The organism is Streptomyces sp. NPDC051677, from assembly GCF_044453465.1.
In the GTDB taxonomy this organism is placed as follows: domain Bacteria; phylum Actinomycetota; class Actinomycetes; order Streptomycetales; family Streptomycetaceae; genus Streptomyces.
Genome location: NZ_JBITCT010000051.1, coordinates 1 through 56663 on the forward strand (window position 1 = coordinate 1; position 56663 = coordinate 56663).

Consider the following 56663-nt stretch of genomic DNA (forward strand, 5'->3'; position numbering starts at 1 on the left):
ACGGAGGAACTCCCACTCCTGATCAGACAGTTCATGGCGACGTATCACACGACCATGATCCACTACTCAAGATCAATTGAAGACACGGCCTAGGGCGTTCCGCCCTGGTACGGGTCCTGTCCCGCTGTCCGGTACGGGTCCTGGTCCGCTGTCTCCTCCGCGGCGGGCAGCTGCTGCAGAGCCTCGGTGAGCCACTGGGTCCAGAAGGTCTCCAGTTCGATGCCCGCACGCAAAACCAGGTGCTGGAGCCTGGCCTGCGCGCTGCCCGGGCCGGGCGGGAAGTCGCGCTTCTCGATCTCCTCGTACTCGGTCAACTGCCGCCGGTGCAGCTCGAGATGGCGGCGCAGGTCGGCCTCCAGGCCCGCGGTGCCGACGACGGCCGCGGCGCGCAGCCGCAGGAGCAGGGCGTCGCGGTGCGGCTTGGGGTCCTGGGCGGCCGCCGTCCACCGCGCGAGTTCGGCGCGGCCCGCGGGCAGGACCTCGTAGGCCTTCTTCTGCCCGCGGGCCGGCTGCTCGGCGGGCAGCGCCCTGATGTGGCCCTCGGCCTCCAGCTTTCCCAGCTCGCGGTAGATCTGCTGGTGCGTCGCCGACCAGAAGTAGCCGATCGACTTGTCGAAGCGGCGGGTCAGATCCAGCCCGGACGAGGGCCTCTCGAGCAGGGCGGTGAGGATCGCGTGCGGGAGTGACATGCGGTCATCCTAGGGACGCGCCCGAACCGGCCCGCGTCCCTACAGCGCCGCCGCCAGCTCGGTGCCCTGCTGGATGGCGCGCTTGGCGTCCAGTTCGGCGGCGACGTCGGCGCCGCCGATGAGGTGCGCGTGGACGCCGGCGGCGATCAGCGCCTCGTACAGGTCCCGGCGCGGGTCCTGGCCGGTGCACAGCACGATGGTGTCGACCTCCAGGACCGTGCTCTGCTCGCCGACGGTGACGTGCAGTCCCGCGTCGTCGATCCGGTCGTAGCGCACGCCCGGGACCATCGTGACGCCGCGGTGCTTGAGCTCGGTGCGGTGGATCCAGCCGGTGGTCTTGCCGAGGCCCGCGCCGACCTTGGTCGTCCTGCGCTGGAGCAGGTGGACGGCGCGCGGCGGAGCGGGGCGCTCGGGGGCGGCGAGACCGCCGGGGGCGCGGTAGTCCAGGTCGACGCCCCACTGGCGGAAGTACGTCGCCGGGTCCTCGCTCGCCTTGTCGCCGCCGTCGGTGAGGAACTCGGCGACGTCGAAGCCGATGCCGCCCGCGCCGAGGATCGCCACGCGGTCGCCGACGGGCGCGCCGTCGCGCAGGACGTCGAGGTAGCCGACGACGCTCGGGTGGTCGACGCCGGGGATGTCGGGGGTGCGGGGGCTGACGCCGGTGGCGACGACGACCTCGTCGTAGGACTCCACGTCGCCTGCCGTCACAGGGGTGTCGAGGCGTACGTCCACGCCGTGCGCGTCGAGCTGGTGGCGGAAGTAGCGCAGCGTCTCGTCGAACTCCTGCTTGCCCGGGACCTTGCGGGCGACGTTGAGCTGGCCGCCGATCTCGCTCGCGGCGTCGAACAACGTCACCGCGTGACCGCGTTCGGCGGCGCTGACGGCGCAGGCGAGGCCCGCCGGGCCCGCGCCCACCACCGCGACGCGCTTGCGCAGCCGGGTCGGGGCGAGGACCAGCTCGGTCTCGTGGCAGGCGCGCGGATTGACCAGGCAGGAGGTGATCTTGCCGCTGAAGGTGTGGTCGAGGCAGGCCTGGTTGCAGCCGATGCAGGTGTTGATGGCCTCGGGACGCCCCTCGGCCGCCTTGTTCACGAACTCCGGGTCGGCGAGCATCGGGCGGGCCATCGACACCATGTCGGCGCAGCCGTCGGCGAGCAGCTCCTCGGCCACTTCGGGGGTGTTGATGCGGTTGGTCATGACGAGCGGGATGTTCACCGCGCCCATCAGCTTCTTCGTCACCCAGGTGTAGGCGCCGCGCGGCACGGACGTGGCGATGGTGGGGATGCGGGCCTCGTGCCAGCCGATGCCGGTGTTGATGATGGTCGCGCCGGCCGCCTCGACGGCCCGGGCGAGGGTGACGACCTCGTCGAGGGTGGAGCCGCCGGGCACCAGGTCGAGCATGGACAGCCGGTAGACGACGATGAAGTCGTCGCCGACCGCCTCGCGCACCCTGCGGACGATCTCGACGGGGAACCGCATCCGGTTCTCGTACGAGCCGCCCCAGCGGTCGGTGCGGTGGTTGGTCTGCGCGGCGATGAACTCGTTGATGAGATAGCCCTCGGAACCCATGATCTCGACGCCGTCGTAGCCGGCCTGCCGGGCGAGGCGGGCGGCGCGGGCGTAGTCGTCGATGGTCCGCTCGACGTCGGCGTCGGTGAGCTCGCGGGGCGGGAAGGGGCTGATGGGGGCCTGGAGGGGGCTCGGGGCGACGAGGTCCCGGTGGTAGGCGTAGCGGCCGAAGTGCAGGATCTGCATCGCGATGCGGCCGCCCTCGCGGTGCACGGCGTCGGTGATCTGCCGGTGCTGGTCGGCCTCCGCGTCCGTGGTGAGCTTGGCGCCGCCTTCGTACGGCCGGCCCTCGTCGTTGGGGGCGATGCCGCCGGTGACGATCAGGCCCACTCCCCCTCGGGCGCGGGCGGCGTAGAACGCGGCCATGCGTTCGAAGCCGCGCTCGGCCTCCTCCAGGCCGACGTGCATCGAGCCCATCAGGACGCGGTTGGGCAGCGTGGTGAAGCCCAGGTCGAGCGGGCTCAGCAGGTGTGGGTAACGGCTCATGGCAGGGCAGGCCTCCGTGCGCGGCGGTAGTCCCTCCAGTTCTAGAGGACCGCACACGGTTTATGCAACTAGTTGCACAATGGGCCCCGGGTCATGTGCCGCAGGTCACCGCCTCACCGGCTTTCGAGCAGTACGTGCAGCTCCCGCTCCTGGTCTCCGGAGGCCGAGGAGAGGTCGCGTACCGCGAACACCGAGTCCAGCGTCGAACGGAGCCGCTCGATCGCCCAGTAGCTGCCCTGCGCGTCGGCCTCGACGGAGGACGAGAGCCTGGCCGGGCGGGCGCAGTCGTGCGCTTCGGTGACCTCGAAGGTTCCGAGCCACACCATCGGGCGGGTCTCGTGCAGTTGCTGCGGCGCCTCGTCGGCGCCGCGGTCCGACTCGAAGCACGCGTTGAGCGTGTCGAACACGATCCGGGCGTCCTCCTTGTTGCAGCCGCTGATCTCGACGGAGACGGACTCCTCGTGCGATCGTTCGCGATCCATCGTGATCGCTCCTCTCGTGGCGGTGGCGCGGCAGTGCGGGTTCCCCGCGAACCGCGCCACATCCCCAGAAAAGCACCACTTTCCGAGCGGGACCAGCGACGGCAGCCGCCGCCACCGCCCGCCGGGCTCAGCTCCGCGTGAAGCGGTACGTCTTGCTGTCGGTCAGCACGCAGAAGCCGGGCGAGACGACGATCACCCGCAGGGTGCCGCTGCGGCGGTCGTAGTCGACGCCCTCCGCCTCGAACGTGCCGGAGCAGGAGCTGCGCAGCGGGAGCTGGCGCAGGGCGGTCACATGACCGGTGACGTCGGCGGTGCCGTTCGGCTCGGCGGACAGGTCGATCCGCAGGAGGGGCTTGGTGATGCCGAAGAGGGCGCCGGCCGGGTCGTCGGAGGAGCACAGCAGGGTGGTCGGGCCGGTGAAGTCGCAGCCCTGGACGTCGCGTACGGCGTGGTCGAGGCGGACGGTCGACACCTGGGGCAGGTTCGCCGAGGGCGAGGCGGCGGCGTTGGCGCCGGGCGTCGGAAAGACCAGGAACCGGGTCATGGTGCCCCACTCGCCCGACAGCATCCACTTGCTGTCCGGGGTGATCGCCACCCAGGAGTTGTTGAGGGCCTCGCCCGAGCCGAGCGCGTGCACGTACTCCGACCAGGCGCCGCCCGGGGCCTGCACCCGGTACATCTTCGAGGCGCCCGAGTCGCTCTGGTAGGGCTCGACGTAGTAGCCGTCGTAGGAGGCGTCCGGGTCGCCGACGTGGTTCCAGCCCCGGGTGGAGACGGAGAGCGGGATGGTGCCGATGCCGGTGTAGCGGTTGGCGCTGTTCGCCGGGGTCTCGACCGACGCCAGGCCCTGACTCTCGGTCAGCGGGTCGGCCCGGTCGGAGCCGACCTCGGTCCAGGTGTCGGCGGCCGCGGCGGGCGGGGCCGCGGAGAGGGCGGTGACCGTGGCGACGGCCAGCGCGAGGAAGGCGGCGCGGGCGGTGCGGGCGGTCCCGGACAGGGGACGGCACAGGCGGGCAGGGCGCAGGGGCATGGGTCTCCTCGGCAAGGGGGGTGGGGCGCGCTCGGCGGACAGTCTGGCCCGGCAATGTGGTCATGTACAGACCAATGCGATGGACAGGTGCGGACCCTGAGGAGAACGGCGCGCGAAGCCGTACTGGAGGAGCATGGGGAAGGGCCCTCAAGGCGTGGGAGAAAAGGGTTGAGCGCGGTAGAACAGGGGGAGTCGGCACGGGGGACGACGTGCCGCGTCGATGTCCGGAGGCGGTGCGTGGCATGAGTGCAGGCGGATCGTCCGCGGCTGAGGGTGGCGGCCCGACCGGCCCCAGCGGGCTGCTGGACGTGCTGAACGTGGCCTCGGTGGTACTCGACACCGAAGGCCGAATCGCGCTGTGGAGTCCCCAGGCCGAAGAGCTGTTCGGCTACTCGGCGAAGGAGGCGCTGGGACGGTTCGCGGCCCGGGTGATGGTCCACGAGCAGCACGTCGACCTGGTGGTGAAACTGTTCGCGGACGTCATGGCCACCGGCCGGAGCTGGGCGGGTGCGTTCCCCATCCGACGCAAGGACGGCACCACCCGGTTGGTGGAGTTCCGCAACATGCGGCTCATGGACGACCGGGGCGACGTGTACGCCCTGGGCCTCGCCGCCGACCGCACGACGGTGCGCCGGCTGGAGCGGGACGTGGCCCTGTCCACGCGGATGGTCGAGCAGTCCCCCAACGGCCTCGCCGTTCTGGACACCGACCTGCGGTACGTCTCGGTCAACTCCGCGATGGAACGGATCAACGGTGTGCCCGTCGAGGAACATCTCGGGCGGACCGTCGGCGAGGTGCTGCCCCGGGTGGACGCGGACCTCCTGGAGTCCGCGGCCCGCCAGGTGCTGCGGACCGGGAAGCCGCTCGTCGACCGGTTCACGGTCGGCCGCACCCCCGCCGACCCCGACCAGGACCACGCCTGGTCGGTCTCCTTGTACCGCCTGGAGGACGCCCGCGGCACCGTGCTGGGCGTGGCCGCCTCGGTCGTCGACGTCACCGACCGGCACCGGGCGGCCGTCGAGGCGGAGACGGCGCGCCGCCGGCTGGCGCTGATCGCGGACGCCTCGGCCCGGATCGGCACCACGCTGGACCTGGAGCGCACCGCCCGCGAACTGGCCGACGTGGCGGTGCCGGAACTGGCGGACGTGGCAGCGGTGGAACTGCTCGACGCCGTGGTGGCGGGCCGGCGCAGCAGCCTCGGCCCCGCGGAGGACGCGGTGATCCGCGCCCTGGCGGTCCGGGTGTACAACGCACCCGACGCCCTGCAGGCCTCCGACCCACCCGGCCAGGTCGCCCGCTACGGGCCGCAGCGGCTCATCACGGAGTGCGTGCGCACCGGCCAACCGGTCATGGTCGCGCAGGTCAAGGACGAGGACCTCGCGCGCATCGCCCGCTCCCCCGAGTCGGCCGAGCTGCTGGCCCGGGCGGGCGTCCACTCCTATCTGGCGGTGCCGCTCATAGCGCGGGGCGAGGTGCTCGGCGCCCTCGACCTGAAGCGGATCCACCATCCGCTCCCCTTCGGCCGGGACGACCTGCTGCTCGCCCGGGAACTGGCCGCGCGCGCCGCCGTGCAGATCGACAACGCCCGCTGGTACCAGAACGCCCGCACCACCGCGCTCACCCTCCAGCGCAGCCTGCTGCCGAGTCATCCGGCCGTCACCGGCGGCCTGGAGGTCGCCTCCCGCTACCAGCCGGCCGGGGCCACCACCGAGGTCGGCGGCGACTGGTTCGACGTCATCCCGCTGCCGGACGGCAAGACGGCGCTCGTCGTCGGCGACGTGATGGGCAGCGGCATCGACGCCGCCGCGACGATGGGCCGGCTGCGCACCGCGACGACCACGCTGGCCTCCCTCGACCTGGACCCGGCGGTCCTGCTGGAGCACCTCGACCGGATCACCCAGGGCCTGGACCACTCCATCGCCACCTGCGTGTACGCCGTCCACGACCCTCGGCTGGGGCAGTGCCGGATCGCCAACGCCGGGCATCTGCCGCCCGCCCGGGTGCGGCCGGGCCGGCCGCCGGAGCTGCTCGACCTGCCCACCGGCGCGCCGCTCGGCGTGGGCGGGGTGGCGTTCTCCACGACCGACGTCGACTTCGCGCCCGGCGACCAGCTGGTGCTGTACACGGACGGGCTCGTCGAGACCCGCGTGCACTCCCTCGACGAGCGCCTGGAGGCGCTGCTGGAGCTGCTCGACGACCCCGCGCGCCCCCTGGAGGAGCTGTGCGACCTGCTGCTGAGCGCGTTGCACCACCCCGACAACCACGACGACGTGGCGCTGCTGGTGGCACGGGCACGGCCCACCGCCTGAGCCAGGTCCCTTCGCCCCGATTCACAGGCTTGTGTTACCTGTTCCTTACCGGGTTCCTCGGACAATCACAGTGAGGCGTGGCAGTGGTGCCGCCGTCGTGGCCGAGGAGAGTGAGCCGTGATGCAGGAGCCGCAAGGGCCGGAAGGTCCGCACGAGGTCGAACTGCTGTCGGGACCGGTCGACGAGGAACGGGAACGCGCCCATCTGCGCGCCCTGTGGCAGCGGCGGTCCGCCCGCGGACGGGCGGTGATCGCGGCCACGACCGTCGCCGTACTGGCGCTCGGCGGCACCGTCGCCTACGCGGCGACGAACGGCTCGGACGGCGGCTCACCCTCCGCGTCGCCGTCCGCGTCCTCCTCCGAGGGCCCCGGCGGACGGCACGGTCACGGCGGCCCGTGGTTCGGCATGGGCGGCGACGCGGTGCACGGTGAGGCGACCGTCAAGGACCCCGACACCGGCAAGTGGGTCGTCCGCGTGTGGCAGCGAGGGACGGTGGAGAAGGTGAACGACGACCGCGTCACCGTCAGGAGCGAGGACGGCGCCTCATGGACGTGGACGGTGCCTTCGGACACCTCCGTCCGGTCCGACGGCGGCTCCGGCTCCGGGGCCGGCGCGCTGAAGAAGGGCGACACGGTGTACGTCGTCGGGTCCCGTTCCGGCGACGCCAACACGGCCGAGCGCGTCCTGTCGGGCGCCTTCGACGACCACGGCCCGGGCGACCGGCGCGGCGGCTTCCCGGGCCACGGCCCGTGGGACCGCGGGAACGACCGCTCCCCCAGCCCCACGGGCAGCGGCGCCGCTACCTGACCCTGGCGCCGACGACCACGTGGGCGTACAGCTCCTCGTCGCGCGCCAGACGCACCGCCAGGCCGGCGTCGGTGAACGCCTCGACGGCGGCCGGGGCCTGACGCTCACTGGTCTCGACCAGGAGGCAGCCGCCGGGGGCGAGCCAGTGCGGCGCCTCGGCGGCCACCCGGCGCAGCACGTCCAGCCCGTCGCCGCCGCCGTCGAGTGCGGTGAGCGGCTCGTGCTCGCGGGCCTCCGCCGGCAGCAGCGGGACCTCGCCGGTGGGGACGTACGGCACGTTGGCGGCCAGGATGTCGACCCGGCCGCGGAGTCGGGCGGGCAGCGCCTCGAACAGGTCGCCGGTGTAGGCGTGTCCGCCGTGACCGGCGATGTTGCGCCGCGCACAGCGCACGGCCGCCGGGTCGATGTCCGCGGCGTGCAGCTCGACTTGGTTCAGGGAGGCGGCGAGGGCGGCGCCGACCGCGCCCGAGCCGCAGCACAGGTCGACGACGACGCAGGCGTGCGGCGCCGCGGCGAGGGCCTGGTCGACGAGGAACTCGGTGCGGCGGCGGGGCACGAAGACACCCGGCTCGACGGTGATGCGCAGACCGTGGAACTCGGCCCAGCCGACGACGTGTTCGAGGGGCAGACCCGCGGCGCGGCGCTCCGCCATGGCGGCGGCCTCCTGCGGAGTCCGGGCCGCGGTGAGGATCAACTGAGCCTCGTCCTCGGCGAAAACGCACCCAGCTGCCCGTAGAACGGCGACGAGGCCGTCACGGACCGAGGAAGAGGACGCCGACTGACGCACTGAAGGAGAGGCCGAAGAAGAAGAGGATGGAGAAGGGGAGGAAAAAGGGGAGGGCATGGAGCCGAGAAGCCTTTCGGAAGCCGAAGGGCGCTCGTGGTCGCCTACGGGCGGCGGTCCACGCCGACACGAGGTGAGAGCACCCGACCTGACACCGCGGTAATGGGTCTCACCTCCTCGGCCTCGCACGACTGGGAGCCTCCGCAGCCGGACGGCCACCCTACCCCAACGCCTCCGGTTGTACTATGCAACCAGGCAGGCGAGGGAGTTCCAGTGGAAGCAGCCGAGGCCGTGGAGACGATCCAGCGGGAGATGACGGTCTTCGCCCGGCGGGCCCGGGCCTCGGCGGGCCGGCTGCACCCGGAGCTGTCGCTGGTGTCGTACACGCTCCTCGGCCACCTGGAGGAGAGCGGCGGCTGCCGGGCCACCGACCTCGCCGCGCACTACGCCCTGGACAAGTCCACGGTGAGCCGTCAGGTCGCCGCCCTGGAGCGCGCCGCCCTGATCGAACGGCGCCAGGACCCCGAGGACCACCGCGTCCAGGTCCTCCACCTCACCGACGCCGGCCGCCACATCCTCGCCCGGGTCACCGAAAGCCGCCGCACCGCCTTCCGTGAACGTCTGGCGCAGTGGCCGCCGGAGGATCTGGCCCGCTTCGCGGAGTACCTGACGCGGTACAACGCATGGGCCGGTCCCGCCGAAGGCCCCTGACCGTTTCCCACCCGGCTACGCCACCGGCACCGCCTCCCGCTCCTCCCCCAGCCGCTCCGGCACCCGTGCTGCCAGGAACTGCGTGGTGCGGCGCAGGCGAAAGCCCAGGGACTCGTAGAGGCGGATGGCGTTCGCGTTGCCGGCGCCGGTGTGCAGGAAGGGGGTTTCGCCGCGTTCGCGGATGCCGTGGGCGACGGCGAGGATCAGACGGGTCGCCAGGCCCTGGCCACGGAAGGCCGGGTCGGTGCAGACCGCGCTGATCTCGGTATAGCCCGGCGGATGCAGACGCTCACCGGCGACGGCGATCAGGGCGCCGTCCCGGCGGATGCCCAGGTAGGCGCCGAGTTCGATGGTGCGGGGCTCGAACGGGCCGGGCCGGGTGCGGGCGACCAGGTCGAGGATCTCGGGTACGTCGGCGGGTCCGAGGCGGATCGCCTCCGGGTCGGGCGCGGCGGCCAGGCCGTAGTCGACGAGCTGCACGCCCTCGCCCTGGAAGGTGATCTCCCAGTCGGCCGGTACCTCGCCCCGGAAGCCGAGCAGCGGGACCTCCGCGCCGGGACCGGCGAGCGCGGCGAGGTCCGCCCAGTCGTCGGCGTCCGGGTCGTCCGGCAGCGCCAGCCAGGGCGACACGTCGACCGGGTAGCGCAGGATGCGCCCCCGCCGCTCGGCGAACCGGGCGTGTGGGCCGGTGAGGGAGGCGAGCGCGGGATGGTCGAGGACGTGCCTGCTCTCGGCGCTCTCCAGGCCGCGCGGGTGACGGGGTTCGGCGCCGTGCCGGGAGAGGACGGGCGGGAGGTCCGGGCTGTGCGCGGCCTCGGCCGCCTGTGTCTGCGCGCGGTCCGCGTCCGGGGCGTCGCGTGGCTCGTCGCCGCCCGGGCCCGGGAGGCGCGGGGGCTCGGGGACGGTCATATGGCCGCTCCGATCTCGAGGACGACCTTGCCGCGGGCGTGGCCGTTCTCGACCTCGCGCAGGGCCTCGCCCGCCCGTTCCAGCGGGAGGGTCAGGGTGACGTGCGGGTTCAGCGCGCCGCGGACGACGAGGTCCGCCACCGTCTGCAGGACGGCCGCGTTGCGGGCGCGCGCCACACGAGCCCCGCCGAGCTGCTCGACCTCCTCGGCCGGGGCGCCGGCGGTGATCAGGCGGGAGCGGTCCCGCACCAGGCCGGCCGCCTCGTGGAGCACGTCGCCGCCGACGAGGTCGTAGACGCCGTCGACGCCGTCCGGGGCGGCCGACCGCACGGCGTCGGCCCAGCCCTCCCCGGACGGGACGTGCACGGCGCCCAGCGACTCCAGGAAGTCCTTCTTTCCCTCGCTCGCGACGCCCACGACCCGCAGTCCGAGGGCGCGGGCGATCTGCACGGCGGCGGCCCCGACTCCGCCGCCCGCGCCGGTGACCAGCAGGGTCGCCCCGGCAGGCAGGCCGAGCTGGTGGACGCCGTCGTAGGCGGTCGCGGCGGCCACGGGGAGGGTGGCCGCGTCGGTGAAGGACAGCTCGGCGGGCTTGTGCGCGGTGATGCCGGCGGCCAGCAGCGCGTACTCGGCGTACGCGCCCGCGACGGCGGCGCCGAACACCTCGTCGCCGGGCGCGAACCCGGTGACGCCCTCGCCGGTCTCCTCGACGACGCCGGCCGCCTCGTTGCCCAGGACCGAGGGGAACACACGCTCACCCGTCTCGCCGGGGCGCCGGTAGCCCGTGCGCTGCTTCCAGTCCACGGGGTTCACTCCCGCCGCCCGCACCGCGACGAGCACCTCGCCGGGCCCGGGCCGGGGCCGGTCCAGGTCGACGAGCGCCTCGTTCTCCGGGCCGCCGTACCGGGTGAAGACGTACGCCTTCGGCATTGCTCCCACTCTCCTTCGCCGGTGCCGGACCGCTGGGCCGCTGATCCGGAACGACACGTTCAAGAGCGGGGAGAGGAGCGGCTATTCCCGGCCGTCGGGAGTGTTCATACGGGCTTAACGATCGCGGGCGGACCCGGTGCGGAGCACTCCTGACTTGCACGTACGGTTGACTGCGTGAGCAACCGCCGCCCTCCCGCTGGAACCGTATGAACGTCACCCGAGGCTTCGCCGGACGTCCCCGCGTCCACAATCCGGGGCTGCCCCCCGGCCAGTACGACGCGGGCGACGACTGGCCCGTGCTGTCCGCCGAGGTCACCCCCGATCTCGCGCCCGCCGACTGGACCTTCCGCGTGGACGGGCTGGTGGCGGCGCCCCGCACCTGGGACTGGGACGAGGCGCACACGCTGCCGCAGTCCGCGTACGAGGGCGACATCCACTGCGTGACCAGCTGGTCGAAGTTCGGCGTGCGGTTCGCGGGCGTGTCCCTGGACGCGTTCCTGGCGGCCGTCCGGCCCGCCGCGTCGGCGACCCACGCCGTCGCCTACTCGCACACCGGGTACACCGCGAACCTCCCCCTGTCCGACCTCACCGGCGGCCGGGCCTGGATCGCCTGGGAGTACGACGGGAAGCCCCTCGCGGCCGAGCACGGCGGTCCGGCGCGGCTGCTGGTGCCGCACCTGTACTTCTGGAAGAGCGCCAAGTGGATCGCGGGCCTGCGCCTCCTCGACCACGACGAGCCGGGCTTCTGGGAACAGAACGGCTACCACGCGCGGGGCAACCCCTGGCAGGAGCAGAGGTACTCCGGTGACTGAGACGTTCACCGCCCCTGCCTTCACGCCCCCGACGCGGTTCGCCGTGCCGGGCCGGATCGCCGTGAGCAACCGGGACGCCGCCGTGTGGCAGACGGCCACGCTCACCGAGATCCGCCGCGAGACCCCGTGGGCGGCCACCTTCCGGTTCGCGGCGCCGGCGTGGGCGGGGCACCTGCCCGGCCAGCACCTGATGCTGCGGCTCACGGCCGACGACGGCTACACCGCCCAGCGGCACTACTCGATCGCCTCCGCGCCCGACGACGACGGACACATCGAGCTGACCCTGGACCACGTGGACGGCGGCGAGGTCTCGGGCTGGTTCCACACCGTCGCCGAGCCGGGCGACGAGGTCGAGGTGCGCGGCCCGCTCAGCGGCTTCTTCGCCTGGCCCGGCGACCGGCCCGCGCTGCTGATCGGCGCCGGCTCCGGGGTCGTCCCGCTGATGTCGATGGTCCGCCACCACCGGGCCCGCGGCCTCGACGTGCCGCTGCGGCTGCTGGTGTCCGCGCGCGGCCCCGAGGAACTGATCTACGCGCGCGAGTACGGCGCGGAGACGACGCCCGTGTTCACCCGGAGTGCGCCGACGGGCGTGCCGGTGGGCCGGCTCACCGCCGAGCACGTGGCTCCGCTGCTCGCGAAGGCGCCGGAGGGCGGCTGGGAGGCGTACGTGTGCGGTTCGAACGGGTTCGCCGAGCACGCCTCGCGGCTGCTGGTGGAGGCCGGGCAGCCGGTGGACCGCGTCCGCATCGAACGCTTCGGCTGACACCCTCCCTGCCTTCCAGGGAGCCGTCGTGAACGATGCGTGAAACGATGTACTCCGAACGGAGTACGACACTCATGTGGGCACTCGTACGCGTGACGGCGAGGAGGTCGACATGCGAACCCGGGTGCGTGGCTGGCGCTGGCGGAGCAATCCGCTGCGGCGCCGGTCGGACATCGTGGAGGCGTGGACGGCGCTGGCCGTCGCCGTGCTGCTGCTGGTCGCCGTGCCGCTGGCCGGGGTGCTCGTCGGCCGGTGGGCCCATGACGACGCCCAGGCGGCCGCGGACCGGCAGCGGACCGAACGTCATCGGGTGCGGGCCGAGGTCGTGGGCCGTCCGCCCGATGCCGTGCCCTCGGTGGAGGGCGGCAGCCGGCAGACGGTCCGGGTGACGGTGCGCTGGACGCCGCCCGGCGAACACGCGCGCACGGCCGCCGCCCGGGTTCCGGTGGGCACACGCCACGGCGATGTGGTGGAGGTGTGGTTCGACGACCGGGGGCGGAGCGTCGCGCCGCCGCCGAACGACACGATGGTGTGGCAGCACGCCCTCACGATGGGCACGTGCGCGGCGGGCGGCACGGCCGCCGCGGTGCTGCTCGGGCACGCCGTGGTCCGCCGGGCGGCGATGCGTCACCGGCTGGGCGAGTGGGAGCGGGAGTGGACCCGCACCGAGCCGCAGTGGACCCGTCGCAGGCCCGCCTGAAGCGTCCGGCGAGGGTCTGGCGAGGCCTCCCGTCGCCCACGTACGGTGGATGTATTCGTACGGGCACTTAACAAAAGGCGGTCCTTCATGCCCCTGTTCGACCTGTCCCTCGAGGAGCTCCACGAGTACCGCAGCGCATCCATCGAGCCCGAGGACTTCGACGCGTTCTGGTCCAAGACCCTCCAGGAAGCCCGCGATCACGACCTGGACGCCCGTTTCGAGCCGGTCGGCACGGGCCTGACCACCGTGCAGGTCTTCGACGTGACGTTCGCCGGGTTCGGCGGCCACCCCGTGAAGGGCTGGCTGATGCTGCCCGCCGGGGCCGAGGAACCGCTGCCGCTGGTCGTGGAGTTCGTCGGCTACGGCGGCGGACGCGGTCTGCCGCACGAGCACCTGCTGTGGGCGTCGACGGGCCGCGCGTACTTCATCATGGACACCCGTGGCCAGGGCAGCGCGTGGGGCGGCGGGGGCGGCACCGCGGACCCGGTGGGCAGCGCGCCCGCCTATCCCGGTTACATGACCCAGGGCATCGACGCCCCCGAGAACTACTACTACCGCCGGGTGATCACGGACGCGGTGCGCGCGATCGAGGCGGCCCGTTCCCACCCGCTCACCGACGCCTCGCGGACCGTGGCGACCGGCGGGAGCCAGGGCGGCGGCCTCTCGATCGCCGTCGGCGGACTCCTGCCCGACCTGGCGGCGATCGCCCCGGACGTGCCGTTCCTGTGCGACTTCCCGCGCGCCACGGTCCTGACGGACCGTCATCCGTACCGTGAGATCGGCCTGTTCCTCAAGACGCACCGCGGTCGCACCCAGGACACCCTGCGCACGCTGGCGTACTTCGACGGCGTGCACTTCGCGTCCCGCGCCTCGGCTCCCACCCTGTTCTCGGCGGGCCTGGAGGACCAGACCTGCCCGCCGTCGACCGTGTTCGCCGCCTTCAACGCCTGGGCGCACGAGGACAAGACGATCGAGGTGTACGACTTCAACGACCACGAGGGCGGCGGCCCCCACCACGAGACGGCCAAGCTGCGCTGGCTGCGCTCGTACGCCTGAGCGGCCGGCCGGTGGAGACGCGTGCCGCCGCCGAACGGTTCACAGGGGTGTGGGAGCGGGCCTGGGCGGCGCACGACGTGGACGCGCTGCTGGAGCTGTACGCCGAGGCCTGCGTCCACCGCTCGATGCCGTTCCGTGAGCCGCACCGGGGGCGGGGCGAGTTGGCGGCGTACCTGCGCTGGTCGTTCGCGGCGGAGCGGGTGGTCGACGTGCGGTTCTCGCCGCCGGTGGTCGGTGACGACGGTGTCGCGGTGGCCGAGTTCCGGGTGCTGTCCGAGGAGGACGGGGCGGCCGTCACACTGGCCGGCTGCGTCTTCGTCCGGTTCGACGACGACGGGCTGGCGGTCGAGACGCGGGACTACTGGCATACGGCCGAGGGGCGCCAGGAACCGACGGGGCGTCCTTTTCTGCTGTGACCTCATCGGGCGGCTTCCCTCCAGTCCGACCGGTCAGTACGTTCGAAGGGCCCGGCCGCACCGTCGCGGTCCGGGCCCCGGCGGACCACGGAGGCTTCATGTCCGAACAGGTGCCACAGGTTCACGGCCACTGCGACCCCCGGTTCGCCGCGGTGCGCACCGCCTTCGAGGAGAACTTCCGGGACCGCGGCGAGCTGGGCGCCGCGGTCAGCGTCACGGTCGACGGCGTGACGGTGGTCGACCTGTGGGGCGGCTGGGCCGACGGCGGGCGCACCCGCGCCTGGGAGCGGGACACGCTGGTCAATGTGTGGTCCACGTCGAAAGGGCCGACGGCGCTGTGCGCGCACATCCTCGCCGACCGGGGGCTGCTCGACCTCGACGCGCCGGTGGCCGCGTACTGGCCGGAGTTCGCCGCGGCGGGCAAGGAGCGGGTCGTGGTCCGGCATCTGCTCTCCCATCGTGCGGGCCTCGCCGGACTGCGGGAGCCGCACTCGCTCGAGCAGCTCTACGACTGGGAGCTGACCACCGCCCGCCTCGCGGCCATGGAGCCCTGGTGGGAGCCGGGCACCCGGTCCGGTTACCACGCCTTCAGCTACGGCTTCCTGGTCGGGGAGGTCGTGCGGCGGGTGTCGGGGCTGCTGCCGGGGGCCTTTCTGGAGCGGGAGGTGACCGGCCCGCTGGGCGTCGACTTCACGATCGGGCTGCCGGAGAAGGAGACCGGGCGGACGGCCGAGCTGGTGCATCCGCCGACCGTGTCGACCAGCGAACAGGCCGCGACCTTCAGCCAGTTGGCGCCCGCGGCCATCGCTGCCCTGGCCAACCCCATGGCGGGCGCGACCGAGGCCAACTCGCCGGCGTGGCGGGCCGCGGAGCTCCCGGCCGCGAACGGCCACGCCACCGCGCGGGCGATCGCGGCGCTCTACGCGATCTTCGCCGGCCGGGGCACGTACGGCGGCCGGCGCGTCCTGTCCCCCGAGGCGGTCGAGCGGGTGCGGGAGGGACAGGGCAGCTGTCGGGACCTGGTGCTGGGGGTCGGGATCGGGCACGACACGGAGATCGCGCTCGGCGTGTGGCTCAGCGGCCCGAACGGATCGTACGGACCCAACCCGCGCGCCTTCGGACACGACGGCTACGGCGGCTCCTGCGGGCTCGCCGATCCGGAGGCGGGGGTGTCCATGGGGTACGTCATGAACCGGATGGGGCCGCGCATCGTCGACGACCCACGCAAGACGGCGCTGGTGGAAGCCCTGTACAGCGCGTTGTGAGCCGTCCAGGCGGGAGAGTCGGCAGCTCTCTCGCCGACGCCTCAGTCCGCCCGGCGCGCCTCGACCATGCGCACGCGTGGACTTCCGTCGCGCCTGGACCCGAACTCGGGCAGGGCGCGGAGGTCCACGCGGAACCCGGCGTGTTCCAGTTCGCGCCGGACCTCGCCGAGCCGGAAGGCGCGGTAGTACATCACGAACGGCGGCCGCCACAGGGCGTTGCGCACCCGCATCACGGCGTCGAAGCCGAGGAGCATCCAGTAGACCGGAGAGGACGGCCGGGGCGGCGCGACGAGGGGGAACGCGAAGCAGCCGCCCGGCCGCAGCGCGCGGTGCACCTGGGCGAACAGGCCCGGCAGCTCACGGGGCAGGAAGTGGCCGAACGCGCCGAAGCTGACGACGAGGTCGAAGCGGGCGCTGAACGGCAGGGCGCGGGCGTCCGCACGCACCCAGGACACCCGTGGGCCTGCCGGACGGCTCCGGCCGCGTGCCTCGTCGAGCATGCCCGCGCTGAAGTCGACCCCGGTCACGCTGGTGTGACACACCGTGGCCAGGACGTCGACCCCGGCGCCCGTGCCGCAGCACAGGTCGAGGCCGTCCTCGTAGGGCCCGGCCTCCTTCAGCGCCGAGGCGACCGCGTCAAGGACGGAGTCCGGGGTGCGGAAGGGCGTGTGGTCGAACTTCGGGGCGAGGAGGTCGTAGCCACGCTCGACGGACGACAGGGCCTGGACGGCGAGTTCGCGCAGGGTGGGGCCTTCGGGGCTGAACATCTGGGTCACCCTACGGCGGTCCGCCGCATCAGGAGCACGAGGGCGCGCTCGCACCAGCGCAGGTTCGTCTCCTCGAAGGCGATGCCGCCCATCAGGGTCAGGTAGGGGCCGATCCGCTCGGCCTCGCTCAGGTACGCGTCCTCCGTGCGCCCGCCGAGGAGGCGGTCGCGCACCCGCTGGTAGCGGTCGAGCTTGGCGCGCGACCAGGTCATGCGTTCCTCGATCAGCGCGCGGGTCACCTCGGGGTCGACGGCGTCCGCCGCCTGGATCTTGACGAAAAGTTCGTCGCGCAGGGCGGTGGGGCGGCGCGGCGGGGTCGCGGCGAAGGCGCCCAGGTCCTCACGGCCCGCCTCGGTCAGGGTGAACATCCGCTTGTTGGGCCGGCGTTCCTGCTGCACCACCCGTGCCTCGATCAGGCCGTCCTGCGCGAGGCGTTCCAGCTCACGGTAGAGCTGCTGCGGGGTCGCGGGCCAGAAGTTCGCGAGGGAGGCGTCGAAGACCTTCGACAGTTCGTAGCCCGAGGCCTCGCCGTCCAGGAGGGCGGCCAGGACGGCGTACTTGAGGGACATATGGACATCGTAACAGCAGGTGATTATTCTCATCTGCATCTACTCAACAAATTTACTATCTGCTGTGAGGTGATCCGATGCGCGCGTTCCGTGAGGCGGTCGAGGCCGGCGATCTCGACGCCGTCGAGGCGCTGCTGGCCGAGGATGTGGTGTTCACCAGCCCGGTCGTGTTCAAGCCGTACCCGGGCAAGGCGATCACCGCGGCGATCCTGCGCGCCGTGGCGGGTGTCTTCGAGGACTTCCGCTACGAGCGTGAGCTCGGCGGCGGCGACGGCCGCGACCACGCGCTGGTGTTCACGGCGCGGGTGGGCGAGCGGCAGCTGACCGGCTGCGACTTCATCCACCTGAACGAGGACGGGCTCATCGACGAACTCACCGTCATGGTGCGCCCGTTGTCGGGTGCGCAGGCTCTCGCGGCTGCGATGGGCGCGCAGTTCGAGGAGATCGCGAAGGAGGCGGAGGCCCGGTCGGCCGCCGCCTCCTGACGTCCGGCCTCAGTCCTTCAGGTCTCCCAGGGTCGTCTTCGTGTCCGCCTTCAGCCAGTCGGAGACCTCTTCGAGCTTGGGCGGATCGGTGTCGTCGCTGTACGAGGAGTAGTAGGCGCTGTAGCTCATCGTGTAGGTCACCCAGCCGTCCCGTACGGCGAGCGTGGCGTAGAGGGAACCGCTGGACGAGCCGGACGTGGTGTCGTCGCTGACGAGGTACGCCTCGTCGCCGATGCCGGTGACGGCGTCCACGTCGTAACCCGTGTGACTGTCGGCGTAGTTCTTCCAGGTGGCGGTGAACTCCGGCCCCGGGTCGGTCTTCTTGTGCCGGTCCAGTTGGACGGAGAGGTACGCGTCCGAGTAGCTCGACCCGGTCTTCTTCAGGCTGAGGTTGCACAGTCCCTCGTCGAGGGCGTCGTCCTCGAGGGTGTTGTGGGTCGGGGCGCTGTCGCTCTGCGGGTACTCCTCCTTGAAGGACGAGTAGTCGGTGGAGTTGCACAGGTTGGACGGCGCGGTGTAGCCGCGCAGGTCCGGATCGGCTGCGGCGCCGATCAGGAAGACACCGGCCGCCCATGCGGCCGACGCCACCACCGCGCCGACCGCGGCCCACAGGACCGCCCGTCCGGCGCCGCCGCCCCTCGTGGGCGGCGGACCGACGACGGGGTACGGGCCCGGCTGGACGTACGGGTTGCCGGGCTGGGGCTGGGCGGGCTGCCCGACCAGGGTTGGCTGGGCATGGACGTGGTGCGGGCCCGCTTGGATCGCGGGCGCCGCCGGCGGGAAACCCAGCGGCCCGCCGGGGGCCGGCGACTGCGGATGCGGATAGGGGTACGCGCTCGGCTGGGCCGGCGCCTCGGACGGCTGCTCCGGCTGCTGCGGAGGCTGAGGCGGCGTGGACATGTCGTGAAGATAGGGCAGATGTAGCGGTCAAGTCCCTTGCCGTCACGGATCGTTACCCTCTGGGGACATGTGCGGTAAACCTCGAAGAGGCCGAGTTGCCCACCCGACCTCCTCCATGGGCGCTACGTACCGTATGCGCCGCACGGAACAAGGGATGCCGTGGGCGCGTTGACGGCATCGGAACGACCCGGTGTGCTACAGTCTCGGTAGCACTTGTGTACGCCCCCCGTTTGGGCGCCGGTGCCAGTTTTTCTTCAGTTCGCCGCATCACCCGCCGTTTCCGGCCGGTGCGACGGCTTTCCCGCACCACCTCACCAGCGGATCAGTTCTGCCGTGGCCGAGGTGCTGTCTCCCGCCGCCCGAGGTGCGCCGTGCGCCCTCCCTTCGCGGCTGCTCCCCCCTTCTCCGCATGTCCCATGCCTTCCGTCCGTGAAAGGACCGACCACCATGACCACCACTCTCGAACACCCCCCTGTGCAACAGCAGCCTCCGGCCCGCATCGCCGCCGGCGTCCTCGACATCGACGCGAGCGGGAAGGGGCAGCTGCGCTCCGCGGACTGCCTGCCCACGCCCGCCGATCTCCAGGTGCCGGCCGCGCTGATCCGCCGTCACGGCCTGCGCAAGGGCGACCTCGTCGAAGGGGTACGCGGCGCCCAGCGCGCACTGACCGAGGTCGCACGCGTCAACGGCCGTGCGCCCGACGCGCTGCGCGCCCGCCGCCACTTCCGTGACCTCACCCCCGTCCACCCGCACGAGCGGCTCCGTCTGGAACACCCGGCGGCCGGGCTCGCCGGACGCGTCGCCGATCTCGTCGCGCCCGTCGGCAAGGGCCAGCGCGGGCTGATCGTCGCTCCGCCGAAGACCGGCAAGACCGTGCTGCTCCAGCAGATCGCCGCCGCCGTCGCCGGCAACCATCCCGAGGCGCGGCTGATGGTCGTCCTGCTCGACGAGCGGCCCGAGGAGGTCACCGACATGCGGCGCTCCGTGCGCGGCGAGGTGTACGCCTCGACCTTCGACCGGACGCCCAAGCAGCACATCGCGCTGGCCGAACTCGTCATCGAGCGGGCCAAGCGGCTCGTCGAGGCGGGCGAGGACGTCGTGATCCTCCTCGACTCACTGACCCGGCTGTGCCGGGCGCACAACAACGCGGCCGCCGCCGGGGGCCGCACCCTGAGCGGCGGGGTCGACGCGACCGCGCTCATCGGCCCGAAGCGGTTCTTCGGCGCCGCGCGTGCGGCCGAGGAGGGCGGCTCGCTCACCGTCCTCGCCACCGCGCTCGTCGAAACCGGCTCCCGCGCCGACGACTTCTACTTCGAGGAACTGAAGAGCACCGGCAACATGGAGCTCCGCCTCGACCGCGAACCCGCCTCGCGTCGCGTCTTCCCGGCCGTCGACATCAACACCTCCGGCACCCGCCGCGAGGAACTCCTCCTCTCCCCCGGCGAGTTGACGGCCATGCGCGGCCTGCGCCGGGCCCTGCAGACGCGGGACGGCCAGGCGAACCTGGAGACGCTCCTGGCGCGGATGCGCGCCACCCCGGACAACGCGACCTTCCTGCGCCGCGTCCAGCCGACACTGCCGGCCGCCTGACGCCCCCCGACATCAGCTGACGTCGCCTCAAGCCGACCGACGCGGAACGTGCGGCATCCGGGTGCTCACGCGTACCCGCTCGGCACGGGCAGCGCGGCGAACGCCGCCTTCATTCCTACGTTGATCGTATGACGATCGGATTCTCTTCCCGGGTCGCTGTGGCGGCCTGCGCGTTCTGTGCGGCAGGCGCCCTCGCCCTCGGGCCCGCCGCGGTCGCCGCCCCCACCCGCCCGGATCCCCGAGCGCCCGGCGCAGCCGCCGGACCCGGTGCGCCCCGGGTGACGACGCCGCGGCCGTCCCTGCTGTACCGCTCCGGCACACAGGTCAGGCCCCGCCGGGGCGCCCCCGAGCTCCCGGACGTCTCCGCCCTGTCGTGGCTGGTCGCGGACGCGCGGACCGGCGAGGTGCTCGCCGCGTCGAACGCGCACCGCAAGCTGCCCCCGGCCAGCACGTTGAAGACCCTCTTCGCCCTCACGGTGCTGCCGGTCCTCCCCGGCGGGATCCGGCACCGGGTGAACGAGGAGGAACTCATGGACCTCGGGCCCGGCAGCAGCCTCGTCGGGGTCTCCGAGGGACACACCTACCGGGTCGCCGACCTGTGGCGCGGAGTGTTCCTCAACTCCGGCAACGACGCCGTGCACGTCCTCGCGGCGCTCAGCGGCGGCTGGCATGCCACGGCCGTCCGGATGCAGGCCAAGGCACGGCTGCTGGGCGCCCTGGACACACACGTGCGGTCGCCCGACGGGTACGACACGCCGGGCCAGGTGTCGTCGGCGTACGACCTGGCCGTGTTCGGGCGGGCGGGGCTGCGCAACGCGGACTTCGCACGGTACTGCGGCACCGCGGAGGCGGCCTTCCCGGGGGACGACGGCTGGTCGTACGAGATCACGAACACCAACCGGCTGTTGACCGGGGCGGACGGCGTCGAGCCGTACCCGGGGCTGATCGGGATCAAGAACGGCTACACCAGCAACGCCGGCAACACCCTGGTCGCCGCCGCCCGCCGGGGCGGGCGCAGCCTCGTCGTGACGGTGCTCAACCCCCAGGCGGGGGGCGGGTTCGCCGTCTACGAAGAGGCGCGCGAGCTGCTGGACTGGGGGTTCGCGGCCGCCGGGCGGGTCGACGCGGTGGGCTCGCTGGACGCGCTGCGGGCCCGCCCGCGTCCTCAGCCGGGGCCGGGGCCGACGCCGGCGTCCGCGTCGGCGCCCGTCGCCGCCGCTCACGCGGTCGACGACGCTCCCGGCTGGTCGGAGGCCGCCCGCGTGGCGGGGGCCGCCGTACTGGGCGGGGCCGGCGTGGCGTTCGTGCTGCGGCTCGCGGGTCGCCGCCCGTCCGAGAAATGACCGACCGGCAGCCACACCAGCAGACCGAGCGTGATCCAGGTGTAGACGTTGCTGCCGAGGAAGCCGTCGACTCCGGACGCGTCGTGGAACCACAGCCACACCACGCTGGTGCACAGCACCGCGTACAGGGCGCCCGCGACGCGCTGGCGCCCCGCGCGGATCAGCACGGCGAAGGACGGCAGCAGCCACACCAGGTGATGCACCCAGGTGACGGGGCTGACCAGGCAGGCGGTCAGGCCCGTGAGGGCGAAGGCCGCCTGCCAGTCCCCCACGGCCACCGCCCGCCGGGCCCGCCACGCCCACCAGCACAGCACGGTCAGGACCAGCACCGCCCAGACGGCCCGGCTCTCCACGCCCAGCCGGGCCAGGACGCCCTGGAGCGACTGGTTGGAGACGTAGTCGAGCCGGCCCACGCGGGTCGTGTCCCACATGGCGTACGTCCAGTAGAAGCGCGAGGCGTCCGGGGCGATCAGGGCCGCGAGTCCCGTGGCGGCCGCTGCCACGGCCGTCGCCACGGCGGCCTCCCGTCGGCGGCGGGCCACCAGCAGCAGGCCGATGAAGAGCGCGGGCGTCAGCTTCACCGCCGCCGCCAGGCCGATCCCGACCCCGGCCCAGCGGGTCCGGCCGGTCGTCAGGAGCCAGGCGTCGGTCAGGACGAGGGCCAGCAGCAGCAGGTTGACCTGCCCGAAGCTGAACGTGTCGCGCAACGGTTCGAACAGCGCGAGGGCGCAGGCGGCGAGACCGGCGCCGTACCAGCCGTAGCGCCGCCACCCCGGTCCGACCAGCACGCGGAGGACCACGGCCAGCGCCGTCAGGTTGAGCAGGAAGGCGGCGAGGATCGCGGTGCGCAGGCCGATCAGCGCCATCGGCAGCATGACGACGGCCGCGAACGGGGGGTAGGTGAAGCCGTACGACGTGCCCGGCACGCGGTAGTCGTAGACGCGGCCGCCGTCGTGGATCCAGCTGTTGACGGTGCCGTAGTAGACGCGCAGATCGAACCAGTCGCGCAGCAGCGGGACCGTCGCGGTGAAGACGGCGACGCCGACGGCGAGGACGAGGACCAGCAGGAGACGGCCTCGCTCGGTGCGGGGCGGTTGCACACCGCGGACGGCGATCGTTCTCATGCCGGACGCCCCAGGGCGGTCGGCGTCCGTGCCGCGAGGTGGGCCTGCCACAGGACGACCAGGGCGAGCGCACCGCCCGAGACGGCGAGCACCAGGCGTCCCGTGTCGGCGGGGTCGCCGTCGGGCAGGACGGCGAGGGCGAGGACGCCCGCCACGGCGGCCATCCGGTGCCGGATCAGCGTGTCGGGGGCGGCCGCGGCTATGAGGAACAGTCCCCACAACGCGTACCAGGGGCGGATCGCCGGGCCGAACGCGGCCACCGTGGCCAGACTCAGACCGAGCGCGTACACCGGGCGCGGCCGCAGCCGCCACCAGATGACGACGAGGGCGACCGCCGTCAACGCGAGGCCCAGCACGTGCCAGACGGGGATCGCCAGGGGCGCCAGATCGCTGCCGAGGTGCTCGAGGAGGGCGCCGGTGGCGCGGCCGAGCAGGCTGGTGAGCGCCCAGTTCTGCGCGGAGACCGGGGTGTCCAGTGCTCCTATCCAGCCGTATCCGGTGCCCGCGACGGCGGTCGCCGCGACGGTGGTGGCGGCGGCCGCGGCCCCCGTCGTCAGCAGGGTCGGAACCGGGCGGCGGCCCGCACGCAGCTGCAGGACCACGATCGCGACGAGGCCCAGGGCCGCGGGCGCCTTGACCAGGGCGGCGAGGGTGACCAGGACCGTGGCCAGCACCGGGCGGCGGCCCAGCGCGGCGACCAGGCCGACGCCGAGCAGGCCCAGCATGATCGCGTCGTTGTGGGCGCCGGCCACCAGGTGCAGCAGCACCAGCGGGTTGAGGACGCCGAGCCAGAGCGCGGCGGCCGGGTCGGCGCCACAGTGCCGGGCGAGCCGGGGCAGGGCGGCCGTCATCAGCGCCACCCCGAACAGCGCGACGCACCGCATGCCGAGCAGCCCGGCGGACAGGGCGCCCCGGGTCAGGCCGGCCAGAGCGCCGGCGAGGGCGAGGAAGACCGGGCCGTACGGGGCTCCGGTGTGCCGCCACAGCGGGGCGACCTCGTCGGCCAGCGGACCGCCGAGCCGGGCCGGACCGTGTGCGTACACGTCGAGGTGCGCGTCCACCATGGCGCCCTGGGCCAGATAGCTGTACACGTCCCGGCTGAACAGCGGCGGCGCGATGAGCAGCGGCGCGGCCCAGACGACGAGGACCAGGACGAGGGCGCGCGGGGTCGGCGGATCCGCGCTGCGCACCAGACGGCCGAGCAGGATCCAGGCCGCGGTCAGCAGCACCAGTCCGCAGTACACGCCGACCAGACCGAGCGCGGCGTGCACCGACGACGGGGCCAGGAGCTCGCGGGCGGGCAGCGCGCCGGCCGTCTCGCCGCCGAGCGCGAGACAGGCCGTGCCGGCCAGGCCCAGCACCTGACAGCGACGGAGATCGATGGGGAAAGCCTTGGCCAACACTCCGTCATGGTGTCAACGCCGGGTGGCCGGAGAGCGACGTTCCGCCCTCCGGACGGCGGCCTGCGTGTGACCGGCTTGTGAGGTCTTGGCCGGAGCGATGAGTTCCGCGGGTCCGGCCGGTCTCTGTGGTGACCGCCTGCCACCGAACGGATGTGGTGACCATGCCGACCGGCTCCGACTACGCCAAGGTCAACGGCCTGGAGATGTACTACGAGGTCCATGGCTCCGACGACGGCAAGCGGCGTCCGCTGGTGCTGCTGCACGGCGGCGTCCTCACCGTCGGCCTGTCCTTCGCGGCGGTGCTGCCGACGCCGGCCGCCGACCGTCACGTCGTGGCTCCCGAACTCCAGGGGCACGGCCACACCGCCGACACCGACCGTGCCCTGACCCCGGCCGACCTGGCCTCGGACGTGGTGGCCCTGCTCGACGAACTCGGCATCGAGCAGGCCGACGTGCTCGGGTTCAGCCTGGGCGGGCTGGTCGCGCTGCAGCTCGCGCTCGCCCACCCCGAGCGCGTCGGCCGGCTGGTGCTCGCCTCCACCCAGTACACCCAGGAGGGCTGCCACGACGAGATCCGCACCCCCGACTACACCTCGCCGCGGCTGCCCGGCCAGGCGGACTTCCAGGAGATGGCGGACGCCTACGCGGCCGTCGCCCCGCACCCCGAGCACTTCCAGGACTTCCTCGCCAAGTGCGCGGCGGCGGCGCACGCCCCGCTGTCCTGGACGGCCGACGACCTGCGCGGGCTTCGGGCGCCCACGCTGCTGGCGATCGGTGACACCGACTTCGTGAGGATCGAGCACGCGGCCGAGATGCAGCGGCTCATCCCCGACGCCGAGCCAGCCGTGCTGCCGGCCACCACGCACATGGCGTTGATGCGCCGCACGTCGCTGCTGCTGCCGCTGCTGACCGAGTTCCTGGACTGACCCGGGCTCGCCCGGGCAGTCGAGGACCGGCTGGAGGGACGGGAACGGGATCACCGTTGCGCCGCCCAGCCGGTCCTCGCCCTCGTCCGCCCTCAGCCCCGCAGGGGCCCGCTGCCGGCGAGGACCTCGGGGCGCAGCAGGTCGGCGAGTCGCTCGGCGGGCAACAGGCCCTTCTCCAGGACGAGTTCGGCCACGCCGCGGCCGCTGACGAGGGCCTCCTTGGCGATGTCGGTGGCCGCCGTGTACCCGATGTGCGGGTTGAGGGCGGTGACCAGGCCGATGGAGTTCTCCACGCTCGCGCGCAGCGCCTCGGTGTTGGCGGTGATGCCGTTCACGCAGCGCTCCGCGAGGGTGAGGCAGGCGGCGCGCAGGTGGGTGATGGACTCCGACAGCGAGTGCAGGATGATCGGCTCGAAGGCGTTGAGCTGGAGCTGTCCGGCCTCGGCGGCCATGGTGATGGTGACGTCGTTGCCGATCACCTCGAAGGCGACCTGGTTGACGACCTCGGGGATCACCGGGTTGACCTTGCCGGGCATGATGGACGAACCCGCCTGCACCGGCGGCAGGTTGATCTCGCCGAGGCCGGCACGCGGCCCGGAGGACAGCAGCCGCAGGTCGTTGCAGCTCTTGGAGAGCTTGACTGCGACGCGCTTGAGCACGCCCGACATCTGGACGAACGCACCGCAGTCCTGCGTGGCCTCGACCAGGTTCGCGGCGGTGACGAGGGGCAGTCCGGTGATCTCGGCGAGGTGACGGCGGGCCGACTCGGCGTATCCGGCCGGGGCGTTGAGTCCCGTGCCGATGGCCGTGGCGCCGAGGTTGATCTCGTGGATCAGCTCGACGGCCTCGGCGAGGCGGCTGCGGTCCTCGTCGAGCATGACGGCGTACGCCGAGAACTCCTGGCCGAGGGTCATCGGCACCGCGTCCTGGAGTTGGGTACGGCCCATCTTCAGCACGTCCCGGAACTCGACCGCCTTGCGGCCGAAGGCGTCCTGGAGCACGGCCATCGCCTTGAGCAGCCCGCGCACGGCGAACACGGTCGCGACCTTGACGGCGGTCGGGTACACGTCGTTGGTGGACTGCCCGAGGTTGACGTCCTCGTTGGGGTGCAGGTACCGGTACTCCCCCTTCGCGTGGCCGAGCAGCTCCAGTGCCCAGTTGGCGATGACCTCGTTGGCGTTCATGTTGGTCGAGGTCCCGGCGCCGCCCTGGACGACGTCGACGATGAACTGGTCGTGCAGCTTCCCGGCCCGGATCTCACGGCAGGCGGCGACGATGGCGGCCGCCTTGTCCGACGCCAGCAGACCGAGCTCCTCGTTGGCGAGCGCGGCGGCCTCCTTGACGGCGGCGAGGGCGTCGATGAGGTGGGGGTAGGCGGAGATCGGCGTCCCGGTGATGGGGAAGTTCTCCGTGGCGCGCAGGGTGTGGACACCCCAGTACGCGTCGGCGGGGACGTCCCGGTCTCCGAGCAGATCGTGTTCACTGCGGGTGGCGGCGACGGTCATGAGGGTGCGGCCTCTTTCTGAGGGTGAGTGTGGAGCGGGTGAGTGAGGTCGGGTGGAGGGTGGTGTCCGGCTCGGGCGGTACGAGGTGACGCCCGCCCGAGCCGGTCAGGACACCGGTCCGATGGTGACCGGACCGGTGGTTCAGGGACCGCCCGCGCGTGGCGGCCGGAGTACGACGCCCCGCCGGACGCCTCGCGCGCCGCGACCCGAGCAGCTGTGCAGGACCGGCCGACGGGCGCCCGCACACGGCGCGCGTCGGGCGGGGACACGCCCACCGGACGGCACTTGGCCGAGCGGCCCGGGCACGCGACACGCCGAGCCTCGGGCGGGCGCGGGACCGGTTGAGCCGCGGCCGGTGCCCGGGTCGGGCCGGTCGAGCGCCCGTGCCGGGCATGCCCCCACTGAGCCGAGCGGCCACGGCCGCCCGACGACGCCTGTGCGCCGCGGCCGCGTGCCGGGCCGAGGCACACCGAAGGCACCGACCCGGCGCGACGACGGGCCGCGCGATGGCCGCCGGACGGACCGCCCGAGGCGATGGCACCCGATTCGACGGCACCAGGCACCGCGCGCCGACGGGCCGCGCGATGGCCGCCGGACGGGCCGCCCGAGCGATGGCACCCGATTCGACGGCACCAGGCACCGCGCGCCGTCGGGCCGCGCGATGGCCGCCGGACGGGCCGCCCGAGGCGATGGCACCCGATTCGACGGCACCAGGCACCGCGCGCTGACGGGCCGCGCGATGGCCGCCGGACGGGCCGCCCGAGGCGATGGCACCCGATTCGACGGCACCAGGCACCGCGCGCCGACCGCCCGCCTGAACCGTGCCGCCGAGGCGACGGCCACACCGGTCGAGCGGCGGAGCGGCGCACCCGCGACGGCTTCGCGGGGCCACCCGCAGGCCCATGAACGCCCGCCGGGCGGGCCGGACTTGCGATCGCGCCCCTGCCGAGCGGTCACCGGCCGCGCCGGGCGGCCGGCGTGGGCCTCCGTCCGGTCGGCCGGAGGCCCGGGTGAACGGCACAGCCCCATCGGTGGTCCGTGCGGGTCAGGCGCAGGCGCGTGCGGTGAGGGGGTCGAGGGCGCGTACCGGGTGGACGCAGCCGACCGGTTCGCCGCCGCCGAGGAGGGGTTCGCCCGCGAACTCGGTGAGGAGGGCGGGGTCCACGCCTGCACGGGCGAGGGCGGCCGCCGTCACCGGGACGCGGGCGCGGTTCGCGCCGTCGGAGATCTTGACGGCGACGGCGCGGCCGTCCGGGAGCGCGGCGACCTCGACGCCCTCGAAGCCGTCCTTGGCGAGCAGGCCGGGCACGGCCCGCATCAGGGCGGCGACGTCCCGGCCCGCGCCGGAGGCCATCTCGGCGTGGTCGCGCATGGCGTCCGCGACCCGCGCCTCCGGGGTGTCCGGGGCCGCCGTGGTGATGCGGGCGGCGGCCCTGGCGAGGCCGTGCAGGGAGACGGAGAAGAGAGGGGCGCCGCACCCGTCGACGGTGACCCGTGCGATCCGCTGCCCGGTGAGGTCCTCGACGATCTCGGCGATCGCCTGCTGGAGCGGGTGCTCCGGGTCGAGGTAGCCGTCGAGGGACCAGCCGTTGAGCTTGCAGGTGTACAGCATGGCCGCGTGCTTGCCCGAGCAGTTCTGGGCGAGGCGGGAGGGCTCGCGGCCCTCGCGTATCCACGCGTCGCGGACCGCCGGGTCGTACGGCATCTCCTTGACGTTGCGCAGGTCGTCCTCCGTGACGGCCGCCAGCTCGAGGATCCGCCGGGTCCCGGCGAGGTGGCGTTCCTCGCCGGAGTGGCTGGCGGCGGCGAGCGAGAGCAGCTCGCCGTCGAGCGGCAGCCCGGCCCGCAGCATGGCGACGGCCTGGACGGGCTTGAGCGCCGAGCGCGGGTAGAACGCGGCCTCGATGTCGCCGAGCTGGAAGTCGACCTGACCGCCCGTGCCGAGGACGACGACGGAGCCGTAGTGGATCCCCTCGGTCACCCCGCCGCGCACGAGGTGGGCGACGGGGGCGTGGAGGGGTTCGCGGATCGCGGGGGCGTGGGCGAGGGAACTGCTGTACATCACTGCCTGGATCACTTGTGGGTTGTCGTGGGCCGGCGCGGGGGTCACGCGTCGGCCTTGGCCGAGGTGCGCGCGAGGTTACGGCGGATGGCGTACCAGCCGGCGACGAGCGCTGCGACGATCAGCGGCAGGCACAGCACCGTGGTGCGGCCCGCGCCGCCGTCGGCGTACATGAGGACGAGGACCGAGACGAGGAAGAACAGCGTCACGAGTTCGGTCCACGGGGAGCCCGGCAGCCGGTAGCTCGGGCGGGTCAGCTCGCCCTTCTGGGTCTTCTGCCAGAAGAGGAGGTGACAGATCATGATCATGCCCCAGGTGGAGAGGATGCCGATCGCCGCGAAGTTGAGGACGATCTCGAAGGCGTCCGCCGGGACGACGAAGTTCAGGCCGACGCCCAGGACACAGATACCGCTCGTGAGCAGAATGCCGCCGTACGGGACCTGGCTGCGGCTCATCACACCGGTGAACTTGGGGGCGGAGCCCGACATCGCCATGGAGCGCAGGATGCGGCCGGTGGAGTACAGGCCGGAGTTGAGCGAGGACATGGCCGCGGTGAGCACGACCAGGTTCATCACGCCGCCCGCCGCCGGGATGCCGATGTTGGACAGCACCGTCACGAAGGGGCTCTCGCCGGACGTGTACTTGTTCCAGGGCAGCAGCATCGACAGCAGGACGACCGAGCCGACGTAGAACAGGCCGACCCGCCACATGATCGAGTTGATCGCCTTCGGCATGATCTTCTCGGGGTTCTGGGTCTCCCCCGCCGCGACGCCGACCAGTTCGACCGAGGCGTAGGCGAAGACGACGCCCTGGATGATCAGCAGCATGGGCAGCAGGCCGTTGGGGAAGACGCCGCCGTTGTCGGTGATCAGGGACGGGCCGGGGTCGGCGCCGTCCACCGGGTGCTGCGTGACCAGCAGGAAGATGCCGATGCACATGAAGATCACCAGCGCGCTGACCTTCACGATGGCGAACCAGAACTCCAGTTCGCCGAAGATCTTCACCGAGATCAGGTTCACGGTGAGGACCACGGCCAGGGCGATCAGCGCGATCACCCACTGCGGGATGTCGGAGAACATGCCCCAGTAGTGGGTGTAGGTGGCGACCGCCGTGATGTCGGCGATGCCGGTGGTGGCCCAGTTCAGGAAGTACATCCAGCCGGCCGTGTACGCGCCCTTCTCGCCGAGGAACTCGCGGGCGTAGGACACGAAGGCGCCGGAGGACGGGCGGTACAGGACGAGTTCGCCGAGGGCGCGCACGACGAGGAAGGCGAAGACGCCGCAGACCGCGTAGGCGATGAAGAGGGAGGGTCCGGCGTCGGCGAGGCGGCCGCCGGCGCCGAGGAAGAGGCCGGTGCCGATGGCGCCGCCGATGGCGATCATGTTGACGTGGCGGGACTTCAGCGACTTGCTGTAGCCCTCGTCTCCGGCGTCGACGTGACGGGGGGAGGTACGCGTCTCGTCTTTGAGGTGCTGGTCGCTCACGCCGCGGGTCCGCCTTCCAGGTGAGGGTGCGTGCGCGGGGTGCGCACGATGTCGGTGAGGGTCGTCTCGACGCGGTCGAGGTGGTGGCTCATCGCCTCCACCGCGTCGGGCTCGGAACCGTCGATCAGCGCCTCGACGATCGCCCGGTGCTCGCGGTTGGACTGCTCGCGCCGTCCGCCCAGCTCGTTGAGGAAGGCCGACTGACGCGCCAGTGCGTCCCGGATCTCCTCGATGACCCGGCGGAACACCGGGTTCTGGGCGGCCTCGGCGACGGCCAGGTGGAAGAGGGTGTCCATCGCGACCCACGCGGTGGTGTCCGTCTCCCGCTCCATGCGGTCGAGCAGATGGGCCAGGTGGTCCAGGTTCTCCGGGGTGCGGCGCAGCGCCGCGTACCCGGCGACCGGGATCTCGACGTGGCGGCGCACCTCCAGCAGGTCGCTGGCCGCGTAGTCGCCGAAGGTGGGGTCCTCGACGGTGTTCGCGATCACGAAGGTGCCCTTGCCGGTCTTGGCGACCGTCAGGCCCATGGTCTGCAGGGCGCGCAGGGCCTCCCGCAGGACGGGCCGGGACACCTCGAGGGTGCGGCAGAGCTCGGCCTCGGAGGGAAGCTTGTCGCCGATGGCGTACTCGCCGCGCTCGATGGCGCCGCGGAGGTGGGTGAGGACCGCTTCCATCGCGCTGACGCGCCGCGGTCCCCGACCAGCTGTCTGGCTGTCTGACAGGTTCACGGGAGTGATACTCCGGGTGGCCGAAGGCCGCTGTCAAGACGAGCGAAAACAAAAATTCAGGGGGCGGGAGGCCTGAAAGGCACCTTCCCACCCCCTGAAGGGTCTTCGCCGACGGGCGCTGCGCAGCGCCGCTCAGAGCCGCTGGGCGCTGCTCGGCGCCGTTCAGCTGTCGAGGACTCCGGCGGCCAGCAGTCCGAACAGCGCCAGGCCGACGACGATGCGGTAGACGACGAACGCGTTGAAGGAGTGCTTGGCGACGAACTTCAGCAGCCAGGCGATGGAGGCGTAGGCGACGACGAAGGACACGGCCGTGCCGACGGCCAGGGGCGCGGCGCCCGCGCCGGTGCCCAGAGCGTCCTTCAGCTCGTAGATCCCGGCGCCGGTCAGGGCGGGGATGCCGAGGAAGAACGACAGCCGGGTGGCGGCGACCCGGTCCAGGTCGAGCATGAGCGCGGTGGACATGGTGGCGCCGGAGCGGGAGAAGCCGGGGAAGAGCAGTGCGAGGATCTGGGAGCTGCCGACCAGCATCGCGTCCTTGAACGAGGTGTCGTCCTCGCCGCGCTTGTGGCGGCCCATCTGGTCGGCCGCCCACATCACGCCGCTGCCGACGATCAGCGAGCCCGCGACCACCCACAGCGAGGCGAGCGGCCCCTCGATGAGCGGCTTGGCGGCGAGGCCCACGACGACGATCGGGATCGTCGCGTAGATCACCCACCAGGCGAACTGGTAGTCGTGGTGTTCGCGCTCCTCGCGGTGGCGCAGCCCCCGGAACCAGGCCGACACGATCCGCACGATGTCCTTGCGGAAGTACACGAGCACGGCGGCGATCGCCCCGACCTGGATCACGGCCGAGAAGCCGACGACGGCGTCGTCGTCGACCGGGATGTGCATCAGGCCTTCGGTGATCTTCAGATGTCCGGTCGAGGAGACGGGGAGGAACTCGGTCACTCCCTCGACGGCTCCGAGGACGACGGCTTGGCCGACGGAGATGGCGCTCATGGAATCCAGTTCTGAGGAGACGAATCGGTCGACAGCGTTGTAGACGCTCCGGTGTCGTACACAGTCCTACCAGGCCCGCAGCCGACGCAGCCGCTCACGGCCACACCGACTGGCCGATCGCCACGCCGGCGAACGCGGCCCCGAGGCCGAGGACCACGCTCGCGACGACGTTGGCGGCCGCATAGAGGCCCGCGCCGGTCTCGGTGAGCCGGAGCGTCTCGTAGGAGAACGTCGAGTACGTCGTCAGGGCCCCGCACAGCCCTGTGCCCAGGAACAACCGCAGGTCGGGGCCGACGCCGGTGGCGCCGGTCAGCGTGCCGAGGATCAGACAGCCGGTGATGTTGACGACGAAGGTGCCCCAGGGGAAGACGGAGTCGTGCCGGGACTGCACCGCGCGGTCGGTCAGATAGCGAAGCGGCGCCCCGATCATGCCGCCGGCGACGACGACCAGCCAGTTCACAACGACTTCTTACCCTTCGTGCCCGAATCGTCCGGATTCTCGCTCCGGCTCTCGCTCCGCTTCTCGCCGTGCCTCTGGCCCCGGCCGACGTATCTGATCACCTCGCACGGATCGAGGGTGACCATGCCCTCCGTGACCAGTTCGTCGAGCTCGGGCAGGAAGGCCCGCACCCGCTCCTCGGTGTCCACGACGACGACCGCCACCGGCAGGTCCTCGCTGAGCGAGAGCAGCCGGGAGGTGTGGATGAGGGACGACGCGCCGAATCCCTCGATGCCCCGGAAGACGCTGGCGCCGGCGAGACCGGCCGCGTGGGCGCGGTGCACGATCTCCGTGTAGAGGGGCTTGCGGCGCCAGGTGTCGTTCTCGCCGACGAAGACGGTCAGCCGCAGGGCGCTGCCGGTGAGTCTGGTCATGGTCGCCTCCACTTCAGCGCGCGGCGGGTCGCCGTGGCCGCGAGCCACACCGCCGCGAGCGCCGCGAACAGGGTTCCCGCGAGGTAGGCCAGGGCGATGCCGGGACGGCCGCCGTCGAACAGCTTCTGAAGGTCGACGGCGTACGTCGAGAAGGTGGTGAAGCCGCCGAGCACGCCGGTGCCGAAGAAGGGGCGCACCAGCCGGTGGGCGGTCATGGCCTCGGTGACGAGGACCAGGAAGACGCCGATCACCGCGCAGCCGACCACGTTCACCCAGAAGACGGTCCAGGGGAAGCCGCCGGTGCGCGTGGGCCACCACAGGGAGGCCGCGTAGCGGGCGGCGGCGCCGATGCCGCCGCCGGCCGCCACGACGGCGACCACCGGGAACTGACCCGTCCCGGCGGTGCGCCGGGGGGCTCTGGTGCGCAGGCTCTCGGCCTGCGGGGCTGTCATGTCGTACGTCTCCCGCCCGGTCCCGGACCACCCCTCCGCGTCGGGGTGATCACGGCCGGGCACCAGCGTAGCGCCGCCTCATTTGGGCACGGGCGCCTCGCAGACCGCGATGCCGCGCTCCCAGAGGCTGCCCAGGACCAGCCGGCCACCGGTCTCGCAGACGCTGGTGACCATGCGGAATCCGGAGCGGCGGCGGGTGAGGTGGTGCAGGATGCGGCCGTCGTCGTCGACCGCCAGCACACCGGCCTGCCCCGAGGGACGGTACGGCGCGTTCAGGGCCAACCGGGCGGCGCGCCTGCGGACCGAGGGGCCGGTGCGGTGCAGGAGGTCGAGCGGGGGGACACGCGGTCCGGCCAGCGCCACCCAGACGGGGCCGTCGGGCGCGCCGCGCCACAGGTTGTCCGGGAACCCCGGCAGGTGCTCGACGAGGGGTTCGGCCTGTCCGGCCCGGGGGCCGGTGAGCCAGTAGCGGGTGAGGCGGCGGGCGCCGGTCTCGGCGACGATCAGGAAGGAGTCGTCGGCGCTGCGCGCGAGGCCGTTGGCGAACTGCAGCCCTTCCAGGGCGACTTCGGCCTCGCGGGCGCCGGGGGCCAGGCGCAGCAGACGTCCGGTGCCGGTGTGTTCGACGATGTCCCCCATCCAGTCCGCCAAGGGGTGGACCTGACTGGAGACGGTGAAGTAGACGGTGCCGTCGGGCAGGGCGACGACGTTGCTGCAGAAACGCAGCCGCTCCCCCGCCGCCGACTCGGTCAGGACCCGTACATTCCCGGAGCCGCCGTCGGGGTCGACGCGCAGCAGGGCGCCGTCGGCGCAGCACACCAACAGGTCACCGTCCGGGAGGAGTTCGAGGCCGAGCGGACGGCCGCCGATCTCGCCGATGTGCTCGACCCGGGCCGTGGGCGGATCCTCCAGACCCTCGACGCGCAGGATCCTCCCGTCCGACACCCCGGTCAGGATCCGCCCTCTGGGGTCGGCGACGACGTCCTCGGGGCCGTGCCCGGGGAGAGTGACGTACCTGAGGGGGACGAGAGGCGCCCGACGGTCCATATGGGTCCGCCCTTCCTTGAGGAGGCGGCCATCCTCGCAGGCAGGAGAGTCGACGGCGGGTCGTACCCGTGGTCTTTTGCCGGGCTTTTCCGGAAGGTGATCTCTCTGTCCTCTGCCGCCTCTTCCCGAAGTCCCCCACCACTCTTTCTCGAACAGACGTGCCGCTTCGGCACGGTGACGCGAAACGTCGCCGTCGTACCGCCCGGGTTGCTCGCCCGCGCCATCTGCACGGTCAGAGAAGGGACTTGCTCACCAGAACGGGCACGGAGCGACAACGGGCACCTCGACTACTGCATCGGTCCTTGAACAGAGCCGAGCATGCCCGTTGATCATGCTGCCCCGCCGGGGATCCTCAAGATCCCCGGCAGAGTCAGCATCGCGGCGGTGCGGCCGGGCCCCGTTCGACGAGGTCGGGGATCAGCGGTGGCTGAACCAGGACATGGAGGACAGGGCCTTGTCGTCATAGCCGAACAGAGCCTGGTTCTCCCAGCCGTTGCCGGAAGCGGCGTCGGTCGGGTCCCAGCCGTTGCCGGTGACGGCCGTCCAGGTCGCCTCCCAGTAGAAGACGCCGAGGCCGCGGCCGCCCGGGACGGCCTCCACGATGTTCGCGACGGCGTTCATCCAGGCCAGCTGACCGGCCGCGGTGGCCGGGTAGCCGGAGACCAGTTCGGAGGACAGGTCGATCTGGTTGGTGAGCGAGTCGTCGCTGTCGAGACGGAACGGGTAGGCCGTCTCGGCGACGAACACCGGCTTGGAGTATCGGGAGGCCGCGTCGTCCAGGGTGGTCTGGAAGTCGGCGAGCGTGCCGTGCCAGTACCCGTAGTACGACAGGCCGATCGCGTCGAATTTCACCCCGTGGGAGACGGCGTTGTCGAACCACCAGCGGGTGCCGCTCAGGTCGCCGCCCTTGGCGAGGTGCAGGGCGACGGCAGTGGAGGAGCTGACCGCCTTGACGGCGTCGTAGCCGGAGTTGAGCAGACCGGCCAGCTGGCTCCAGTTGTCGGTGGAACCCTCGGACCACAGCATGCCGCCGTTGATCTCGTTGCCGACCTGGACCATGTCGGCGGTGGTGCCCTGCGCCTTCAACGCGTTCAACACGTCGTACGTGTGGTTGTACACGTCCGTCTTGAGCTGGCTGTACGAATGGCTCGCCCAGGCGGCCGGCTTGGACTGGGCGCCCGGGTCGGCCCAGGTGTCCGAGTAGTGGAAGTCGATCAGCAGCTTCTGGCCCGCGGCCTTGATGCGCTTGGCCAGGGCGAGGACGCGCGTCTTGTTGTTGTAGCCGTCGGCGGGGTTGACCCAGACCTTCAGGCGCGCGTAGTTCATGCCGGCGTTCTTCAGGATGGTGACCGCGTCGCCGGTGGCGCCCGAACCGGTCTTGTAGACACCGCCCTTGGCCTCGCTCTTGGCGAGGGAGGAGATGTCGGCGCCCTTGATCGACAGCCCGGTCGTGCCGGACGTGAGGGTCAGGTCGTCCACGTTGATCCAGTTGCCCGCGTTCGCGTCACTGTTGATGCTGACGGTGCACTGGTTGTTGGTGACGCTGACCGGCGTGACGATGTGCACCCAGCCACTGGACGAGACCGGCAGGTCGGTGCGCTGGTCCGGGCCGCCGCAGTTCTTGAGGGCTATGTAGGCCGCGTTCTGGCCGCCGCTGGAGCGGACCCAGGCGGTCAGCTTGTAGGAGCCGTTGGCCAGGCCCGAGAGGTACTGGTACGTCTCCACCTTGTAGGCGGTGGACGCCCAGTGGGACAGGCGGTAACTGCCGCCGTGGCCTCCGGCCTCGGTGAAGGAGGCGGAGTTCTGGCCGGCTGCCGAGTACGTGGACCAGCCGGCCGGTGTCGCGGTGCCGGCGCCGCCGGACTCGAAGCCGCCGTTGGTGAGGGTGCTCGCCGCCTGGGCGGTCTGCGCGGGCAGGGCGGTGAGGGCGAGTCCCGCGGCGAGCGGCAGCAGCAGGGCCCTGAGGGTGCGTCTGGGATGGAACATCGTCGTCCGTCGTCCCTTCGACGTGATGGGGGTGGGGTTCCCTCGTGCAAGAGGGACCCCCTCCGCCCGCGGCTCGCGGCTCCACGGGCGAAGGGGGAGTCGGCTCAGCCGTCGAGTCGCACGACCCGGACGGCTCCCGCCGGGACCGCGAGGCGGCCGGCGGCGCGTTCGCCCGTCAGCAGTTCGGTGCCGGAGGTCTCCAGCGGCACCTTGGCGTCGGTGGCGGTGTGGTTGATCGCGAAGAGGTAGCTGCCCGTCTCACCGGAGCGGCGCACGACCTCGACGTCGTGGGGCAGGTCGGCGCGCGGGGCGATCGACGCGTCCTCGGCGGCCCAGCCGAGCACCGCGTCCAGGCCCTCGTGGCCGAGGCGGGTGGAGACGTACCAGGCGGCGCCCTCGCCGAGGCGGTGCCGGGTGACGGCCGGGTGCCCGGCGGTGAGGCCGTCGGCGTAGGTCCAGACGGTCTCGGCGCCCTGCGGCACGACGAACTCCGTCCACACGTCGCCGCCGAGCTCGGAGCCGTCGGGGCCGGTGACCCGCACGCTGTCGCCCTGAAGCAGCGGGGAGAACTCCTCGACGGTGAGGCCGAGCACGTCCCGGAGCGCACCCGGGTAGGCGCCTTCGTGGACGGCGTCGTGCTCGTCGACGATGCCGGAGAAGTACGACACGACGAGGGTGCCGCCGTTCTCGACGTACTCCTTGAGGTTGTTCCCGGCCGCCTCCGTCATCAGGTAGAGGGCGGGGACCACGACCAGCGGGTACTGCGCGAGGTCGGCCTCGGGGTGGGCGAAGTCGACGGTGAGGTGGCGGTCGTAGAGGACCTCGTAGAAGGCGTCGGCCCGCTCCCGCGGGTCGGCGTCCTCGCTGGGGCGCCAGGCGAGGTTCTGCGCCCACCACGAGTGCCAGTCCCAGAGCATCGCCACGTCGGCGTCGGTGCGGGTGCCGCCGATCATGCTCAGGGAGTCGAGGGAGGCGCCGAGTTCGACGACCTCGCGCCACACACGGGTGTCGGTGCCGCCGTGCGGGACCATCGCCGAGTGGAACTTCTCGGCGCCGCGCCGGGACTGCCGCCACTGGAAGAACATGGCGCCCTCGGAGCCGCGGGCCACGTGTGCGAGGGAGTTGCGGGCCATCTGGCCGGGGGCCTTGGCGGGGTTGCGCGGCTGCCAGTTGATGCCCGAGGTGGAGTGCTCCAGCAGGATCCAGGGCGCGCCGGCGCCGACGGAGCGGGTGAGGTCGGCGGCCATCGCGAGGTTGACGTGGGTGCGGCGGCCGTCGGTGATCAGGTAGTGGTCGTTGGTCACGAGGTCGACCTCGCGGCCCCAGGCCCAGTAGTCGACCGAGTCGCACTGGCTGAGGGCGGTCATGAAGTTCGTGGTGACCGGGACGCCGGGCGCGAGGCGGTGCAGGACGTCCCGTTCCATGCAGAAGTTCTCGCGCATGGTGGCGTCGGCGAACCGCTTGTAGTCCAGGGCCTGGCCCGGGTTGCCGACGGTCGGCGTCGCGCGCGGCGGCTCGATGTCCTCGAAGTCCGCGTAGCGCTGGCCCCAGAAGGCGGTGCCCCAGGCCTCGTTGACCGCCTCCACCGTGCCGTACGTCGTCGCCAGCCAGCGGCGGAAGTGGGCGGCGCAGGAGTCGCAGTAGCAGGCCGAGACGGGGACGCCGTACTCGTTGTGCACGTGCCACATCGCCAGCGCCGGGTGGTCGCCGTAGCGCTCGGCGAGCCGGGTGGTGATGTTCGCCGCCGCGGCGCGGTAGTCCGCGTTGCTGTGACAGATGGCCCCGCGCGAGCCGAACGCGTAGCGGACGCCCTCGGGCGTCACCGGCAACGCCTCGGGATGGTTGCGGAAGAACCAGACCGGCGGGACGACGGTGGGGGTGCCCAGGTCGACGCGGATGCCGTTCGCGTGCAGCAGGTCGATGATCCGGTCCAGCCAGCCGAAGTCGTACACCCCGGGCGAGGGCTCCAGCAGGGCCCAGGAGAAGATCCCGACACTCACCATGGTGACGCCGGCCTCCCGCATCAGCCGGACGTCGTCCTGCCAGACGGTTTCCGGCCACTGTTCGGGGTTGTAGTCCCCACCGAAGGCGAGCCCGGTGAGGCCCCTGGGGGTGGTCTCCGGCATGGATTTTCTCCCGTTTGATCGAACAGCTGGGAACGTGCACACATCGGGTTGGCGGTGCGGAGCCAACATAACCGCACAGCAACAACCATTGACAAGTGTCCGGGATGTTTCTCTACTGTGAACGCTCACAGACACCAGGACCCAGGTCAGGGGAGAGATCCATGCCCAACACGAAGCGTCGGCGGCTCATTGTCAGAGGTGCAGCTTCCGCCATCGCCGTCACGCTCGGCGCCACCGCGCTCGCCGCGTGCGGCTCGTCCGACGACGACAGCAAGGCCGAGTCCGGTCCGGTCTCGCTGACGTACTGGACCTGGACGCCCGGCATGGACAAGGTCGTGGACCTGTGGAACAAGGGCCAGGGCAAGAAGGACCAGATCACCGTCACGGTGAAGAAGCAGGCGTCCGGCGACACGCTGGTCACCAAGATCCTCACCGCGCACAAGGCGGGCAAGGCGCCGGACCTGGTCCAGGCCGAGTACCAGGCGCTGCCGACGCTGGTCAGCAATGACGCGCTGGCGGACATAGCCAAGAACGTGGGCGACGCCAAAGCCAAGTTCGCCGACGGCGTCTGGCAGCAGACCACGCTGGGCACGGACGCCGTGTACGCGGTGCCGCAGGACATCGGCCCGATGATGTTCTACTACCGCGCCGACCTCTTCAAGAAGTACGGCCTGACAGTCCCCTCGACCTGGGAGCAGTTCGCCGAGACCGCCCGCGCGCTGAAGAAGAAGGCGCCGGACACCGACCTCACCACGTTCTCCGCCAACGACTCCGGTCTCTTCGCGGGCCTCGCCCAGCAGGCCGGCGCCAAGTGGTGGACCACCTCCGGCGACAAGTGGAAGGTCGGCATCGACGACCCGGCCACCAAGAAGGTCGCCGACTTCTGGGGCGGCCTCGTCAAGGAGGGCGCCATCGACAACCAGCCGATGTACACCCCGGCCTGGAACAAGGCGCTCAACACCGGCAAGCAGATCGCCTGGGTCTCCGCCGTGTGGGCCCCGGGCACCCTGACCACCGCCGCGCCCGACACCAAGGGCAAGTGGGCCATGGCCCCGCTCCCCCAGTGGTCGAACAGCGAGAACGTCACCGGCAGCTGGGGCGGCTCCTCGACGGCCGTGACCACGGACTCCAAGCACAAGGAGGCCGCCGCCAAGTTCGCCGCCTGGCTGAACACCGACGGCGAGGCCCTGAACGCGCTGGCCAAGGAGAGCGGCATCTACCCGGCCTCCAGCTCCGCCCAGCTCAGCGGCGCCTTCACCACGCCGCCGGCCTACTTCTCCAACCAGGCGGACTTCTACACCACCGCCGCCAAGATCGCGAAGACGACGGCGCCGTCGGCCTGGGGCCCGAACGTGAACGTCGCCTACACGACCTTCAAGGACGCGTTCGGCGCCGCCGCGAAGAACAAGTCGGACTTCTCCGCCGCTCTGGACAAGATGCAGTCGGACACCGTCGCCGACATGAAGAAGCAGGGCTTCGAGGTCTCCGAGTGACCACCGCACGCCGGAAGTCGTACGGGGTCAAGGGGGCCCCGTACGCCCTCCCGTCTCCCACCACCACCCTCAAACGAGCGCGAAGCGCCCCCTACTTCTTCCTCCTCCCCGCGACGATCCTCTTCGCCCTGTTCTTCGCGCTGCCCATCGGGTACGCGGTCTGGCTCAGCTTCCACAAGGTGCACGTCTCCGGCCTCGGCCTGGGGTCGGGGGCCCGGAAGGAAGTCTGGGCCGGCATCGAGAACTACACCGACGCCCTCACCGACAGCGAGCTGGTCGACGGCGCGCTGCGCGTCCTCGGCTACGGCTGCATCGTCGTCCCGGTGATGCTGGGCCTGGCGCTGCTGTTCGCGCTGATGCTCGACTCCGACAAGGTGCGGCTCGCGCCCTTCACCCGGCTCGCGATCTTCCTGCCGTACGCCATCCCCGGCGTGGTGGCGGCGCTGCTGTGGGGCTTCCTGTACCTGCCGGACGTCAGCCCCTTCTACTACGTGCTGCAGAAGCTGGGCATGCCGCAGCCGGACCTGCTGGACGGCGGTCCGCTGTATCTCGCCCTGTCGAACATCGCGGTCTGGGGCGGCACCGGCTTCAACATGATCGTCATCTACACCTCGCTGCAGGCCATCCCGGGCGAGGTGTACGAGGCGGCGAAGCTGGACGGCGCCACCCCGCTGCAGATCGCGCTGAAGATCAAGATCCCGATGGTGGCGCCCTCGCTGGTGCTGACCTTCTTCTTCTCGATCATCGCGACGCTCCAGGTGTTCAACGAGCCGACCACCCTGAAGCCGCTCACCAACTCCGTGTCCACGACCTGGAGTCCGCTGATGAAGGTGTACCGGGACGCGTTCGGCACCGGTGACATCTACCAGGCGGCCGCCGAGGCCGTGATCATCGCGATCGCCACGCTGGTGCTGTCGTTCGGCTTCCTGCGCGCGGCCAACCGTCGTAACAAGCAGGAGGCAGCACGATGAGTTCTCTTGCCGTACAGAAGGTCCCTTCGGCGGCCGGCACGACGGGCACGGCGCAGAGCCGCCCGCCGCTGCGCCGCCGGATCGCGCTGGTGCCGACGATCACGCTGCTGGTGGGCGCGATCTACTGCCTGCTGCCGGTGGCGTGGGTGGTGATCGCGTCCACCAAGTCGGGCAGTGAGCTGTTCTCCACGTTCACGTTCCTGCCGGGCACGGGCTTCGCCGACAACATCACGGACCTCAACGCCTACCGCGACGGCATCTACTGGCAGTGGATGGGCAACTCCGCCCTGTACGCGATTCTCGGCGCGCTGCTGTCGACGTGCGTGTCGGCGTTCAGCGGCTACGCGCTGGCGACCTACCGCTTCCGGGGCCGCGAGACGATGTTCAACGTGCTGCTCGCGGGCGTGCTGATGCCGCCGATCATCCTCGCCATCCCGCAGTACCTGCTGATGGCGAACGCGGACCTCACGGACTCCTACTGGTCCGTGCTGCTGCCGCAGATCCTCTCGCCGTACGGCGTCTACCTCGCGCGCATCTACGCGGCCGCGGCCGTGCCGAGCGACGTGGTGGAGGCCGGCCGGATGGACGGGGCGAGCGAGTGGCGGATCTTCACCCGGATCGCGCTGCCGATGATGGCGCCCGGCATGGTGACGGTGTTCCTGTTCCAGTTCGTGGCGATCTGGAACAACTTCCTGCTGCCGTACATCATGCTCAGCGACGACGAGAAGTTCCCGATCACGCTCGGCCTGTTCACGCTCCTCGAACAGGGCGCCAACACCCCGGCGCTCTACACGCTGGTGATCACCGGTGCGTTCCTGGCCGTGTTCCCGCTGGTGGCGCTGTTCCTGGTCATCCAGCGCTTCTGGAGCCTGGATCTGCTGTCCGGAGCCGTAAAGTCATGACCATGAACAATGGTGCGGGGGGCCGGCGCAAACCGCCGACCATCCACGACGTGGCGCGCGAGGCAGGAGTCTCACGGGGCACCGTCTCGCGCGTCCTCAACGGCGGGCACTACGTCAGCCCGTCGGCGGCGGAGGCGGTCAACGCCGCCATCCGCAGGACGGGTTACGTCGTGAACCGGCACGCCCGCTCACTGATCACCGGCCGTTCCGACTCCGTGGGCTTCCTGCTGACGGAGCCCCAGGAACGGTTCTTCGAGGACCCCAACTTCAATGTGCTGCTCAGCGGCTGCACCCAGGCGCTGGCGGCACACGACATCCCCCTGCTGCTGATGCTCGCGGGCACCAAGGACGAACGGCGGCGCATCACGCGGTACATCACCGCAGGTCATGTCGACGGCGTGCTGCTGGTCTCCAGCCACTCCGGCGACCCGGTCGCGGAGGAGCTGCGGGAAGCTGGGGTGCCCCTCGTGCAGTGCGGCAAGCCCATGGGGCTGCGCTCCAAGGTGAGCTATGTGGCGGCGGACGACCGGGACGGCGCCCGTGACATGGTGCGCCATCTGGTGTCGCTGGGCCGGCGCCGGATCGGCATGGTGAGCGGCCCGCTGGACACGCCCGGCGGTGTGGACCGGCTCGCCGGCTACAAGGAGGTGCTCACGGAGGCGGGCGTCGAGGTCGACGAGCGGCTCGTGGTCTCCGGGGACTACAGCCGGGCCAGCGGCAAGGCGGGGGCCGAACGGCTGCTGGCGCAGGCCCCGGACATGGACGCCGTGTTCGTCGCCTCCGACCTGATGGCCCGGGGTGCGCTGACAGCGCTGCGCCAGGCGGGCCGCCGGGTTCCCGAGGACGTGTCCGTGGGCGGCTTCGACGACTCCGTCGCTGCGACGGAGGCCGTCCCCGCTCTCACGACGATCCGCCAGCCCTACGACCGCATCAGCGCCGAGATGGTGCGGGTGCTGCTCGCCCAGATAGGCGGCGAGGACCCGGCGGCGGTGATCCTGCCGACGGAGCTGGTGAAGCGGGATTCGACGTGAGCTGACCGCTCCGATCCGCTCCGATCCGGGCCGGTGCGGTCCGGGCCGGTGCGGTCCGGGCCGGTGCGGTCCGGGCCGGTGCGGTCCGGGCCGGTCGCGTCGGCGGGACCGGTCAGGATCGGAGAAGCCGTCCCGCGCTCCCCCGGCTTAGCGTGAGAACACGGACGCGGACACCGCGCACCGCATCTCACTCAGGAGGACGCCATGACTGCCGGACTGCAGACGATCATCTACCCCGTCAAGGACCTCGACCGGGCGAAGGCCCTCTTCAGCGCACTGCTGGAGGTCGAGCCGTACGCCGACGCGCCCTACTACGTCGGCTTCAAGGCCGCCGGGCAGGACGTCGGCCTCGACCCGAACGGACACGCCAAGGGAATGACCGGACCGGTCCCGTACTGGCACGTCACGGACCTGCGCGAGCGGCTCGCCGCGCTGGTGGCGGCGGGCGCGGAGCTGCTGCAGGACGCCCAGGACGTCGGCAACGGCCGGCTCATCGCCTTCGTGAAGGACGCGGACGGCAACCTCGTGGGGCTGCTCCAGGACCCGTCGTAAGACCTGTCGCAGGCCCCCTCATAGGCGCCTCGCGAAAAACTGCTTGCACCCGCACTAGTTGCACTGTAAAAGAATGCGCCAAACGGTGTTACCGTGCGGGTATGGCAGCGAAGACGGCCGGGGCGGGCCTTGAGGAACGATGGCGGGACATCCTGTCGGTGCACGCGCGCACCATGTGCGAGATCGACCGCGCGCTGCATCCGCACGGCCTCGGTGCGAGCGACTTCGAAGTGCTCGACATCCTCGCCTCCGAGGCGCCTCGCGAAGGCGACCAGTGCCGGGTGCAGAACCTCGTCGGCCGGGTGCATCTCAGCCAGAGCGCACTGTCCCGCCTGATCGGCCGACTGGAGAAGGAAGGCCTGGTGGAGCGTTCCGTCTGTGTGGAGGACCGGCGCGGGGTGTATGTCGCCCTCACCCGAAAGGGCCGCGACCTGCACACCGAGGTGCTGCCGCTGCAGCGGGCAGCGCTCGACCGCATGCTGGGCGCCGCCCCGGAACAGGGCTAGGCCGAGGCACCCCTAGACGTCTCCCCAGCACCCCTAAACGTTCTTTTCGCCCGGTCTTCGGTCTGCCGGGCGGCGCGGGGGGATCGGGGTCGTCGGGAAGTCCCGGGGGCCCGTCCACAGGGCGGGAACGGCGTCGCAGCGGCGGCACAGCTCGTAGGCGATCGCCTCGTAGTTGACCCGCCAGCCCTGGAAGTGCGGCCAGGCCTCCTCGGTGCCGCGTTCGGCGCTGAAGCCCGTCGTCTCCAGCATCGCCACCGCCGCCTCGAACTCTACGAAGGTGAGCCGGATCGGGGCGTTCGGGGAGGGGTCGGAGTCGAAGGGGAAGCGCAGGACGCGGGCGATGTCGCGCAGGGCCGTGAAGCCGGCGCGCAGGACCAGCCGGGCCTCCGGTGGGGCGCTGCGCGGTGACAGCGCGAGCTGTAGGGCCGCCGCGTCCATCACGGCGACCAGTGCGACCAGCCAGCTGCGGTACGGGCGCGGGGAGCGGAACGCCAGCAGCGCGGGGTAGGTGGAGTGGCTCTCCCCCATGTCGGCGGCGAGCCGCTCCCAGGACCGGTACAGCTCGGGCAGCGCGGTCTCGGTGTCGACGAGCCACTGCCGGGCCAGGATCTCCGGGCCCCAGGCGGGTTCCCCGGCCCGGGACTGCAGCAGGGTGACCTCGAGTTCGCGGCGGTTGTAGGCGGCGTAGAGGGTGGGCAGGTAGGCGATCTGCAGGGCGATGACGACCGGTCCGGTGGCCGCGGCGGCGAAGTCGAGCACCGACAGCCGCAGGCGGGCGCCGCTGGCGAAGCCGAGGGTCAGGAGGCTGGATCCGGCCTCACGGAAGGCGGTGGTCCAGGACAGCGGGGACAGGGCGTACAGCACCAGCCCGTAGCCGATCAGGGCGCCGCCGAGCCAGATCGTCAGCATGCCGACCAGCATCAGCGGGGCCAGCCAGGCCTGCAGCTTGTCGATGGTCTCGTAGCCGCGGCGCAGGGCCGCGACGTGCAGCACCCGGCGCAAGGTCCACCACAACCGGTAGACGACCACGGAGTACAGGCCGCGCGGCACGACGAGGGTGCGCAGGATGCTGCCGAGGACCAACGCGAGCACGAGTCCGCCGGCCAGACCGGAGAGCCAGATCATGCGGCCATTGTGGATCAAGCCGGCGGTACGCCCCGCACGCCGCCTCCGCCGCCAGGCCGTTCCGGGGCGGGCCGACGGCGGCGAGGTGGGGACGTGTCAGCGGGCGAGGAGGGTGCGCACCCCTTCCGAGGTGAGGGTCAGCGGGTGGTCGCCGGCCGCGTCTATGGCGAGGGACAGCTCACCGGTCGGCCACTGCGCGGCTAGCGCGCCGAGGGGCACCAGCCGGTAGCGGGCGACGTCCGGGAGCAGGTCCGCCATCTCGGGTTCGGAGGTGAACACCGGCACGACGGGCGCGCCGCCGGTCTGTTCCAGTACGGGCAGGGCGACCGTGGTCGGGTCGGTGACGTCCTCGTCGGTGGCGTCGTCGGGGACGGGCACCAGGACGTCGCAGTGCGCGAGCGTGTCCAGCGCCGCCGTGTCCTCGGTGTCACGGGCCAGCGCGTCCAGCGCCAGCGCGGCGGGGTTGTTCGTGCGGTCGTGCGCGGGTGTCTCCATGGCAGGCTCCCCTGGTAGCGGCGGTCCGACCTCGCGTACCCGAGCGGCGGGGGATCAATCCCCCTGGTGGGGGCCGAGGCGCCGGGTCGCAGAGGTGAACCGCCGGCGATCGAGTGCGCACGCGCGCGTTCTGGCGCACACGAGTGAGTCTTTCTGCCGCGGCAGGTCCGGTGACCCTGGAGCGGTCCGTCCGCCGGTGTGTCGGCTCAGGAGTCCGTCATCGTCGACCTGCCTGTCCGGGTGGGTGCGTGGCGGGAGCTTGTCCGTCACGCACCCACCAGGACAGGATCCCCGCGATCCACGGAGGGGGCAGCCGGGGACCACCTGGGGTGGACCCCGGCCCGCCCGGAATCGGCTCAGGCGCCGACCTCCGTGATGCGTAATCCCTCGCTGCGCACGCACCGTTGGATCATCGCGGCGGCGGCGCGCACGTGGGCCGCCACGCGCGTCGGCTGGATGAGGTCGACGGGGCCCGAGACCCCGACGGCGGCGACCACGGCGCCGCGGCTGTCGCGCACCGGGACCGCGAAGCCGCCCCGGCCCTCGACCAGGGTGCCGTGGAGGACGGCGTAGCCCTCCCGCCGGATCTTGGCGAGGCACTGTTTGAGCTGGGTGCCGTGGGTGATCGTGGCGCGGGTGAAGGCGCGCAGCGGAGCGGAGCACACCTCCTGCTGCATGGTGCCGCCCGCATGGGCGAGCAGGACCAGTCCGACCGCGGTGGCGTGCAAGGGCACCCGGCGGCCCGGATCTCCGTACACGGCGGTCGTCGATGCCGTCTCGTTGGAGACGAAGGACAGGCAGACGCTCTCCTTGCCGTCGCGGATGGCGATCGTCGCCGCCGCGGAGGTCTGCCCGTGCAGTGCGACGAGGTGCGGCTGTGCCGTCTCCGCCATCGTGGAGGCGCGGGGCGAGAGAACCGCCGTCTCCCAAAGACGCAGGCCGATGCTGTACCCGCCGTCGGCGCACCGTTCGAGGGCGCCCCAGCCGTGGAGCTTGTTGACGATGCGGTGAACGGTGGCGACGGGCAGCCCCGAGCGGCGGCTGAGGTCGCTGAGCGACAGGATCCGGTTGTCCCGGTCGAAGGCGCCGAGGATGCTGAGCGTCCGGTCCACGACTGAGCGCTCCGGAGTAGCGGAGTGGGGAGTGGTCATCCCGTTCAGAGTCCCTTCAACCTTCAGTTCTGGGGTGCGTGCTGACACGTGCGTGCACAGATACGTGCACACACATGCACCAGGAGTGATCTGGCATCGGGCGACCACCTCTATCATTGAACCCTCAAGTGGCCATTGAAAGGTCGATTCCGGAACGCTCATGGTCGATTTCGCATCGTTACCGATCCCCGTCGTCCCCTACAGACCTGTCTGCCGACCCGGTCTCGGTATCGCGGCGACGACTCTGGAAGAACTGCTCGCGTGCACCCCCCGCGGCTTCGTCGCCGCCCCGCACCAGCTCGAGTTCCACCAGATCATGCTGGTCAGGGAGGGCACGGGGACCTACACGGCGGACTCCACACGGTTCGACTGCCGAGCCGGAACGCTGGTGTGGACCCGGCCCAACCAGGTGATCCAACTCATCCCCGACGCGGGCATGACCGCCGACGTCATCATGTTCGAAAAGGCGTTCCCGCTGCGGATGGGCGCTCACATGGGGATGCTCGACGACGCGCTGCGACCCTCGCACTGGCAGCTCCAGGACGACGAACTCTGCGCGTTGCAACGGGTTCTGAGCCTCCTTCAGGAAGAGTTCGAGCGGCCCGACCAGGGCCTGGGCGTGGAGTTGCTGAAGCATCTGCTCGCCGTCGTGCTGCTCCACATCGACCAGATGTGCCGCCGGCGCCACGACGCCGGCATGGCGGTCAGCGGCGACAACGGCGACCTGTTCCTGCGCTTCCGCCGCGAGCTGGACCGCTCCTTCCGCTCCAGCCGGCTGGTCGAGGACTACGCCGCCGCCCTCAACTGCAGCACGCGCGCCCTGGCCCGGGCCTGCCGCGAGGTCGCCGGCACCTCCACCAAGGACCTCATCGACGCCCGCGTCGCACTGGAAGCGCGCCGCCTGCTCGTCCACTCCGACCTGCCGATCAGCGCCATCGCCCGACAGCTCGGATTTTCCGAAGTGACCAACTTCGGCAAGTTCTTCGCACGGCGCGTCCAGATGACGCCGGGCGCCTTCCGACGTGTGGCAAAGGTGGGAAACCAGGCGTAATGCGGCCGTGCCGACCGGCACTTCACCCGCGCTTCACCTATTCCCTTCACAAGTCCCCCACCGGGTCTACGCCCGTAAACCTTGATTTCTTTCCACTCTTCGGAAGAGTGCTTGTTCAAGATTCCGAAAACTGGCAAGACTTGGCCTGCGTGCTTCGGGCGGCCACTCCGAGGCACTCCCCCACACCTGCGGACTCGCAGGTCTGCACCATCGAGCACGACCGGACGATCGACGGCTTACTGACGAGTTTTAGTCGCCGCACCCCCACGGCGTTCACCAAGAAAGTTGCGCATAGCTCATATCCCCGAAATCCAGTCCGGTCCGGACTTTCGACCCCCACTTTCACGCCATGTGCCCGTCGCCCCGGTGAGAAATCCGGGCGGTCCCCCGGCGCGCACGCGTGCCGTGAGGCGCCGTCGGCGTGCCGTCCGCCGCCGCCCGCCGGACCCATCCCCCGTTTGCACCAGCATCCATGCGCCCTCCGGCAATCGCTCCGGAGGCGTGCCCGAAGGAAAGGACGTCGCATCATGCCCGCAGTCACCGCACCGGAAGCCGAGGGCTGGCTGATCGAGAAGATCGCCCACCGACTCGGCGTGGCGACCACCGAGGTCTCGCGCGAGGTCTACTTCGACGAGCTGGACCTCGACTCCACCGAAGCCCTCATCCTCGCGGGCGAGTTGGAGAACTGGCTCGGCTTCGAGCTGAGCACGACGACGCTGTGGTACCACCCGACGGTCAAGGATCTGGCAGCGTACCTGGCCGAGGAGAGCGCTCAGCGTGCGTCCGCCGCGTGAGACAGCGCCGCCGGTCGCCCGGTCGTTCCGGGCCGCCGCGCCCGGTCGGCGCACGGTGTACGTCGTCCACCCCGGCGCGCTGGCGGCCCAGGTGTACCGGGGCCTCGCGAACGCGCTCCCGGAGGGCGACGGGCTGACCGTGCTGGACCTGAGCGCGGTTGCCGAATACGCGGAAGCCGCGCTGACCGGGGGCCGGGCGGCGACCACCGTCGAGGCCCTCGCCGACCGGCTGCTCGTCGCCCTGCGGTCGACCGACGGACCGTACACCCTGGCGGGCTGGTCCTTCGGCGGCACTCTGGCCCTCTCCATGATCCATGCGATGCCCGCCGACCGACGCCCCGAACGCCTGGTACTGCTCGACAGCATCGCCCCGACCGACGAGTACAAGCAGCCCGACGACTCGCTGGAGCCCGACCTGCTCCTGGGCTGGTTCGCCATGTATCTGGGCGCGAAGCGGGGCCGTCCCGTCGACCTGCCGCCCGGCCGGCTCACCGGCTGCGGCGTCGACGACGGACTCCCCGTCGTCCTCGACACGGCGGTCGCCTCCGGGGCACTGCTCCCGGGCACCCCGCTGCCGGGCCTGCGCAAGCTCTACGACACCTACGTGGACGGGCTGCTGCGCAACAACCGTCTGGTGGCCCCGCACCGAGCCGCCCCCGCTCCGCTCCCCCTCGTGCTGGTCAAGGCCGAGCGGAGCCTGGTTCCGGACGACCCGCACCTCGGCTGGCAGCCGCTCGCCCCGCACGGCCTGACGCTGCACAGCTCGCCCGGCGACCACTACACGATGCTGGGCCGCGCCGACGCCTTCGACGTGATCGTCCCGCTTCTGCACACCGTCTGACTTCTCATCACGCGTGTCACCCCCAGGGCCCCGAACCGACCCGGGCTGTCCAAGCCCCGCCGTCCGACCAAGAGAGCCTCGCCGTGAACGCTTCGCACCCTTCTGACCTCGACCGCCGACTCGCGCGGGATCCCATCGCGATCGTCGGTCTGTCCGCGCTGTACCCCAAGTCCCGTGACCTGCACGAGTTCTGGGCGAACGTGGTCTCCGCCGCCGACTGCATCGAGGACGTCCCCGCGACGCACTGGGACGTGTCGGAGCACTACGACCCCGACCCCACCGCGCCCGACAAGACGTACTCCCGGCGCGGCGGCTTCATCCCCACCGTCGACTTCAACCCGCTGGAGTTCGGCCTGCCGCCGAACACCCTCGAAGTCACCGACGTCCTGCAGCTGTTGAGCCTGGTCGTGGCCCGCGACGTGCTCAAGGACGCGGGCTCCGACCAGGAGTGGTACGACGCCTCGCGCACCGGTGTGGTCCTCGGCGTGACCGGCGCCAACCAGCTCACCCAGCCGCTGTCGAACCGGCTCCAGACCCCCGTCCTCAAGGAGGTCGTCCGCTCCTGCGGGCTCTCGGAGCGGGACGCGGAGGAGATCGCGGAGAAGTTCAAACTGGCCTTCGCCCCCTGGGAGGAGAACTCCTTCCCCGGCATGCTGGGCAACGTCGTCGCCGGCCGGATCGCCAACCGCCTGGACCTGGGCGGCACCAACATGACCATCGACGCCGCCTGCGCGAGTTCGCTGGGCGCGGTGAAGAGCGCGATCAGCGACCTGCTGGAGCGGCGCTCGGACACGATGCTGGTGGGCGGCTGCGACGCCGAGAACACCATCTTCATGTACCTGTGCTTCAGCAAGACGCCCGCCTTCTCCAAGACCGGCGGCATCCGCCCGTTCGACGAGAACGCCGACGGCACCCTCATCGGCGAGGGCATCGGCATGCTGGCCCTGCGCCGGCTGTCGGACGCCGAGCGGGACGGCAACCGGATCTACGCCGTCATCCGCGGCATCGGCTCCTCCAGCGACGGCCGTTTCAAGTCCATCTACGCCCCGCGCAAGGAAGGCCAGATGGCCGCGCTGCGCCGCGCGTACGAGGACGCAGACGTCTCCCCGGACTCCATCGAGCTGTTCGAGGCGCACGGCACGGGGACGGCCGTCGGCGAGGCGACCGAGATGTCCGCGCTGAGCGCGGTGGTCTCGCAGGACGGCCAGGACCGGCAGTTCGCGGCGGTCGGCAGCGTGAAGTCGCAGATCGGCCACACCAAGGCAGCTGCCGGCGCGGCCGGAATGATCAAGCTGGCGCTCTCCCTGCACCACCGGCTCCTGCCGCCCACGATCAACGTGGAGCGGCCGAACCCGTCGGTCGACTGGGAGAACAGCCCGTTCTACGTCAGCGCCCGCACCCGCCCGTGGATCCGCGACCCGCGTCGGCCCCGACGCCGGGCAGCCGTCTCGGCGTTCGGGTTCGGCGGCACCAACTTCCATGTGGTGATGGAGGAGCACGGCGTCGGGGACGACCTGCAGGTGATGTTCCCTGTGAGCCGGGTATATGTATGGCATGCACCTGACATAAACGGTCTGATCGGGGAGCTCGACGAGGGCAAGGAGCCCACGTCCGCCCCCGCCCCGGCCGGCCACCCCAGGCTCGCGCTCGTCGCCCGCTCCGACGCCGAACTCTCCGAGCTGCGCGCCCTCGCCCTGGCCGAGCTGCGCACCCGGCCCTCGGCCGACTCCTGGTCGCATCCCAAGGGCGTCTACTTCCGCGCCTTTGACGCACCCCTCGGCAAGGTGGCCGCGCTCTTCGCCGGCCAGGGCAGCCAGTACGTCGAGCCCGGCCGGACGGCGGTGCTGGCGCTGCCTCCGCTGCGGGCGTCCTTCGACGAGGCCAACGCGGCCTTCGGGGAGCACGAACGCCCGCTGTCCCGGGTGGCGTTCCCGCCCCCCGCGTTCGACGAGATGACGCGCACCGCCCAGGAGAGCGAGCTGCGCCGCACCGAGTACGCCCAGCCCGCGATCGGCGCCCTGGCGGCCGGCCACTACCGGTATCTCACCGAACTCGGCTTCGACGCCGAGGGCTTCCTCGGGCACAGCTTCGGCGAACTGGCCGCGCTGTGGGCCGCCGGCGCCCTCGACGACGCCACCTACTTCGCGCTGGCCCGGGCCCGCGGCGCCGCGATGGCGCCGCCCGCCGACGCGCCCGCAGGCTTCGACGCCGGCGCCATGGCCGCCGTCACGGCCTCCGAGGAACGGGTCGCCGAACTGCTCGCCGCACACGGTGAGTTGACCGTCTGCAACCGCAACGCTCCGGACCAGATCGTGGTCGGGGGCGCGAGCGACGCGGTGGATCGGTTCGTGGAGGCGGCCGGAACGGCAGGCGTCCGCGCACTGCGGCTGCCGGTGTCGGCGGCCTTCCACACCCCGTTCGTCGCCCACGCCGTGGAGGCCTTCGGACGCCGGGTGGCCGAGGCGGAGATACGTGAGCCACGGCGACCGGTGTACGCCAACTCCCCCGGGGCCGCCTACGGTTCGGACGTCGAGGCCAACCGGCGCACGCTGGTCGAGCAGATCGGCAAGCCGGTCGAGTTCGCCGACCGGGTCGAGGAGATGTACGCGGCCGGATTCCGTACGTTCGTCGAGTTCGGCCCGAAGGGCGTACTCACCAAGCTGGTCCGGCGCATCCTCGGCGAGCGCGAGCACTTCGCGGTGCAGCTCGACCCGGGCAGCGGTGCGGACGCGGACCTGACGCTGAAGCGGGCGGTGGCCCAACTCGCCGTGCTGGGCCTGCCGTTGGCCACCGACGACCGCTACACCGCCGAGCCGATGAGCGCCGAGCCCGTCAAGGGGATGACCATCGCGCTCAACGGCATCAACCATGTCCCCGAGACGCGGAAGGCGGCGTACCGCGACGCGATCGAGAACGGTTACCGGGTGAGTCCGCCGCCGGGCGGCGCCGACGGGTCGCGACCGCTCGCGGGCGCTCTCTCGGCGCCCGCCGTCGCACCGTCCGCCCCGCAGTCCGCTGCCGTCCTGCGGCGGGCCGAGGCGCCGTCGCCCGCGCCGGTCGCCGCCGTGGCCCCGGGCGCCGTGGCCGGCGTCGTACAGACGGCGCCCGCAGCCGCCCTGCCCGTCCCCGTCGACGTCCTGGAGAGCGAGCCCGTGCACGCAGAACATCCCTCCCCCGCCCCGGCCTCCGCGGCCACCCCCGCCGACGACCGGCTCTCCGCGCTGATCGCCGATCACCTGGCCCTCCACGACGACTACCTGCAGGGACAGCTCGACAGCGCGCAGCGCATGATGGGGCTCCTCGAGCGGGCCGACGAGCAGGGCCGCGTCGACGCGGTGATCCCGGGCGTGTCCTCGGTCAAGGAACACGGGCTGGCGATCGGGCGCACACACGTCCGGGCCAACGAGATCCTGCGGGACCTGGCCGCCATGGAGTTGGGGAGCACGGCTCCGGCAGGCCCGGCGCCTGCCGCTCCGGCCGGTCCGGCCGCCCCGTCCGGGTCCGCGCCGGTGGAGCTGCCCTCGGCTCCCGTCGCTGCTCCCGCCGCCCTTGAGCCCGCCCCCGCCCCGGTGGTCCCGGCGTCGCCCGCCGCGCGTCCCGAGGCTGCGCCGGCCCCCGTCGCGGCGAACCCGCAGCCGTCGGCCCCGGCCGCTCCCGCACGGTCGCAGGCGCCGTCGGCCGACGGCCCGTCGGAGGACGACGTCGCGGCGGCGCTGGTCGACGTGGTGGCGCAGAAGACCGGCTACCCGGCGGAGATGCTCGAACTCGGCATGGACGTGGAGGCGGACTTGGGCATCGACTCCATCAAACGCGTCGAGATCATGGGCGTCCTCCAGGAACGCTTCCCCAGCCCCACCCCCGTCGGCCCCGAACAGCTCGCCGAACTGCGCACCCTGAACGACATCGTCGGCTTCGTCGCGGGACTCTCCGGCCCCGCCGCCGAGCCGCAGAGCGTGCCTGCGCCGCTCCGGGCGGCCGACGCGCCGCACGCCTTCGATGCGCCCTCGCCCGCCGGGATCGGCCGCGGACAGGCCTCTCTCGTGGAGCTCCCGGCGCCGGACCAGCTGGTCGACGCCTATCCGCACGGCGCGGCCGCGCTCGTCGTCGACGACGGCAGTGACGTGGCGCGGGCCTCGGCTGCTCGGCTCGTCGAGAGCGGGTGGCAGGTGCGTGTGCTGCGGCTGCCGGGCGTGCCGCAGCGCGTCAGCGGGGCCGCGGACGTGGCCCTCGGCGGCTGGGGCACCACCGAACTCTCCTCCGGCATCGAGCAGTTGGGCAAGGACAAGGTCCATCTCGTGCTCGGCTTCGGGGCCGCGGAAGGCCTCACCTGGGCCGAGGGCGTGCGCCGGCTGGCCCACACCCTGCTGATCGCCCGCCACCTGGTCGGACCGCTCAGCGAGGCGGCGGCGAGCGGCCGGCGCGCCGCGTTCGTCACCGTGACCCGGCTCGACGGCTCCTTCGGACTCGACGGGGTCGCCGAGGACGCGGTGCCCGCCGGCGGCGTCGGCGGACTGGTGAAGACCCTCGCGGTCGAGGCGCCGGAGCTCTTCTGCCGGGCCCTGGACCTGTCCTGCTCGCTCAGCGCCGCCGAGGCCGCCGAACTGGTCCTGGAGGAGGCGTACGACGCGGCGGCCGCGCCGGTCCAGGTGGGCCGGGACGGCGTCCGCCGGGTCACGCTCACCCTGGGCGAGGCGACGCACCCCGCGACGGAGACCGCCGCGGCGGAGCTCACCGAGCAGGATCTGCTGGTGGTCACCGGCGGCGGACGCGGCATCACCGCCGTCTGCGTGGCCGAGCTGGCCCGGCGTCACCGGCCCGGCCTGCTGCTGCTGGGCCGTACGCCGCTCGACGACGAACCGGCCTGGGCCGCCGGCGTTGCCGAGGCCGGTCTCAAGGCCGCCGCGGCGGGCGAGTTGCACAAGCGTGGGGAGAAGCCCACTCCGAAGCGGGTCGAGCAGCTCTACCGGGCGGTGACCGGCGCCCGGGAGATCCGCGCCACGCTGGCGGAGCTCCGCACGGCCGGCAGCCAGGCCGAGTACCTGGCGGTGGACATCACCGATCCCGCCGCCACCGCCGCCGCGCTCGCCCCCTACCGGGAGCGGGTCACCGGTCTGGTGCACGGCGCCGGGGTCCTCGCGGACCAGTTGATCGGCAACAAGAAGGCGTCCGAGATCGAGCGGGTCTTCGCGCCCAAGCTGGACGGTCTGCACGCGGTCACAGCCGCACTGCCCGCCGAGGCCCTGCGGCACGTGGTGCTCTTCTCCTCGGTGGCCGGCTTCTTCGGCAACCGCGGCCAGTCGGACTACGCGATGGCCAACGAGGTGCTCAACGCCTGGGCCGCGTCCTTCAAGCGGCGCCACCCGGCGGCCCGGGTCACCTCGCTCAACTGGGGCGCGTGGGACAGCGGGATGGTCTCGCCCGAGGTGAAGGCCGTCTTCGCCGAGCGCGGGCTGGTCCTGATCCCGTCGGACACCGGCGCCCGGATGTTCGTCGAGCAGTTCGCGGCCGAGCGCTCGCACGACCTGGTGACCGTGCTCGGCCCCACCACACCGCTGTCCGAGCGCGAGACGGCGCTGCCGACAGCCCCCGTCACGGTGGAGCGGCCGCTGGCCGGTCTGGAGCACGACGCCATGGTCGCCGACCATGTGATCGGCGGGGTTCCGGTGCTGCCGGCGGCGATCCCGCTCGGCTGGGCGCTCGCCGCGGTGGAGCGCACGTTCGGCACGACGGCCGCCGTGGTGCGGGACTTCACCGTCTACAAGGGCGTCGTGTTCGACGCCGGCCGCCCGGAGCGGTGGCAGCTGACCATGACGCCGGCCGGGGACGCCGTACGGATCGACATCCGCGGCATCGAACAGGACGGCGCCGTACGGCCCCGCTACGGCGCGGTGGTCGTGCCCGGCGCGGCGCCCGGAACGACCGTGGTCACCGGGCTGCCCGGGCTGGGCGGCGGCCAGGACGCCTCGGACTTCTACCGCAACGGCGCCCTGTTCCACGGGCCCGCGCTGCAGGGCGTGCGCCGGGTGCTGACCGAGGAGCGGTCCCGGCTGGTCCTGGAGTGCGCCCTGCCCGAACTCCACCCGGCGGCAGGCGCCTTCGACAGTTCCCGGTACGCCCCCGGCACCGCCGACCTGCTGCTGCAGGCCGGTCTGGTGTGGAGCAGCCTCTTCCATGACGCGGCCGGGCTGCCGCTGTCGGTGGAGGGCGCCGTGCTGCACCGGCGGCTGCCCGACGCCCAGCCCTTCCTGATCGTGGTGGAGCCCGTCTCCCCCGACCGGGAGACGACGGCCTCCTTCACCATCACCGCCTGCACTCCCGACGGGCAGGTCCTGGCCCGTCTCGACGGGGTCTCGGTGGTCTCCGCTCCCCAGCTCGCGGCCAAGTTCGTCAACGACTGACCGTCCAGGAGCGACAGACGCAGGCGATCGCCGGTCCGCACGGCTCTGCCAGCCGCACCCCCGAGCCGTCCGGACCGGCGGCCCCTCAGAAGGGATCCCAGCTCTCATGAACACCTACGCCATCGTCGGCCTCTCCTGCCTGTTCCCGGGCGCCGCCTCGCCCGCGGGATTCTGGCGGAACCTCCGTGCCGGGGTGGACAGCCGCCGGGAAGGAGGCGAGGAGATCTTCGGCGCGGCGCCGAACGCCCGCGACGCCGACCCGGACCACCCCATCTACTGCCACCAGGGCGGCTTCATCGACGACTTCGCCTTCGATCCGGCCGGCTATCTCATCGCCCCCGACCGGCTGGCCCGGCTCGACCGGCTCTTCCACTGGTCGCTCCATGTGGCCCGGGAGGCGCTGCGCGACTCCGGTCACGACGACCGGCCCGAGGTGCTGGCCAGGACCGGCCTGATCCTCGGCAACTACTCCCTGCCCACCCCCGTCTCGGCCGAGGGGAGCGTGCCGCTGTTCCAGGAAGCGGTGCTGGCGGGTCTGCGCCAGACGGGGCTGCCCGCGCTCGACGGGCTGGCGGGCCCCGAGGCGCTCGTCGACCGCAGTGCCCTGCTTCCGGAGAACGCCCGCGTCAGCGGCTCTCCCGCCGGGGTGGCGGCCGCCGCACTCGGTCTCGGCGGCCCCCGGTACGCCCTCGACGCCGCCTGTGCCTCCGCCCTGTACGCGCTGAAGCTGGCCTGCCATCACCTGGACACCGGGCGCGTCGACCTGGTGCTCGCGGGCGGTGTCTGCGCCCCCGACCCGCGCCTGCTGCACGTGTCCTTCTCGGACCTGCACGCCTACCCGGAGGACGGGTTCAGTCAGCCCTTCGACACCCGTTCCGGCGGCATCGTCACCAGTCAGGGCGCCGGCATGCTCGCGGTGAAGCGGCTGGCGGACGCGGTGCGCGACGGCGACCGGATCCACGCCGTGGTGGACGGCGTCGGCCTGTCCAACGACGGCAGCGGACGTCATCTGCTCGTCCCGCAGGCGGCCGGCCAGCTCCAGGCCTACGAACTCGCCTACGCGGAGGCCGGGTTCGACCCGGCCGAGATCGACTACGTGGAGTGCCACGCCACCGGAACCCCGATCGGCGACAGCACCGAGGCCGAGTCCGTGAGCGCCTTCTTCGGCGGCCGGGGGCGGGTGCCCCTGATCGGCTCGGTCAAGGGCAACATCGGGCATCTGCTCACCGCCGCAGGGCTCGCGGGCCTGCTCAAGGTCGTGCTCGCC

General features: G+C 72.1%; 49 protein-coding genes and 1 pseudogene (1 of these 50 running past the window's edge). 24 read left to right on the forward strand and 26 right to left on the reverse strand.

Features of this window, described 5'->3' with window-relative positions; genetic code table 11:
* Positions 1-89: 89 nt before the first annotated feature.
* From ACIBAF_RS40010 to ACIBAF_RS40025, 4 genes are all read right to left on the reverse strand, one after another.
* Positions 90-689: a PadR family transcriptional regulator gene (locus ACIBAF_RS40010; RefSeq protein ID WP_399470096.1), complete on the reverse strand. Its 600-nt coding sequence runs from the start codon at positions 687-689 to the stop codon at positions 90-92.
* 39 nt (positions 690-728) lie between these two features.
* Positions 729-2744, reverse strand: a complete 2016-nt coding sequence (locus tag ACIBAF_RS40015; RefSeq protein WP_399470098.1) for an FAD-dependent oxidoreductase — start codon at positions 2742-2744, stop codon at positions 729-731.
* A 113-nt stretch (positions 2745-2857) separates the two neighbouring features.
* Positions 2858-3226, reverse strand: coding sequence for a hypothetical protein (locus ACIBAF_RS40020; protein ID WP_399470100.1), 369 nt, complete (start codon positions 3224-3226; stop codon positions 2858-2860).
* A 127-nt stretch (positions 3227-3353) separates the two neighbouring features.
* On the reverse strand, positions 3354-4256 hold the full coding sequence (locus ACIBAF_RS40025) for a hypothetical protein (RefSeq protein ID WP_399470102.1): 903 nt from the start codon (positions 4254-4256) through the stop codon (positions 3354-3356).
* 242 nt (positions 4257-4498) lie between these two features.
* On the opposite strand from ACIBAF_RS40025, the gene ACIBAF_RS40030 reads away from it, so the two are divergent.
* The gene (locus ACIBAF_RS40030; RefSeq protein ID WP_399470104.1) at positions 4499-6565 is read left to right on the forward strand and encodes a SpoIIE family protein phosphatase; all 2067 of its coding nucleotides are present in this window, start codon (positions 4499-4501) and stop codon (positions 6563-6565) included.
* 120 nt (positions 6566-6685) lie between these two features.
* Positions 6686-7372 (forward strand): hypothetical protein, encoded by a 687-nt coding sequence (locus ACIBAF_RS40035; protein WP_399470106.1) that lies wholly within the window; start codon positions 6686-6688, stop codon positions 7370-7372.
* Here the strand turns inward: ACIBAF_RS40035 and ACIBAF_RS40040 are convergent.
* Complete coding sequence (locus tag ACIBAF_RS40040; RefSeq protein WP_399470108.1) at positions 7365-8216, reverse strand: putative protein N(5)-glutamine methyltransferase; 852 nt, start codon at positions 8214-8216, stop codon at positions 7365-7367. The two genes, ACIBAF_RS40035 and ACIBAF_RS40040, sit on opposite strands and share 8 nt — an antisense overlap.
* Positions 8217-8429: 213 nt before the next feature.
* Here ACIBAF_RS40040 and ACIBAF_RS40045 point away from each other — a divergent pair, with 213 nt between their 5' ends.
* Positions 8430-8867: a MarR family winged helix-turn-helix transcriptional regulator gene (locus ACIBAF_RS40045; protein ID WP_399470110.1), complete on the forward strand. Its 438-nt coding sequence runs from the start codon at positions 8430-8432 to the stop codon at positions 8865-8867.
* 15 nt (positions 8868-8882) lie between these two features.
* On the opposite strand, the gene ACIBAF_RS40050 is transcribed toward ACIBAF_RS40045, so the two are convergent.
* Entirely contained in the window at positions 8883-9776 is an 894-nt protein-coding gene (locus ACIBAF_RS40050; RefSeq protein ID WP_399470112.1) for a GNAT family N-acetyltransferase, read from the reverse strand.
* Entirely contained in the window at positions 9773-10705 is a 933-nt protein-coding gene (locus ACIBAF_RS40055; protein WP_399470114.1) for an NADP-dependent oxidoreductase, read from the reverse strand. Before ACIBAF_RS40055 ends, ACIBAF_RS40050 begins: the two co-directional genes overlap by 4 nt.
* 206 nt (positions 10706-10911) lie before the next feature.
* Between ACIBAF_RS40055 and ACIBAF_RS40060 the strand changes: the two genes are divergently transcribed.
* The 6 genes from ACIBAF_RS40060 (at position 10912) to ACIBAF_RS40085 (ending at position 15717) form a co-directional block, all read left to right on the forward strand.
* Positions 10912-11517, forward strand: coding sequence for a sulfite oxidase-like oxidoreductase (locus tag ACIBAF_RS40060; RefSeq protein ID WP_399470116.1), 606 nt, complete (start codon positions 10912-10914; stop codon positions 11515-11517).
* On the forward strand, positions 11510-12280 hold the full coding sequence (locus ACIBAF_RS40065; protein ID WP_399470118.1) for a ferredoxin reductase: 771 nt from the start codon (positions 11510-11512) through the stop codon (positions 12278-12280). Before ACIBAF_RS40060 ends, ACIBAF_RS40065 begins: the two co-directional genes overlap by 8 nt.
* 112 nt (positions 12281-12392) lie before the next feature.
* On the forward strand, positions 12393-12980 hold the full coding sequence (locus ACIBAF_RS40070; RefSeq protein WP_399470196.1) for a hypothetical protein: 588 nt from the start codon (positions 12393-12395) through the stop codon (positions 12978-12980).
* Positions 12981-13067: 87 nt separating this feature from the next.
* Entirely contained in the window at positions 13068-14036 is a 969-nt protein-coding gene (locus tag ACIBAF_RS40075) for an acetylxylan esterase (RefSeq protein WP_399470120.1), read from the forward strand.
* 11 nt (positions 14037-14047) lie between these two features.
* Complete coding sequence (locus tag ACIBAF_RS40080; protein ID WP_399470122.1) at positions 14048-14452, forward strand: nuclear transport factor 2 family protein; 405 nt, start codon at positions 14048-14050, stop codon at positions 14450-14452.
* Between the two features lie 98 nt (positions 14453-14550).
* On the forward strand, positions 14551-15717 hold the full coding sequence (locus ACIBAF_RS40085; protein WP_399470124.1) for a serine hydrolase domain-containing protein: 1167 nt from the start codon (positions 14551-14553) through the stop codon (positions 15715-15717).
* A gap of 41 nt (positions 15718-15758) precedes the next feature.
* Here ACIBAF_RS40085 and ACIBAF_RS40090 read toward each other — a convergent pair whose 3' ends face one another.
* The gene (locus ACIBAF_RS40090; protein WP_399470126.1) at positions 15759-16484 is read right to left on the reverse strand and encodes a class I SAM-dependent methyltransferase; all 726 of its coding nucleotides are present in this window, start codon (positions 16482-16484) and stop codon (positions 15759-15761) included.
* Positions 16485-16489: 5 nt separating this feature from the next.
* Positions 16490-17053, reverse strand: a complete 564-nt coding sequence (locus ACIBAF_RS40095) for a PadR family transcriptional regulator (RefSeq protein ID WP_399470128.1) — start codon at positions 17051-17053, stop codon at positions 16490-16492.
* A gap of 77 nt (positions 17054-17130) precedes the next feature.
* Between ACIBAF_RS40095 and ACIBAF_RS40100 the strand changes: the two genes are divergently transcribed.
* Positions 17131-17538: a nuclear transport factor 2 family protein gene (locus ACIBAF_RS40100; RefSeq protein WP_399470130.1), complete on the forward strand. Its 408-nt coding sequence runs from the start codon at positions 17131-17133 to the stop codon at positions 17536-17538.
* Between the two features lie 9 nt (positions 17539-17547).
* Here ACIBAF_RS40100 and ACIBAF_RS40105 read toward each other — a convergent pair whose 3' ends face one another.
* A complete protein-coding gene (locus ACIBAF_RS40105; RefSeq protein ID WP_399470132.1) occupies positions 17548-18438 on the reverse strand; it encodes a hypothetical protein in 891 nt (296 codons plus the stop codon).
* 447 nt (positions 18439-18885) lie between these two features.
* Between ACIBAF_RS40105 and rho the strand changes: the two genes are divergently transcribed.
* A complete protein-coding gene (gene rho, locus ACIBAF_RS40110) occupies positions 18886-20028 on the forward strand; it encodes a transcription termination factor Rho (protein WP_399470134.1) in 1143 nt (380 codons plus the stop codon).
* Between the two features lie 128 nt (positions 20029-20156).
* A complete protein-coding gene (locus ACIBAF_RS40115; protein WP_399470136.1) occupies positions 20157-21371 on the forward strand; it encodes a D-alanyl-D-alanine carboxypeptidase family protein in 1215 nt (404 codons plus the stop codon).
* A 272-nt stretch (positions 21372-21643) separates the two neighbouring features.
* On the opposite strand, the pseudogene ACIBAF_RS40120 reads toward ACIBAF_RS40115, so the two are convergent.
* Positions 21644-22495, reverse strand: a pseudogene (locus ACIBAF_RS40120) (glycosyltransferase family 87 protein); the annotation flags it as partial.
* On the reverse strand, positions 22492-23898 hold the full coding sequence (mptB, locus tag ACIBAF_RS40125) for a polyprenol phosphomannose-dependent alpha 1,6 mannosyltransferase MptB (protein ID WP_399470138.1): 1407 nt from the start codon (positions 23896-23898) through the stop codon (positions 22492-22494). The pseudogene ACIBAF_RS40120 and the gene mptB, both read right to left, overlap by 4 nt.
* 161 nt (positions 23899-24059) lie before the next feature.
* Between mptB and ACIBAF_RS40130 the strand changes: the two genes are divergently transcribed.
* Positions 24060-24824 carry an alpha/beta fold hydrolase gene (locus ACIBAF_RS40130; protein WP_399470140.1) on the forward strand — a complete coding sequence of 255 codons (765 nt, stop codon included), beginning with the start codon at positions 24060-24062 and terminating at the stop codon, positions 24822-24824.
* Positions 24825-24916: 92 nt separating this feature from the next.
* Here the strand turns inward: ACIBAF_RS40130 and aspA are convergent, their stop codons facing one another.
* The 11 genes from aspA to ACIBAF_RS40185 all read right to left on the reverse strand — a co-directional run bounded on the left by aspA (position 24917) and on the right by ACIBAF_RS40185 (position 38086).
* Positions 24917-26329: an aspartate ammonia-lyase gene (aspA, locus tag ACIBAF_RS40135; RefSeq protein ID WP_399470142.1), complete on the reverse strand. Its 1413-nt coding sequence runs from the start codon at positions 26327-26329 to the stop codon at positions 24917-24919.
* Positions 26330-27374: 1045 nt separating this feature from the next.
* Positions 27375-28391 carry an asparaginase gene (locus tag ACIBAF_RS40140; RefSeq protein ID WP_399470198.1) on the reverse strand — a complete coding sequence of 339 codons (1017 nt, stop codon included), beginning with the start codon at positions 28389-28391 and terminating at the stop codon, positions 27375-27377.
* Between the two features lie 44 nt (positions 28392-28435).
* Positions 28436-29875: an amino acid permease gene (locus ACIBAF_RS40145; protein WP_399470144.1), complete on the reverse strand. Its 1440-nt coding sequence runs from the start codon at positions 29873-29875 to the stop codon at positions 28436-28438.
* A complete protein-coding gene (locus ACIBAF_RS40150) occupies positions 29872-30549 on the reverse strand; it encodes a FadR/GntR family transcriptional regulator (RefSeq protein WP_399470200.1) in 678 nt (225 codons plus the stop codon). The genes ACIBAF_RS40145 and ACIBAF_RS40150 overlap by 4 nt, the downstream gene beginning before the upstream one ends.
* Positions 30550-30765: 216 nt before the next feature.
* Entirely contained in the window at positions 30766-31602 is an 837-nt protein-coding gene (locus ACIBAF_RS40155) for an undecaprenyl-diphosphate phosphatase (RefSeq protein WP_399470146.1), read from the reverse strand.
* A gap of 94 nt (positions 31603-31696) precedes the next feature.
* A complete protein-coding gene (crcB, locus tag ACIBAF_RS40160; protein WP_399470148.1) occupies positions 31697-32062 on the reverse strand; it encodes a fluoride efflux transporter CrcB in 366 nt (121 codons plus the stop codon).
* Positions 32059-32475, reverse strand: a complete 417-nt coding sequence (locus ACIBAF_RS40165; protein ID WP_399470150.1) for a DUF190 domain-containing protein — start codon at positions 32473-32475, stop codon at positions 32059-32061. Before ACIBAF_RS40165 ends, crcB (ACIBAF_RS40160) begins: the two co-directional genes overlap by 4 nt.
* Positions 32472-32927: a fluoride efflux transporter CrcB gene (gene crcB, locus ACIBAF_RS40170; RefSeq protein WP_399470152.1), complete on the reverse strand. Its 456-nt coding sequence runs from the start codon at positions 32925-32927 to the stop codon at positions 32472-32474. The genes ACIBAF_RS40165 and crcB (ACIBAF_RS40170) overlap by 4 nt, the downstream gene beginning before the upstream one ends.
* Positions 32928-33005: 78 nt before the next feature.
* A complete protein-coding gene (locus ACIBAF_RS40175) occupies positions 33006-33974 on the reverse strand; it encodes an SMP-30/gluconolactonase/LRE family protein (RefSeq protein ID WP_399470154.1) in 969 nt (322 codons plus the stop codon).
* 417 nt (positions 33975-34391) lie between these two features.
* The gene (locus ACIBAF_RS40180; protein ID WP_399470156.1) at positions 34392-35960 is read right to left on the reverse strand and encodes an arabinogalactan endo-beta-1,4-galactanase; all 1569 of its coding nucleotides are present in this window, start codon (positions 35958-35960) and stop codon (positions 34392-34394) included.
* Positions 35961-36064: 104 nt separating this feature from the next.
* Positions 36065-38086 (reverse strand): beta-galactosidase, encoded by a 2022-nt coding sequence (locus ACIBAF_RS40185; RefSeq protein WP_399470158.1) that lies wholly within the window; start codon positions 38084-38086, stop codon positions 36065-36067.
* A gap of 161 nt (positions 38087-38247) precedes the next feature.
* Between ACIBAF_RS40185 and ACIBAF_RS40190 the strand changes: the two genes are divergently transcribed.
* The 6 genes from ACIBAF_RS40190 (at position 38248) to ACIBAF_RS40215 (ending at position 43541) form a co-directional block, all read left to right on the forward strand.
* Positions 38248-39579, forward strand: a complete 1332-nt coding sequence (locus tag ACIBAF_RS40190; RefSeq protein ID WP_399470160.1) for an ABC transporter substrate-binding protein — start codon at positions 38248-38250, stop codon at positions 39577-39579.
* Positions 39576-40550, forward strand: a complete 975-nt coding sequence (locus ACIBAF_RS40195) for a carbohydrate ABC transporter permease (RefSeq protein ID WP_399470162.1) — start codon at positions 39576-39578, stop codon at positions 40548-40550. The genes ACIBAF_RS40190 and ACIBAF_RS40195 overlap by 4 nt, the downstream gene beginning before the upstream one ends.
* Positions 40547-41452: a carbohydrate ABC transporter permease gene (locus ACIBAF_RS40200; protein WP_399470164.1), complete on the forward strand. Its 906-nt coding sequence runs from the start codon at positions 40547-40549 to the stop codon at positions 41450-41452. Before ACIBAF_RS40195 ends, ACIBAF_RS40200 begins: the two co-directional genes overlap by 4 nt.
* Positions 41449-42483, forward strand: coding sequence for a LacI family DNA-binding transcriptional regulator (locus tag ACIBAF_RS40205; RefSeq protein ID WP_399470166.1), 1035 nt, complete (start codon positions 41449-41451; stop codon positions 42481-42483). The genes ACIBAF_RS40200 and ACIBAF_RS40205 overlap by 4 nt, the downstream gene beginning before the upstream one ends.
* 204 nt (positions 42484-42687) lie before the next feature.
* Positions 42688-43035, forward strand: coding sequence for a VOC family protein (locus ACIBAF_RS40210; protein ID WP_399470168.1), 348 nt, complete (start codon positions 42688-42690; stop codon positions 43033-43035).
* A gap of 101 nt (positions 43036-43136) precedes the next feature.
* Entirely contained in the window at positions 43137-43541 is a 405-nt protein-coding gene (locus tag ACIBAF_RS40215; RefSeq protein ID WP_399470170.1) for a MarR family winged helix-turn-helix transcriptional regulator, read from the forward strand.
* A gap of 33 nt (positions 43542-43574) precedes the next feature.
* Here ACIBAF_RS40215 and ACIBAF_RS40220 read toward each other — a convergent pair whose 3' ends face one another.
* The 3 genes from ACIBAF_RS40220 to ACIBAF_RS40230 form a co-directional block, all read right to left on the reverse strand.
* Positions 43575-44666 (reverse strand): hypothetical protein, encoded by a 1092-nt coding sequence (locus ACIBAF_RS40220; RefSeq protein WP_399470172.1) that lies wholly within the window; start codon positions 44664-44666, stop codon positions 43575-43577.
* Positions 44667-44762: 96 nt separating this feature from the next.
* On the reverse strand, positions 44763-45161 hold the full coding sequence (locus ACIBAF_RS40225; protein ID WP_334582511.1) for an SseB family protein: 399 nt from the start codon (positions 45159-45161) through the stop codon (positions 44763-44765).
* A gap of 356 nt (positions 45162-45517) precedes the next feature.
* Entirely contained in the window at positions 45518-46312 is a 795-nt protein-coding gene (locus ACIBAF_RS40230; protein ID WP_399470174.1) for an IclR family transcriptional regulator, read from the reverse strand.
* Between the two features lie 160 nt (positions 46313-46472).
* Between ACIBAF_RS40230 and ACIBAF_RS40235 the strand changes: the two genes are divergently transcribed.
* The 5 genes from ACIBAF_RS40235 to ACIBAF_RS40255 form a co-directional block, all read left to right on the forward strand.
* Positions 46473-47363 (forward strand): AraC family transcriptional regulator, encoded by an 891-nt coding sequence (locus ACIBAF_RS40235; RefSeq protein ID WP_399470176.1) that lies wholly within the window; start codon positions 46473-46475, stop codon positions 47361-47363.
* A 527-nt stretch (positions 47364-47890) separates the two neighbouring features.
* Positions 47891-48157, forward strand: coding sequence for an acyl carrier protein (locus ACIBAF_RS40240; protein ID WP_399470178.1), 267 nt, complete (start codon positions 47891-47893; stop codon positions 48155-48157).
* Positions 48141-48998, forward strand: a complete 858-nt coding sequence (locus ACIBAF_RS40245) for a thioesterase domain-containing protein (protein WP_399470180.1) — start codon at positions 48141-48143, stop codon at positions 48996-48998. The genes ACIBAF_RS40240 and ACIBAF_RS40245 overlap by 17 nt, the downstream gene beginning before the upstream one ends.
* An 83-nt stretch (positions 48999-49081) precedes the next feature.
* On the forward strand, positions 49082-55396 hold the full coding sequence (locus ACIBAF_RS40250) for an SDR family NAD(P)-dependent oxidoreductase (RefSeq protein WP_399470182.1): 6315 nt from the start codon (positions 49082-49084) through the stop codon (positions 55394-55396).
* 106 nt (positions 55397-55502) lie between these two features.
* Positions 55503-56663, forward strand: the beginning of a protein-coding gene (locus ACIBAF_RS40255) for a beta-ketoacyl synthase N-terminal-like domain-containing protein (RefSeq protein WP_399470184.1). The gene runs 6171 nt beyond the window's last position; only the first 1161 of its 7332 coding nucleotides appear in the window; its start codon is at positions 55503-55505; its stop codon lies beyond the right edge, outside the window.

Bases quoted from the DNA above. Each gene is read 5' to 3' on its own strand.
- ACIBAF_RS40010 (WP_399470096.1), bottom strand. From the start codon at position 689: ATGTCACTCCCGCACGCGATCCTCACCGCCCTGCTCGAGAGGCCCTCG.
- ACIBAF_RS40015 (WP_399470098.1), bottom strand. From the start codon at position 2,744: ATGAGCCGTTACCCACACCTGCTGAGCCCGCTCGACCTGGGCTTCACC.
- ACIBAF_RS40020 (WP_399470100.1), bottom strand. From the start codon at position 3,226: ATGGATCGCGAACGATCGCACGAGGAGTCCGTCTCCGTCGAGATCAGC.
- ACIBAF_RS40025 (WP_399470102.1), bottom strand. From the start codon at position 4,256: ATGCCCCTGCGCCCTGCCCGCCTGTGCCGTCCCCTGTCCGGGACCGCC.
- ACIBAF_RS40030 (WP_399470104.1), top strand. From the start codon at position 4,499: ATGAGTGCAGGCGGATCGTCCGCGGCTGAGGGTGGCGGCCCGACCGGC.
- ACIBAF_RS40035 (WP_399470106.1), top strand. From the start codon at position 6,686: ATGCAGGAGCCGCAAGGGCCGGAAGGTCCGCACGAGGTCGAACTGCTG.
- ACIBAF_RS40040 (WP_399470108.1), bottom strand. From the start codon at position 8,216: ATGCCCTCCCCTTTTTCCTCCCCTTCTCCATCCTCTTCTTCTTCGGCC.
- ACIBAF_RS40050 (WP_399470112.1), bottom strand. From the start codon at position 9,776: ATGACCGTCCCCGAGCCCCCGCGCCTCCCGGGCCCGGGCGGCGACGAG.
- ACIBAF_RS40055 (WP_399470114.1), bottom strand. From the start codon at position 10,705: ATGCCGAAGGCGTACGTCTTCACCCGGTACGGCGGCCCGGAGAACGAG.
- ACIBAF_RS40060 (WP_399470116.1), top strand. From the start codon at position 10,912: ATGAACGTCACCCGAGGCTTCGCCGGACGTCCCCGCGTCCACAATCCG.
- ACIBAF_RS40070 (WP_399470196.1), top strand. From the start codon at position 12,393: ATGCGAACCCGGGTGCGTGGCTGGCGCTGGCGGAGCAATCCGCTGCGG.
- ACIBAF_RS40075 (WP_399470120.1), top strand. From the start codon at position 13,068: ATGCCCCTGTTCGACCTGTCCCTCGAGGAGCTCCACGAGTACCGCAGC.
- ACIBAF_RS40085 (WP_399470124.1), top strand. From the start codon at position 14,551: ATGTCCGAACAGGTGCCACAGGTTCACGGCCACTGCGACCCCCGGTTC.
- ACIBAF_RS40090 (WP_399470126.1), bottom strand. From the start codon at position 16,484: ATGTTCAGCCCCGAAGGCCCCACCCTGCGCGAACTCGCCGTCCAGGCC.
- ACIBAF_RS40095 (WP_399470128.1), bottom strand. From the start codon at position 17,053: ATGTCCCTCAAGTACGCCGTCCTGGCCGCCCTCCTGGACGGCGAGGCC.
- ACIBAF_RS40100 (WP_399470130.1), top strand. From the start codon at position 17,131: ATGCGCGCGTTCCGTGAGGCGGTCGAGGCCGGCGATCTCGACGCCGTC.
- ACIBAF_RS40105 (WP_399470132.1), bottom strand. From the start codon at position 18,438: ATGTCCACGCCGCCTCAGCCTCCGCAGCAGCCGGAGCAGCCGTCCGAG.
- rho (WP_399470134.1), top strand. From the start codon at position 18,886: ATGACCACCACTCTCGAACACCCCCCTGTGCAACAGCAGCCTCCGGCC.
- ACIBAF_RS40115 (WP_399470136.1), top strand. From the start codon at position 20,157: ATGACGATCGGATTCTCTTCCCGGGTCGCTGTGGCGGCCTGCGCGTTC.
- ACIBAF_RS40130 (WP_399470140.1), top strand. From the start codon at position 24,060: ATGCCGACCGGCTCCGACTACGCCAAGGTCAACGGCCTGGAGATGTAC.
- aspA (WP_399470142.1), bottom strand. From the start codon at position 26,329: ATGACCGTCGCCGCCACCCGCAGTGAACACGATCTGCTCGGAGACCGG.
- ACIBAF_RS40140 (WP_399470198.1), bottom strand. From the start codon at position 28,391: ATGTACAGCAGTTCCCTCGCCCACGCCCCCGCGATCCGCGAACCCCTC.
- ACIBAF_RS40150 (WP_399470200.1), bottom strand. From the start codon at position 30,549: ATGGAAGCGGTCCTCACCCACCTCCGCGGCGCCATCGAGCGCGGCGAG.
- ACIBAF_RS40155 (WP_399470146.1), bottom strand. From the start codon at position 31,602: ATGAGCGCCATCTCCGTCGGCCAAGCCGTCGTCCTCGGAGCCGTCGAG.
- ACIBAF_RS40165 (WP_399470150.1), bottom strand. From the start codon at position 32,475: ATGACCAGACTCACCGGCAGCGCCCTGCGGCTGACCGTCTTCGTCGGC.
- crcB (WP_399470152.1), bottom strand. From the start codon at position 32,927: ATGACAGCCCCGCAGGCCGAGAGCCTGCGCACCAGAGCCCCCCGGCGC.
- ACIBAF_RS40175 (WP_399470154.1), bottom strand. From the start codon at position 33,974: ATGGACCGTCGGGCGCCTCTCGTCCCCCTCAGGTACGTCACTCTCCCC.
- ACIBAF_RS40180 (WP_399470156.1), bottom strand. From the start codon at position 35,960: ATGTTCCATCCCAGACGCACCCTCAGGGCCCTGCTGCTGCCGCTCGCC.
- ACIBAF_RS40185 (WP_399470158.1), bottom strand. From the start codon at position 38,086: ATGCCGGAGACCACCCCCAGGGGCCTCACCGGGCTCGCCTTCGGTGGG.
- ACIBAF_RS40190 (WP_399470160.1), top strand. From the start codon at position 38,248: ATGCCCAACACGAAGCGTCGGCGGCTCATTGTCAGAGGTGCAGCTTCC.
- ACIBAF_RS40200 (WP_399470164.1), top strand. From the start codon at position 40,547: ATGAGTTCTCTTGCCGTACAGAAGGTCCCTTCGGCGGCCGGCACGACG.
- ACIBAF_RS40205 (WP_399470166.1), top strand. From the start codon at position 41,449: ATGACCATGAACAATGGTGCGGGGGGCCGGCGCAAACCGCCGACCATC.
- ACIBAF_RS40210 (WP_399470168.1), top strand. From the start codon at position 42,688: ATGACTGCCGGACTGCAGACGATCATCTACCCCGTCAAGGACCTCGAC.
- ACIBAF_RS40215 (WP_399470170.1), top strand. From the start codon at position 43,137: ATGGCAGCGAAGACGGCCGGGGCGGGCCTTGAGGAACGATGGCGGGAC.
- ACIBAF_RS40220 (WP_399470172.1), bottom strand. From the start codon at position 44,666: ATGATCTGGCTCTCCGGTCTGGCCGGCGGACTCGTGCTCGCGTTGGTC.
- ACIBAF_RS40225 (WP_334582511.1), bottom strand. From the start codon at position 45,161: ATGGAGACACCCGCGCACGACCGCACGAACAACCCCGCCGCGCTGGCG.
- ACIBAF_RS40230 (WP_399470174.1), bottom strand. From the start codon at position 46,312: ATGACCACTCCCCACTCCGCTACTCCGGAGCGCTCAGTCGTGGACCGG.
- ACIBAF_RS40235 (WP_399470176.1), top strand. From the start codon at position 46,473: ATGGTCGATTTCGCATCGTTACCGATCCCCGTCGTCCCCTACAGACCT.
- ACIBAF_RS40240 (WP_399470178.1), top strand. From the start codon at position 47,891: ATGCCCGCAGTCACCGCACCGGAAGCCGAGGGCTGGCTGATCGAGAAG.